The sequence below is a fragment of the Halobellus captivus genome, assembly GCF_003697845.1.
GTDB classification, from domain to species: domain Archaea; phylum Halobacteriota; class Halobacteria; order Halobacteriales; family Haloferacaceae; genus Halorubrum; species Halorubrum glutamatedens.
On the sequence record NZ_RDQE01000007.1, the window covers coordinates 174,603 to 219,533 of the forward strand.

General features: G+C 68.2%; 40 protein-coding genes and 2 tRNA genes. 27 read left to right on the forward strand and 15 right to left on the reverse strand.

Features of this window, described 5'->3' with window-relative positions:
* Positions 1 to 60: 60 nt before the first annotated feature.
* Entirely contained in the window at positions 61 to 906 is an 846-nt protein-coding gene (locus EAO78_RS10015) for an HFX_2341 family transcriptional regulator domain-containing protein (protein WP_122105699.1), read from the reverse strand.
* Positions 907 to 1,122: 216 nt separating this feature from the next.
* Here EAO78_RS10015 and EAO78_RS10020 point away from each other — a divergent pair, with 216 nt between their 5' ends.
* Complete coding sequence (locus EAO78_RS10020; protein ID WP_122105700.1) at positions 1,123 to 2,787, forward strand: GTPBP1 family GTP-binding protein; 1,665 nt, start codon at positions 1,123 to 1,125, stop codon at positions 2,785 to 2,787.
* 58 nt (positions 2,788 to 2,845) lie between these two features.
* On the opposite strand, the gene EAO78_RS10025 is transcribed toward EAO78_RS10020, so the two are convergent.
* The 3 genes from EAO78_RS10025 to EAO78_RS10035 are packed head-to-tail and all read right to left on the reverse strand — an operon-like array spanning position 2,846 to position 5,717.
* Positions 2,846 to 3,712, reverse strand: coding sequence for an ABC transporter permease (locus tag EAO78_RS10025; protein ID WP_122105701.1), 867 nt, complete (start codon positions 3,710 to 3,712; stop codon positions 2,846 to 2,848).
* A gap of 3 nt (positions 3,713 to 3,715) precedes the next feature.
* Positions 3,716 to 4,621 carry an ABC transporter permease gene (locus EAO78_RS10030; RefSeq protein ID WP_122105702.1) on the reverse strand — a complete coding sequence of 302 codons (906 nt, stop codon included), beginning with the start codon at positions 4,619 to 4,621 and terminating at the stop codon, positions 3,716 to 3,718.
* A 7-nt stretch (positions 4,622 to 4,628) separates the two neighbouring features.
* Entirely contained in the window at positions 4,629 to 5,717 is a 1,089-nt protein-coding gene (locus EAO78_RS10035) for an ABC transporter substrate-binding protein (protein WP_122105703.1), read from the reverse strand.
* Positions 5,718 to 6,029: 312 nt separating this feature from the next.
* Here EAO78_RS10035 and EAO78_RS10040 point away from each other — a divergent pair, with 312 nt between their 5' ends.
* Together EAO78_RS10040 and EAO78_RS10045 are read left to right on the forward strand one after the other, a co-directional pair.
* Positions 6,030 to 7,097: an ABC transporter ATP-binding protein gene (locus tag EAO78_RS10040; protein ID WP_122105704.1), complete on the forward strand. Its 1,068-nt coding sequence runs from the start codon at positions 6,030 to 6,032 to the stop codon at positions 7,095 to 7,097.
* Positions 7,098 to 7,184: 87 nt separating this feature from the next.
* Complete coding sequence (locus tag EAO78_RS10045; protein WP_122105705.1) at positions 7,185 to 8,204, forward strand: D-2-hydroxyacid dehydrogenase; 1,020 nt, start codon at positions 7,185 to 7,187, stop codon at positions 8,202 to 8,204.
* A gap of 174 nt (positions 8,205 to 8,378) precedes the next feature.
* Here the strand turns inward: EAO78_RS10045 and EAO78_RS10050 are convergent, their stop codons facing one another.
* On the reverse strand, positions 8,379 to 9,614 hold the full coding sequence (locus EAO78_RS10050) for an aminotransferase-like domain-containing protein (RefSeq protein WP_122105706.1): 1,236 nt from the start codon (positions 9,612 to 9,614) through the stop codon (positions 8,379 to 8,381).
* Positions 9,615 to 9,913: 299 nt separating this feature from the next.
* Between EAO78_RS10050 and EAO78_RS10055 the strand changes: the two genes are divergently transcribed.
* The 5 genes from EAO78_RS10055 to EAO78_RS10075 all read left to right on the forward strand — a co-directional run bounded on the left by EAO78_RS10055 (position 9,914) and on the right by EAO78_RS10075 (position 16,254).
* On the forward strand, positions 9,914 to 11,527 hold the full coding sequence (locus EAO78_RS10055) for an ABC transporter substrate-binding protein (RefSeq protein ID WP_122105707.1): 1,614 nt from the start codon (positions 9,914 to 9,916) through the stop codon (positions 11,525 to 11,527).
* Positions 11,528 to 11,785: 258 nt separating this feature from the next.
* Complete coding sequence (locus EAO78_RS10060) at positions 11,786 to 12,781, forward strand: ABC transporter permease (RefSeq protein WP_275263162.1); 996 nt, start codon at positions 11,786 to 11,788, stop codon at positions 12,779 to 12,781.
* Positions 12,781 to 13,776: an ABC transporter permease gene (locus EAO78_RS10065; RefSeq protein ID WP_122105709.1), complete on the forward strand. Its 996-nt coding sequence runs from the start codon at positions 12,781 to 12,783 to the stop codon at positions 13,774 to 13,776. The genes EAO78_RS10060 and EAO78_RS10065 overlap by 1 nt, the downstream gene beginning before the upstream one ends.
* A 1-nt stretch (position 13,777) precedes the next feature.
* A complete protein-coding gene (locus tag EAO78_RS10070) occupies positions 13,778 to 14,896 on the forward strand; it encodes an ABC transporter ATP-binding protein (protein ID WP_122105710.1) in 1,119 nt (372 codons plus the stop codon).
* A complete protein-coding gene (locus EAO78_RS10075) occupies positions 14,893 to 16,254 on the forward strand; it encodes an ABC transporter ATP-binding protein (protein WP_122105711.1) in 1,362 nt (453 codons plus the stop codon). Before EAO78_RS10070 ends, EAO78_RS10075 begins: the two co-directional genes overlap by 4 nt.
* A gap of 89 nt (positions 16,255 to 16,343) precedes the next feature.
* On the opposite strand, the gene EAO78_RS10080 is transcribed toward EAO78_RS10075, so the two are convergent.
* Together EAO78_RS10080 and EAO78_RS10085 are read right to left on the reverse strand one after the other, a co-directional pair.
* On the reverse strand, positions 16,344 to 16,841 hold the full coding sequence (locus EAO78_RS10080; protein ID WP_122105712.1) for a hypothetical protein: 498 nt from the start codon (positions 16,839 to 16,841) through the stop codon (positions 16,344 to 16,346).
* A gap of 4 nt (positions 16,842 to 16,845) precedes the next feature.
* The gene (locus tag EAO78_RS10085; RefSeq protein ID WP_122105713.1) at positions 16,846 to 17,208 is read right to left on the reverse strand and encodes a dihydroneopterin aldolase family protein; all 363 of its coding nucleotides are present in this window, start codon (positions 17,206 to 17,208) and stop codon (positions 16,846 to 16,848) included.
* 129 nt (positions 17,209 to 17,337) lie between these two features.
* Between EAO78_RS10085 and EAO78_RS10090 the strand changes: the two genes are divergently transcribed.
* The 3 genes from EAO78_RS10090 (at position 17,338) to EAO78_RS10100 (ending at position 20,868) form a co-directional block, all read left to right on the forward strand.
* Complete coding sequence (locus tag EAO78_RS10090; protein ID WP_122105714.1) at positions 17,338 to 18,612, forward strand: MFS transporter; 1,275 nt, start codon at positions 17,338 to 17,340, stop codon at positions 18,610 to 18,612.
* Positions 18,613 to 18,729: 117 nt separating this feature from the next.
* Entirely contained in the window at positions 18,730 to 20,049 is a 1,320-nt protein-coding gene (locus EAO78_RS10095) for an amidohydrolase (protein ID WP_122105715.1), read from the forward strand.
* A gap of 51 nt (positions 20,050 to 20,100) precedes the next feature.
* Positions 20,101 to 20,868 (forward strand): topoisomerase DNA-binding C4 zinc finger domain-containing protein, encoded by a 768-nt coding sequence (locus tag EAO78_RS10100; protein ID WP_122105716.1) that lies wholly within the window; start codon positions 20,101 to 20,103, stop codon positions 20,866 to 20,868.
* 23 nt (positions 20,869 to 20,891) lie between these two features.
* Here the strand turns inward: EAO78_RS10100 and EAO78_RS10105 are convergent, their stop codons facing one another.
* Both EAO78_RS10105 and EAO78_RS10110 read right to left on the reverse strand, forming a co-directional pair.
* The gene (locus EAO78_RS10105) at positions 20,892 to 21,878 is read right to left on the reverse strand and encodes a tyrosine--tRNA ligase (RefSeq protein ID WP_122105717.1); all 987 of its coding nucleotides are present in this window, start codon (positions 21,876 to 21,878) and stop codon (positions 20,892 to 20,894) included.
* A gap of 87 nt (positions 21,879 to 21,965) precedes the next feature.
* Positions 21,966 to 24,011: a DUF460 domain-containing protein gene (locus tag EAO78_RS10110; protein ID WP_122105718.1), complete on the reverse strand. Its 2,046-nt coding sequence runs from the start codon at positions 24,009 to 24,011 to the stop codon at positions 21,966 to 21,968.
* 183 nt (positions 24,012 to 24,194) lie between these two features.
* On the opposite strand from EAO78_RS10110, the gene rio1 reads away from it, so the two are divergent.
* From rio1 to EAO78_RS10135, 5 genes are all read left to right on the forward strand, one after another.
* Positions 24,195 to 25,112 carry a serine/threonine-protein kinase Rio1 gene (rio1, locus tag EAO78_RS10115; RefSeq protein WP_122105719.1) on the forward strand — a complete coding sequence of 306 codons (918 nt, stop codon included), beginning with the start codon at positions 24,195 to 24,197 and terminating at the stop codon, positions 25,110 to 25,112.
* A gap of 51 nt (positions 25,113 to 25,163) precedes the next feature.
* A complete protein-coding gene (locus tag EAO78_RS10120) occupies positions 25,164 to 25,895 on the forward strand; it encodes a hypothetical protein (RefSeq protein WP_122105720.1) in 732 nt (243 codons plus the stop codon).
* Between the two features lie 114 nt (positions 25,896 to 26,009).
* A complete protein-coding gene (locus EAO78_RS10125) occupies positions 26,010 to 26,552 on the forward strand; it encodes a KH domain-containing protein (protein WP_122105721.1) in 543 nt (180 codons plus the stop codon).
* A gap of 197 nt (positions 26,553 to 26,749) precedes the next feature.
* Positions 26,750 to 28,402 (forward strand): thermosome subunit alpha, encoded by a 1,653-nt coding sequence (gene thsA, locus EAO78_RS10130; protein ID WP_122105722.1) that lies wholly within the window; start codon positions 26,750 to 26,752, stop codon positions 28,400 to 28,402.
* Positions 28,403 to 28,809: 407 nt separating this feature from the next.
* Positions 28,810 to 29,466: a lactate utilization protein gene (locus EAO78_RS10135; RefSeq protein WP_122105742.1), complete on the forward strand. Its 657-nt coding sequence runs from the start codon at positions 28,810 to 28,812 to the stop codon at positions 29,464 to 29,466.
* Positions 29,467 to 29,678: 212 nt separating this feature from the next.
* Here EAO78_RS10135 and EAO78_RS10140 read toward each other — a convergent pair.
* The 6 genes from EAO78_RS10140 to EAO78_RS10165 form a co-directional block, all read right to left on the reverse strand.
* Positions 29,679 to 29,752, reverse strand: a tRNA-Lys gene (locus tag EAO78_RS10140).
* 58 nt (positions 29,753 to 29,810) lie between these two features.
* The gene (locus EAO78_RS10145; protein WP_122105723.1) at positions 29,811 to 30,482 is read right to left on the reverse strand and encodes a DUF7119 family protein; all 672 of its coding nucleotides are present in this window, start codon (positions 30,480 to 30,482) and stop codon (positions 29,811 to 29,813) included.
* A gap of 83 nt (positions 30,483 to 30,565) precedes the next feature.
* Positions 30,566 to 30,952 (reverse strand): DUF7126 family protein, encoded by a 387-nt coding sequence (locus tag EAO78_RS10150; protein WP_122105724.1) that lies wholly within the window; start codon positions 30,950 to 30,952, stop codon positions 30,566 to 30,568.
* Positions 30,952 to 31,869 (reverse strand): glutamine-hydrolyzing GMP synthase, encoded by a 918-nt coding sequence (gene guaA, locus EAO78_RS10155; protein WP_122105725.1) that lies wholly within the window; start codon positions 31,867 to 31,869, stop codon positions 30,952 to 30,954. Before guaA ends, EAO78_RS10150 begins: the two co-directional genes overlap by 1 nt.
* Positions 31,870 to 33,525, reverse strand: coding sequence for a CTP synthase (locus EAO78_RS10160; protein ID WP_122105726.1), 1,656 nt, complete (start codon positions 33,523 to 33,525; stop codon positions 31,870 to 31,872).
* Between the two features lie 177 nt (positions 33,526 to 33,702).
* Positions 33,703 to 33,903, reverse strand: a complete 201-nt coding sequence (locus EAO78_RS10165; protein ID WP_122105727.1) for a hypothetical protein — start codon at positions 33,901 to 33,903, stop codon at positions 33,703 to 33,705.
* Positions 33,904 to 34,334: 431 nt separating this feature from the next.
* On the opposite strand from EAO78_RS10165, the gene EAO78_RS10170 reads away from it, so the two are divergent.
* From EAO78_RS10170 to EAO78_RS10220, 11 genes are all read left to right on the forward strand, one after another.
* Complete coding sequence (locus EAO78_RS10170; protein ID WP_122105728.1) at positions 34,335 to 35,375, forward strand: C-terminal binding protein; 1,041 nt, start codon at positions 34,335 to 34,337, stop codon at positions 35,373 to 35,375.
* An 89-nt stretch (positions 35,376 to 35,464) separates the two neighbouring features.
* Entirely contained in the window at positions 35,465 to 35,911 is a 447-nt protein-coding gene (locus EAO78_RS10175; protein ID WP_122105743.1) for a hypothetical protein, read from the forward strand.
* 249 nt (positions 35,912 to 36,160) lie between these two features.
* Positions 36,161 to 37,291, forward strand: coding sequence for a hypothetical protein (locus EAO78_RS10180; protein WP_122105729.1), 1,131 nt, complete (start codon positions 36,161 to 36,163; stop codon positions 37,289 to 37,291).
* A 120-nt stretch (positions 37,292 to 37,411) separates the two neighbouring features.
* Complete coding sequence (locus tag EAO78_RS10185) at positions 37,412 to 38,701, forward strand: adenosylhomocysteinase (protein WP_122105730.1); 1,290 nt, start codon at positions 37,412 to 37,414, stop codon at positions 38,699 to 38,701.
* 86 nt (positions 38,702 to 38,787) lie between these two features.
* Positions 38,788 to 39,024 carry an antitoxin VapB family protein gene (locus EAO78_RS10190; protein WP_122105731.1) on the forward strand — a complete coding sequence of 79 codons (237 nt, stop codon included), beginning with the start codon at positions 38,788 to 38,790 and terminating at the stop codon, positions 39,022 to 39,024.
* Between the two features lies 1 nt (position 39,025).
* A complete protein-coding gene (locus EAO78_RS10195) occupies positions 39,026 to 39,415 on the forward strand; it encodes a type II toxin-antitoxin system VapC family toxin (protein WP_122105732.1) in 390 nt (129 codons plus the stop codon).
* An 86-nt stretch (positions 39,416 to 39,501) separates the two neighbouring features.
* The gene (gene nucS, locus EAO78_RS10200) at positions 39,502 to 40,329 is read left to right on the forward strand and encodes an endonuclease NucS (RefSeq protein ID WP_122105733.1); all 828 of its coding nucleotides are present in this window, start codon (positions 39,502 to 39,504) and stop codon (positions 40,327 to 40,329) included.
* 138 nt (positions 40,330 to 40,467) lie between these two features.
* Positions 40,468 to 40,998 carry a 50S ribosomal protein L16 gene (locus EAO78_RS10205; protein WP_122105734.1) on the forward strand — a complete coding sequence of 177 codons (531 nt, stop codon included), beginning with the start codon at positions 40,468 to 40,470 and terminating at the stop codon, positions 40,996 to 40,998.
* A 133-nt stretch (positions 40,999 to 41,131) separates the two neighbouring features.
* Positions 41,132 to 43,186, forward strand: a complete 2,055-nt coding sequence (locus EAO78_RS10210) for a DEAD/DEAH box helicase (RefSeq protein WP_122105735.1) — start codon at positions 41,132 to 41,134, stop codon at positions 43,184 to 43,186.
* A gap of 60 nt (positions 43,187 to 43,246) precedes the next feature.
* Positions 43,247 to 43,317, forward strand: a tRNA-Pro gene (locus EAO78_RS10215).
* A gap of 249 nt (positions 43,318 to 43,566) precedes the next feature.
* Positions 43,567 to 44,838 carry an ATP-binding response regulator gene (locus tag EAO78_RS10220; RefSeq protein WP_122105736.1) on the forward strand — a complete coding sequence of 424 codons (1,272 nt, stop codon included), beginning with the start codon at positions 43,567 to 43,569 and terminating at the stop codon, positions 44,836 to 44,838.
* Positions 44,839 to 44,931: the final 93 nt, after the last annotated feature.

Below are 44,931 nucleotides of genomic sequence, written 5' to 3' on the forward strand. Positions count from 1 at the left end.
GGCCGGCTCGACCGGGGCGTCTCGACGTCCCGATGCTCTCCGGACGGCCCGTGGGCGACCTCAGCTCGTCCCGAGCTTGTGTTTGAACGCGAAGAACACGCGTCGGCCGGTCCCGGTGAGGTGGACCGTGTCCGAGCGTCCGACGTCCTCCAACTCGACGTAGCCGCGGTCCCGGAGCGGCGAGAGCACGTGCGTCTCGAGCGCGCGGTACTTCGCGGTCCGGCTCTCCCCGGCCTCGCGCAGGAACGAGAGGTCGTTCTCGCGAGCCCACTCGATCAGGTTCCACTTGTCGGTCGTCAGGTTCCGATCGGTCCGCTCCCGGAGCCGGCCGAGCACCGCGACCTGGTCCGTGCTCGGCGCGTCCATCGGGTACAGCGGGAGGTCGACCGTCGCCGCGACGCCGGCGGTGAGCGGCGTCTCGTCCACGTCGTGGCGGTGGACCTCCGGCTCGACGCTGTAGGGCCGCGCGCCGACGACCATACACGCGATGGCGACGCCGACCGCGGCGACCCGCGGGCCGGTCGAGACGTTGGCGAACAGCCGGTCGCCGTCGGGTTCGCCGGCGTCGTGACGCGCGGCGACGGTGGTCGTCACGCCGAGCACGTCGTACACGTCCGCGAGCTCGACGGGCAGCGCGCGGACCTCGGCGAACTCGGCCGCCGCCGCCCACGCGTCGCGCTGGTAGTCGGTCAGTCGATCGACGTCGACACGGCAGCCGTCGGGGCCGGCGGCGGCCGCCTCGAAGTCGACCGTACCGCGGTCGGCCTCGCGGTCGGGGGCGTCCGCGAGCAGGTACGCCACGTCCGCGCCGTGGCTGCGGAGGGGGTCGACGATCCGGTCGTGCTCGTGGCCGAGCGGCACGACGTGGACGCGCCGTTCGGCGACGCGGGGGACCGTTGTGTCCATGTCACCGTCTCCCCGCGGAGACGGCTTAAATCGTCCCGAAGCGTGGCGGGCCGGCGTCGATCGAAGCGCCCGAAGCGCCCGTGGCGGCGACGACCGCTCCGGGGTCGGCGCGCGTCGGGAGCGTCCGGACCCCTCCGGAGCCCTCGGGACCGATCACGTGCCGTGGGGACGGGTACCACGAAAACCGTTAAGCCCGGCTGTCGCCTACGGATCGACATGAGCGCTGACCGGTCCGCGTTACGGCGGGCCATCGAGCGCGGCGAACGGGACGGCGGGGCGATCGAGTTCAAGGAGCGACTCACCCGCGAGGTACACCTGGCCGACGGCCGAATGGAGTCGCTCGTGGCGCAGCTCCGCCACCGAGTGCTCTCGGGCGACGGCGAGGCGACGTACGTCCTCGGCGTCACCGACGACGGCGGACTCGCGGGGATCGCCCCCGACGCCTTCTCGGAGACGATGGACGTCCTCTCGCTGCTCGCCGAGGAGGCGGACGCCCACATCGCCGACGTGGAGACGTGGAGCGCGGGGGCCGACGGCGCGGGCGACACCGCGGGGCTCGTCGGGCTCGCGACCGTCCGGGAGGGAGGGATGTTCGAGGCCGATGACGACCACCTCGTGGTCGGGACCGCCGGCCACGTCGACCACGGGAAGTCGACGCTCGTCGGGACGCTCGTCACGGGCCGGGCCGACGACGGACAGGGCGGCACCCGCGGGTTCCTCGACGTCCAGCCCCACGAGGTCGAACGCGGGCTCTCGGCCGACCTCTCGTACGCGGTGTACGGCTTCGCCGACGACGCCGCGGAGCCGGTCCGGATGGACAACCCGCACCGGAAGTCCGACCGCGCGCGGATCGTCGAGGAGGCGGACCGGCTGGTCTCGTTCGTCGACACCGTGGGCCACGAGCCGTGGCTCCACACCACGATCCGCGGGCTGGTCGGCCAGAAGCTGGACTACGGCCTGCTCGTCGTCGCCGCCGACGACGGGCCGACGGCGACGACCCGCGAGCACCTCGGGATCCTGCTCGCCACCGAGCTCCCCACCATCGTCGCGATCACCAAGGCCGACGCCGTGAGCGACGAGCGGCTCGCCGCGGTCGAACGCGAGGTGGAGTCGACCCTTCGCGACGCGGGCCAGACGCCGCTTTTGGTCGACCGTCACGGCGTCGACGTCGCGGTCTCGGAGGTCGGCGACGGGGTCGTTCCCCTGCTCCGAACCAGCGCGGTGAGCGGGGAGGGGATCGACGCCCTCGACCGGCTGTTCGAGGCGCTCCCCAAGCGGGCGACCCCGGAGCGCGGCACGTTCCGGATGTACGTCGACCGCAGCTACAAGGTGACTGGCGTGGGCGCGGTCGCCTCCGGCACGGTCAACTCCGGAACCGTCGAGGCGGGCGACGAGCTCCTCCTGGGTCCGATGGCCGACGGCTCCTTCCGCGAGGTCGAGGCGCGCTCGATCGAGATGCACTACCACCGGGTCGACAAGGCGAAAGCCGGGCGGATCGTCGGGATCGCCCTGAAGGGCGTCGACGAGGCGGAGATCGAACGCGGGATGGCGCTCGTCCCCCGCGACGCCGACCCCGAGCCGGTCCGGGAGTTCGAGGCGGAGGTGATGGTGCTCAACCACCCGACGCGGATCCGCGAGGGGTACGAGCCGGTCGTTCACGTCGAGACCGTCTCGGAGGCGGCCGCGTTCGCCCCGGCCGAGGGACGACTGCTCCCGGGTGACACCGGGATGACCCGCGTCCGGTTCAAGTTCCGCCCGTACCTGATCGAGGAGGGACAGCGCTTCGTCTTCCGGGAGGGCTCGAGCAAGGGCGTGGGAACGGTTCGCGACGTGGACCCGGACGGGGCCGACGGGTCCGAGGCGTTCGACGACGATACGTAGCGAACTGCCTCTCGAAAGAACGCCGGAGGAGGGGACGCCCCGTCCCCGCGCCCCACGATCAGACGTACTCGAGGATGTCGCGCAAGTTGATCGCGACGGCCAGCGCCGAGGCGACGACCACGACGATCAGCGTCGCCATCGGATCCATCGCCTCGGTCCCCTGCGAGTACACGACCATGCCGTACATCTCCTTGGTGAGCGCGTCCATCGTCCCGCCGACGAAGAAGACGCGGATGAAGTCCTCGAACGAGCGGAGCCAGGCGAACACGAAGCCCGCGGCGATCGCGGGCGAGATGATCGGGAGCGTGACGTCCTTGAGAACGCCGCTCCGGTCCGCGCCGAGATCACGGGCGCCCTCCTCGAGCTTGCGGTCGAAGACGGCGAGTCTGGCGGTCACCGGCAGGACGATGAACGGCAATCCGTACACGGAGTGAGCGAGCACGGTTCCGAAGAAGCCGGGCGAGAAGCCGATGACCCGGAACAGGATCAGAAGCGAGATTCCCATGATGATCCCCGGCATCAGAAGCGGGAGGATGACGAGCCCCCGCAGCACCGATCTGCCACGGAAGGTGCGGCGGGCGATGGCGAACCCCAACGGGACGCCGATGAGCGTCGCGACCGCGGCGGACGTCGTCGCCACGATCGCGCTCTGGCGGGCCGCTCCCAGAAGCGACGCGTTGGTGAACAGGCTGACGTAGTTCGCGAGCGTGACCCCCTCGAACGGGAACAGCACCGAGCTCTCCATGAACGAGAGGACGACGATCAACGAGAGCGGGAGCCAGAGGAACACGATGATCCCGATCGTCAGCGCCCACATGCCGTAGGAAGCGATCGCGCTCACGACCCGGTCGACGGGGACGGTCCCCGCCAGCCCGGGTTCGCCCACGAGACGTGACAACCGGCCGTGACCTTCACTGTCCGCCATGGTTCACCCCATCGCCTCCAGGCTGGTGGTACGCATCACGATCGCGAACGCGATCAGGGTCGGGATGATGAGGAACAGCGATCCCGCCGCGCCGTAGTTGATGGCGTACAGCTCGTTTATTCTGGCCGTGAGCACCTCCGCGATCATGGTGAATTTCCCGCGCGCGAGGAACTGCGGCGTGATGAACGTCCCGAGCGCCGGGACGAACACGAAGACGCAGCCGGTGATGAGCCCCTGTGCCGACAGCGGAACCACGACGTCCTTCGCGATCTCGAGCCGGGTCGCTCCGAGGTCCCGTGACGCCTCGATGACGCCGTAGTCGATCCCCTCGAGACTCGAGTACAACGTCAATAACATGTACGGGAAGAAGGCGTGAGTGAGCGAGATGATCACCGGCGCGAGCCCGTACTCGAAGAGCCCGACCGGCTCGGAGACGATACCCAGGGACAACAGAAACGAGTTGATCAACCCCGACTGACCGAAGAACGCGAGCCACGAGTAGATGCGCACGATGAAGATGGTGAAAAAAGGGACCAGAACCGCGAACAGAACGATCTTGAACCGCCGTCCCGAGAGGAGTGTGAGTAGGTACGCGACGGGATACGCGAGGACGACGGTCGCGACGGTGGTGGCCGCCGCGATGCCGAGAGAGAGCAGGAACGAATCGATGAACGGTGTGGTGAAGGGTCCGCTCTCCCCGACGAACAGCTCGGTGTAGTTCGACACCGAGAAGGACCACACGATGTCGTAGGAGCTGTTGATCTCCGCGAAGCTCACCATCACCAGGAACGCCGTGGGTGCGAGTATCAGGGCGAGCAGCCAGCTCACTCCCGGTCCCGCCATGAGCGCGAGCTTCGCCCGCTCGCCCCGCCGTTCGAACGCGTCGCCGAGTTTCTGAACGGTGCTCATCTCGTGGTCACGCGTTCTTGACCCGCTCGAACATCTCTATCCACATGTCGTCCCGTTCGGCGGGCTTGAACGGGATCATCCCCTCGAGCACTCCGGGCTCGATCTGGAGGGACTCCGCCTCGATGTTGTCCATCGCGGCCTGTGAGGTGTTCATGATGTTCCGGTTCTCGGAGAGGGCCGCCCCTGTCTCGGGATCGATATACTCGTTCAACACCTGGAAGGCGGCCTCCTTGTTCGAGGAGCCGGCCGTGACGACGGCCCCCTCGAACCAGGTCAGTTCCTCCTCGGCCGGCTGAGAGAACTCGACGTCGTCGACTTCGTTCATGATGCCCACGTGCGTGCTGCGGTTCGCGTACGACACGGCCACGTTCCCGTTCTGGTAGTCCTGCGTGAGCGTCTCCTCGTCGTGGACGAATCCGAGGAGGTTCGGCTTGAACTCCGTCAGCGTCTCCTCGATCGTCGTGAGCTGTTCGTCGCTGAACGACACCGTATCGCCCTCGAACGCCTCGGTGTAGCCGAGCGCGAGTCCCGTCGCCATGATCGCCTTGTAGTAGCCGTCGTACAGCGTGATACTGCCGGAGAGGTCCACCCCCTCGTACTCCTCACTGAAGAGCACCTCGTAGGAGTGTTCGTGATCCTCCGGGAGCACCGAGCTGTCGTATCCGTAGGCGTACCACCCGAACTGGACGGGGAGGCCGTAGATCTCGTCTCCATCGCCGAACTGTCCTTCGGCCGCGGACTGGAACGTACCGTAAAGCGAGTCGAAGTTCGTCATCACGTCCATGTCCATCGGGGCCGCCAGCTCGGCGTCGATGAACCGCGGGACGTACTCGTTGTTCGGAATGACGATGTCGTACTCCTCGCCGCCGCCCGCGTTCACGGTGGAAAACATGTTCGCGGAGCCGTCGGCCACCGAGACGTCCAGTTCGACGTCGTCGAGTGACTCCTCGACCTGATCGTTGACGGCGTCGTAGCCCGTCCACGTCAGGATCGAGACCGTCGTTCCGCCGCCGCCGCCCATACAACCGGAGAGACCTGCCATCCCGGCAACGCCCGTCGCGCCTGCCGCCTTGATGAACTGCCGTCTGTCTACCATGTGCGTCAGACGACTTCCGTTTGTCTGTAATAAGTTTACTCCAGTGAATACTGAAAAACACAACAACCGTCCTTATACTCTTAGAATTGGATAGATACCGGTGTAATATCGAGACGAACGTCTAATTATTGATATCGGTGGAGTTGCCGGTTCTTCCGACCGTTCGCTCACGTTCGCCGGGTCGTGCTTGTCCGTACCGTGAGGTCATTCGGCCGATCACTGACGAAAACGGATTAAGGTGTATATACAATTGGATATATAGTTACTTCTTAGAAGAAAAGCTAAATATACGTCCCTGGCCCAGCCGAAGGTATGACGGAATCATCGACGGCAGTCCAGCTCGACGACGTCCGCAAGGAGTTCGGGGACACCATCGCCGTGGACGGGATCGATATCGACCTCCGGCGCGGCGAGTTCTTCTCGCTTCTCGGCCCGTCCGGCTGTGGGAAGACGACCACGCTCCGGATGATAAGCGGGTTCGAGACGCCGACCGACGGCTCGATCCGTATCGAGGGCGAGGACGTGGTTCATCGGCCACCGAACAAGCGGAACACGAACCTGGTGTTCCAGGGTCTCTCGCTTTTCCCGCACATGACCGTCGCGGAGAACATCGGATACGGGCTGAAAAAGGAGGGCGTCGAGGCCGGCGAGCGCGAGCAGCTCGTCGAGAAGTATCTCGACATCGTCGACCTCTCCGGCTACAAGAACCGCAAGCCACAGGACCTCTCCGGCGGCCAACAACAGCGTGTCGCGATCGCGCGTGCGCTGGTCAACGAACCCGATATCCTCCTTCTGGACGAGCCGCTCTCGAGTCTCGACCGGAAGCTGCGCCAGGAGATGCAGGTCGAACTCCAGGAGATCCACGACCGCGTCGAGAGCACGTTCTTCTACGTGACACACGACCAGGACGTGGCGATGAGCATGTCGGACCGGCTCGCCGTGATGAACGACGGACACATCGAACAGATCGGCACACCCAAGCAGATCTACCGTGAGCCGGCCACCGCGTTCGTCGCCGACTTCATCGGCGACACGAACCTGCTCGACGGCGTCGTCGAGAACACGACCCACCCGCCGCGGCTCGAACTCGATGCCGGCACCGAGGTGACCGTCGAGCTGGGCGAGTCCCCGGCGAAGGGTGAGGTGATCGCCTCCATCCGGCCGGAGGAGCTCGAAGTCACCGACCCCGGGATGGGTGCCATCGACGGGACCGTCGTCGACAGCTTCTTCCACGGGGAGCGAACCAACCTGGTCGTCGAACCGGACGACGACTCGCTTCCTGAACTCGACGTCTCGATCCAGGGACGGTCCGACCTGCCCGACAGCGAGAAGATCTCGATCGATCTCAATCCCGACGCGGTGAGCGTCTATGCGAAGTGAGCGCTCCCCGCGGGACCCGTCTCGTGAAGACCCGTGTCGAAATGACACGAGAACGTATCCGCGACCGACCGATCGCGTCGAGCACACATGAGCAGGCACGTGAACGCGGCCGACAGCGACGACGGTGGGACCGACGCCGCCGGGGTCGACGTCCTGGTCCACCACAGCGTCTCCGGCGTCTTCGGCGTCGATTTCACCCGACGACTGTGTTCCCGCGTCGACGCGGTGCTCCCGGCGGGTGACGGGATCGAGGCGGCAACGACTGCCGCGGAGTCCCGGGCCGCGATCGGCGACGCGGACGTCGTCCTCACGGTCCGGCCGGTCGGCGAGGAGCTCCCCGACGGGGCTGCCCCCGAATGGATCCAGACGCTCAACTCCGGCGTCGACTCCTACGATCTCGACGGTCTCGACGCGCGGGGGACGGCCGTGACGAACGCCGCCGGCGTCGCGGCGAACCCGATCGCCGAACAGGTCCTCGGCTACCTGCTCGCCTTCGAGCGACGGATCCACAGGGGAATCCGTCAGCAGGAGCGGGACGGGATCTGGCGCGACTACTCCGCCGGCGAGCTTCGCGGGAAGACCCTCGGGATCGTCGGCGTCGGCGCGATCGGGACGCGCGTCGCGGAGCTCGCCACGGGGTTCGACCTGGAAGTGATCGGCACGAAGCGCACGCCGGAGACCGCTCCCGACGCCGTCGACGAGGCGCACCCGCCATCGTGGCTCCCGGAGCTTCTCGCCCGGTCGGACTACGTCGTCCTCTCGTGCCCGCTCGTCGAGGAGACGCGCGGCCTGATCGGTAGCGAGGAGCTGATGGCGATGGGGTCGGACGCGGTCCTCGTGAACGTGGCCCGCGGTGAAGTCGTCGACGAGCCGGCGCTCGAAACCGCCCTCCAGCAGGGGCGGATCCGGGGGGCCGCCCTCGACGTCTTCGAGGAGGAGCCGCTTCCGGCGGACTCGCCGCTCTGGGACCTCCCGAACGCCATCATCACGCCCCACATGGCGGGGTCGACGCCGAAGTACGCGGACCGGATCGGCGATCTGTTCGGCGAGAACTACCAGCGGTACGCGGACGGGGAGCTCGATCGGCTCCGGAACCGGGTCGTCTGAATCACCCTATCCTACTTCCCTCGGCGCTCCGCACCTCGGTCCTCGAGGACGGAGGTTTCACCTCGTGTTCCGTTGAATCGACGTCATCCCGATCATCCACGTCGCCGTCGTCGACCGGGTCGTCCGGGGCGCGTCCACCTCCGTCGGGGCGGTCGTCCGGAAATCGCTTCCCGTTCAGTCGTCGGCTTCGACCGTCGGGGTCGCCGCACGCACTGCACTCGCCAACGCCTCGATCCCCTCGTCGATCTCCGGGGGCGAGACGTGGCTGAACGAGATCCGTGCGCGGCGCGTTCCCCGATCGTCGGCGTAGAAGAACGAGCCCGGGAGGTACGTGACGCCCGCGTCGATGGCGTCCGGGAGCAGTTCCTCGGCGTCGATCCCCTCGGGAAATTCGACCCAGACGAAGAACCCGCCGTCGGGCTCGCTCCAGGTCGTTCCCGGTGGCATTCGCGTCTCGAGGCTCTCGAGCATTCGGTCGCGGCGTTCCTCGTACCCTACACACAGCTTGTCGACGGCGCGCTCGAGCCGGCCGTCCGCAGCGTAGCTGGTGATGAGCCCGCGGGTGAAACTGGGTTCGCCGCCGGCGTTGACCCGGTCGAACTGTTCGATGGTCGACTCCTCGGCGACGATCCATCCGGTCCGGATCCCGGGCGCGATCGTCTTCGAGAACGTGTTGACCCGGACCGCCCGCCCGCTCCCGTCGAGCGCCTTGATCGGCGGCGGCTCCGCACCGTCGTAGCGGAGCTGACCGTACGGGTCGTCCTCGAGGATCACGAAGTCGTACGTCTCGGCCAACTCGAGCAGTCGCTCGCGACGCTCGGCGGACAGCGTCACGCCCGTCGGGTTGTGGAAGTTGGGGATCGTGTACAGGAGCGTCGGCAGCGGCTCCCCGGCGGCATCACGCTCCGCGAGCGCGTCGGCGACCGCGTCGACGTCGAGGCCGTCCCCGTCAACGTCGAACCCCTCGATGTCGACGTCGTAGTTGCGGAACAGCCGCAGCGCGCCCATGAACGTGGGTGCCTCGACGAACACCGTGTCACCGGGGTCGAGAAACGTCTGGCACACGGTGTCGATCGCGTTCGTCGCCCCGTTCGTGACGTGTATCTCCGCCGTCGTACAGTCGATGCCGCGGTCGCGCGCCCGGTCGACGATGACCGTCGAAAGCGCGTCGGCGTGCTCGCCGCCGCCGTACTGGAGCGCGCAGTCCCCTTCGGCCTCGAAGAGGGACTCGGCCGCCGAGAGCAGTTCGCCGTTCGGGAACGAGTCGGGGTAGGGGAAGCCGAAGCTCAGCGGGACGGCGTCCGCGTCCCGGATCGACCGCCATGCCCCGTAGACGGATCCGTCCATCGTCTCCCGGACGGTCTCGCTGTAGAGATGCTCGAGCCCGTCCGATCGGTCAGTGTCGTCCATATCGGTTCGTCAGAACGCAATTAGAACACGAGTATAAACCTTTTCACCGAACTATATGAATGTATATATGTGTATTCACAATATAGTGTCCAGAACGTTTTTCATCTGGTCCAATATTGATCAGAATCCAAGAACTGATTTCGTCTCATCAGTGATGCCGCCGAACGGGACGCGATCGGGAACCGGGACGCGGACCGAGGGAACTCGGGATGGAACCATGGCGTTCGGTCGTATTCGGGGCTGACCGTCCACAAAACGATCATCAAGATTTATGTTTTCCCTACCACGAGTTCGGTAGTATGTCCCGCGACGACATCACGAAAGGGAACCTAACCCGAAGACGGGTTCTCGCCAGCGGAACTGCCCTCTCAACGTCGGTCCTCCTCGCCGGCTGTGCCGGCGGCGGCGGCGGTGGCGGCGACGGCGGTAGCGACCTGCCCCAGCAGGAGCTGTACTTCGCGCAGGTGAAGGGTCCCCTCGACATGGACCCGGTCGTCATGAACGACGTGCCCTCCGCCCAGATCGCCGGTCAGATCTTCGACGGGATCTACGAGTACGACGAGGGCGTCGGCATCCAGCCGAAGATCGCCGCCGAGATGCCGACGATCGAGCGCGACGGCACGCGGTTCATCGTCCCGATCCGCGAGGACGCCGAGTTCCAGAACGGCGACCCCGTCACCGCGGAGGACGTCGTCCACACGATGACGGCTCCCGTCGAGGAGCAGACGGAGAACGCCCCCGAGGTCAACATGATCGACTCCGCGGAGGCGATCGACGAACACACCGCGCAGTTCGACCTCTCGTACCCGTACGGCGCGTTCACCATCGCCATGGTCCGAAGCGTCGTCAACGCCTCCGTGCGACAGGAGGACACCGAGGCGTACAACCAGGACCCCGTCGGCTCCGGGCCCTACCAGCTCGTCGAGTGGGAACCGGAGAACTACGCGACCGTCGAGCGATGGAACGACTACTGGGACGACGACCTCCCGGACATCTCGCGGATCGAGTTCGACCCCATCGAGGAGCAGACGACGCGGGTCACCGAACTGGAGACCGGTAACGTCGACGTCATCGAGACGATCCCGCCGCAGCTGTACGAGACGGTCGAGAACAACGAGAACGCCAGCGTCACCGAGGAGCCGGGCGTCGGCTACTTCTATCTCGCGTTCAACTGTGCCGAGGGTCCGACGAGCGATCCCCTCGTCAGGGAGGCGGTCGACTACTGTTTCTCGATGGACCAGGCGATCGAGAACTTCGTCGAGCCCTCCGGCGTTCGGCAGTACAGCCCGTACCCGTCTTCGATCTCCGAGGAGTGGGACTTCCCGGTCGACGAGTGGGAGAGCGTTCCGCACGGTCAGGACGTCGAGGAGGCGCAGGCGCTGTTCGAGGAGGCGGGCGTCCCGATGGACTACGACTGGCGGATCATCGTTCCGCCGGACGACATGCGCGAGCAGATCGGCGTCTCGATAGGCGACGGCCTCCAGAACGCCGGCTTCGAGAACGTCGAGGTCCAGCGGCTCGACTGGGGGACGTTCACCGACACCTACCAGAGCGACGACGGGCCGAACAGCGAGGACGACTACAACATGTACACGCTCGGTTGGTCCGGTGCCCCGGACCCGGACGCGTTCGCGTACAACCTCCTGAGCCAGGAGGCCGACGGCGTGACCAACGGCACGTTCCACGGGTACGACGAGGCCTCCGAGATGCTCTCGCAGGCCCGCGAGTCCGCCGACCGCGAGGAGCGCCGGCAGCTCTACATCGACGCGACCACGACGCTGCTCGAGGGGCGGGTCCACCTGCCCGCGTACAACCTGAACAACTCCTACGGCGTCCGGAGCGCCGTCGAAGGGTTCAGCTCGCATCCGATCTCGACGGAGATCCAGGTCGACGGCGTCTCGGTCTCGCGGTAACTCCATCGACGAAACGCGACGGATCGATCGGCGAAACGGCGGAACGCCCCACGCGCGTCCCATCGGAAAACGAACGCGCTCGGCGGGACGGACGCGCTCGCCCGCGGGACGAACGGGGAAGACGCGACGCGAACCTCACGGGAGGGTCGTCCATGCGTCCGACGATGGCTCGCTATCGTCGTGTAGGCGCGTCGGCTCGGGCGACACGGACAAGCGACAGCGACGAACTGGACCGAACACAACGAGGAATCCACGACAGTGAGTCTACTTCGGTACACACTCTGGCGGCTCGCACAGGCGATACCCGTACTCATCGGTATCGTGACGATCACGTTCTTTCTCGCCAACCAGATCCCCGGCGATCCGGTCGAGATCATGTTGGGGCCGACGCCGGCCCAGGAGCAGGTGGAGGCGATCCGCGCCCGGTACGGCCTCGATCGTCCGATTCACGTGCGCTACCTGACGTATCTCTCCGGCGTGGCGACGGGCGATCTCGGGCTCAGCATCTACTACGACCGACCGGTGCTCGAGATGATCCTGTTGCGGCTGCCGGTGACGCTGCTGCTCATGCTGTCGGCGTTCGCGTTCGCGATCGTCACGGCGATCCCGCTCGGCGTGCTCTCGGCGAAGCGGCGGAACGAGCCGGCAGACCACGTCTCCCGGATCGTCTCGCTCATCGGCGTCTCGACGCCGTCGTTCTGGATCGGGTTGGTGTTGATCATCGTCTTCGCGTTCCATCTCGGCTGGTTCCCCGCGCGCGGACTCATCCTCCCGTGGGCGGATCCGGCCGACGTTCGGGGCGCGGCGACGCGGTTGGAGGTGATACGCCAGTCGGCACACCACCTCTTCCTGCCGATGATCTCGCTCGGGACGCTTCAGATGGCACAGATCACGCGGATCGAGCGCTCCTCGATGGTCGACTCCCTCCAGGGCGAGTACGTCACGCTCGCGCGGGCGTACGGCGTCCCCGAGTCCACGATCGTCCGCAAACACGCCTTCCAGGTCGCACAGCTCCCCGTGATCACGATCATCGGCCTCGGGCTGTCGACGGCGCTCGGCGGAGCCGTCCTCACGGAGACGGTCTTCGAGATACAGGGGATGGGCCGGCTGATCATCACGGCGATAAACAACCAGGACTACGAACTGATCATGGGCACGACGCTCGTGTTCGGGTTCGTGTACGTGATCGGCGTGATCATCACGGACGTCACGTACAGCTACCTCGACCCGCGGGTTACCTACGGTGACGACTGATGGCGATCAACGACACGACTGACATCGACGACGCGACGGACGTCGGCGACGGATCCGCCGACGGGGACGACGCGGACGAGATCGAATCCCGCGTCGGGCTACGGTACACGCTCAAGCAGGTACGCCACGACACGACCGCACGCATCGGGATCTACATCGTCGGGTTCATGACCTTCGTCGCGGCCTTCGCCGCGGTCGACTACTACCTGCTCGACTACGCGATCGCGGAGGCGGTGTGGTACAATCCCGAGACCGACCCGGACCGGGTCGAACGCCTGCTCCCGCCGATCGGCATGGAGAACCAGTTCGGTCGAGGGGTGCTCGAACACCCGCTCGGCACCGACCACCGCGGCCGCGACCTGCTCGGTCGGGTCGTCTACGGGACCCGCGTCGCGATGACGGTCGGCTTCATGGCGACCACGATCGGGCTCACGGGCGGGACGCTCATCGGCGCGGTCTCGGGCTACTACGGCGGCTGGATCGACGACGTGCTTCAGCGGGCCACCGAGACCGTCTACGCGATCCCGTTCCTCGTGCTCGTCATCGCGTTCATGACCGCGTTCGGGCGGGACCTCCGGTTCGCGATGATCGGCGTCGGGATCACGGCCATCCCCGTCTTCAACCGGCTGATCCGGTCGCGCGTCGTCTCGATCCGCGAGGAGGACTACATCGAGGCCGCGCGCGCGGCCGGCGTGAAGGACCGGAACATCATCCTCAGACACGTCATTCCGAACAGCTTCGCGCCGGTGCTCGTCCAGGCGACCCTCCAGGTCGGCGTGAGCATCCTCATCGTCGCCGGACTCTCGTTCCTCGGGTTCGGCGCGCAGCCGCCGACCCCCTCGTGGGGACAGATGCTCTCCGTGTCGCGTGGGTACATGCTCCCCGCACCGACGTTCAGCGTCTTCCCCGGAATCGCCATTCTGATCACCGTCATCGGATTCAACATCCTCGGCGACGGCCTCCAGGACGCACTCGATCCGCGGATCAACAACTGACATGAGCGAACCACTACTCAGCGTCGAGAACCTCAAGACGCAGTTCTTCACCGAAGACGGAACCGTTCGGGCGGTCGACGGGATCTCCTTCGACGTTCACGAGGGCGAGATCGTCGGGCTGGTCGGCGAGTCCGGCGCCGGCAAGTCGGTCGCGACGTCGAGCCTCCTTCGGCTCGTCGAGAGCCCCGGCGAGATCGTCGGCGGCGAGATCACGTTCAAGGGACGGACGCTCTTCGGGCTCGAGGAGGACGCGAGCGGCGAGCTCCGCCCCCGGGACGACATGCTCTCCGAGGAGGAGATGCGCCGGGAGATCCGCGGCCGAGAGATCGCGATCATCTTCCAGGACCCGATGGAGTCGCTCAATCCCGTCTTCACCGTCGGCGGCCAGCTCCGGGAGTTCATCGAACTCAACCGGGATCTCTCCGAGAAGGAGGCGAAACGCGAGGCGATAGACATGCTCCGTGAGGTCGGGATCCCCGCCCCGGAGACGCGGTACGACGAGTATCCACACCAGTTCTCCGGCGGCATGCGCCAGCGCGTGCTCATCGCGATGGCGCTGGCCTGCCAGCCCGACCTGATCATCGCCGACGAGCCGACGACCGCGCTCGACGTCACCGTCGAGGGACAGATCCTCGAGATGGTCAAGGAGCTCCAAACGAAGTACGACACCTCCTTCATCTGGGTGACACACGACATGAGCGTCGTCGCGGAGATCTGCGACCGGGTGAACGTCATGTACCTCGGGGAGATCATCGAGCACGCGACCGTCGACGACCTGTTCTACGACACCAAACACCCGTACACCCGGGCGCTTCTCGACTCGATGCCCAGACCGGACGAGACGGTCCACGAGTTGAACCCGATCGAGGGCGTGATGCCCGAGGCGATCGACCCGCCCGCAGGCTGTCGGTTCCACTCGCGGTGTCCCGACGCGCGGGAGGTGTGTCGGGAGGTCCATCCGGAGCCGCGCGACCTCGCGGACGAGGGCGAGCCGACCCACCGGGCGGCGTGCGTGAAGTACGACGCCTTCGACGTGGGCTACGACGAGAGCCGACCGATCGAGGGCGACGCGGCCGGCGGGTTCGGTGCCGGATTGACCCGGACCGGGGGCGAAGAATGAGCGGGACGGACGGCGGCGAGCCGCTTCTGGAGGTCAGAGAGCTGTGTAAGTACTTCTCGGAGGGGGGCGGCATGCTCGGCGGCGTGACGTTCGACCGGGAGTTCCCCTTCCTCAAGCGCCAGCGCGGGGACGTCCGCGCCGTCGAATCGGTCAGTTTCGACATCGAGAAGGGGGAGACGCTCGGGCTCGTCGGCGAGTCGGGCTGTGGGAAGTCCACGCTCGCCCGGACGGTGCTCCGGCTGCTCGAACCCACCTCGGGGAGCGTCTACTTCAAGGGCGAGGACCTGGCGTCGCTCTCGGGCGAGCCGCTCCGCCGGAAGCGCAAGGACATGCAGATGATCTTCCAGGACCCGCAGTCGTCGCTCGACCCGCGGATGAAGGTCGGACCCATCGTCGAGGAGCCGATGAAGGCACACGGCATGCTCGACGAGGAGGGTCGCGAGGCGCGCGCAAAGGAGTTGTTGGAGAAGGTGGGTCTCGACCCGCAACACTACAACCGCTACCCGCACGCGTTCTCGGGCGGGCAGCGCCAACGGGTGAACCTCGCTCGCGCGCTCTCGGTGAACCCCGACTTCATCGTCTGTGACGAGCCGGTGAGCGCGCTCGACGTCTCCATCCAGGCGCAGGTGCTCAACACCATGCGGGACCTCCAGGAGGAGTTCGACCTCACGTACCTGTTCATCGCCCACGACCTGAGCGTGATCCGGCACATCTCGGACCGCGTCGCCGTGATGTACCTCGGGCAGATGGTCGAGATCGCGGACAAGGAGGAGCTGTTCGAGAACCCCCAGCATCCGTACACGCGGGCGCTGCTCGATGCGATCCCGGTTCCGGACCCCCGAAGCGGGGGACGGACGGCCCTGCTCACGGGCGACGTTCCCTCGCCGATCGACCCGCCGTCGGGCTGTCGGTTCCGGACCCGGTGTCCGTCGTTGATCCGGCCCGCGGAGTACGACATGACAGACGCCGAGTGGGCGAACGTCGTCGAGTTCCAGCGGGCGGTGAAACGCCGCTCGTTCGAGACGACGAACCGCGCGGCGGTCCGCCAACGCCACTTCGCCGACGCGGAGCCCGGCGGGGAGGCCGGAACCCTCCTCGACGAGGCGATCGGCCACGTCGCCGCGGGGGAGTGGGAGGAGGCGGAGCGGCTGCTCACCGAGTCGTTCGCCGACCGAAGCGTCTGTGCGACCGAGGAGCCCGCCTACGAGGTGTCGCCGACGCACGGCGAGAGCCGACACTACGCCGCCTGCCATCTCGTCCGCGACGACGCGGTCGCGGCGGGCGAGGAGACGGAACTCGCGTCGTCGGTCGGGGAGCGGTTCGCCGGGAGCGCTGACGTCGGCGAGGCCGACGACTGAACGCGTCGCCGACCCGGACGCTCGTACCGACCAAGACGCACTCGTCCCGGCTCGGGCTCCGGTACCGATCCGGACGGACTCCTCCCGCCTCACCGGATCCGGATCCGCGTCGAGTCCTCGTGGTGGGGCTCCGGGTCCGCGACGGCGAGGAATGCGGAGACGACGTGTTCGCCCCGGTCGGCGGGAACCGACCGGTCGAGTCCCGTCTCGTTCTCCCGCCTGAAGTGCCCGTTCCAGGTGGCCGTGGCGACTCTCGTCTCGCCGGCGCGGAACCCGACGGTCCCCGGATCGGACCTGACGTACCGCCTCTCGTCGCTCGCCTCGAGGACGCCGTCGACGCGCCAGCCCCACTGTCTACGCGTGGTCGTCTCGAGTTCGACCGGTACCGGGAGCCGGTTCCGCAGCCGCACGGTGATCTCGACGGGGTCGCCGCGCGCGTACGCCGTCCGGTCGGTCTCGACCTCGAGCGTGACCGCGCGGCGGGCGAGGCGTCCGGGAACGATCCGGCCGAGCGCGTCGCTCAGGTAGTTCCTCGTGTCGTCGAAGCCCGTCCTGTCGGTCGGACCGTCGTGGCGTCGCTGGACCATTGTCTCACCCGTCGCGATCGGCGTCTCCCTCCGCCACCGAGACCAGCTCCATCAACGGGTAGCCGTCGACCATCTCCATTCGGGTGTCGACGACGACGCCATCGTAGTCGATCCGCATCTCGACGTCCATCAGCGAGCCGGTCAACTCGGTGTAGTCGTTCGCGTGGTCGATCGCGTCCTCGACCCGGTCGTCGTGGATCTCGACGCTCACGGACGCACAGAACGGCTGGTTCTCGATCGCCTCCGCCATCGCGACCTCCAGGCTCCGGGCACTCTCCGGGCTCACGGGCGTCCCGGCGAACTGGTGGTACAGGGAGCCGAACTTGATCCCCGCCTCGAAACACGCCCGTTGGGCGTCGGTGGCCATGCCCGAAGGCGGGGGCCGTCGGCGTAAGAAGGTTCGGAGCCGCGTCGTCGCCGGGGGCGGAAAGCGGGTTCCCGCGACTCCCGCCGGCTTCGACGTGCTTTATGTGCCGGCCGTGGACAGTCGAGGTGAATGAACGAGAACGGCCGGTCGATCGTGGCGTTCACGATGGTGTCTCACGCGATCGTCCACACCTACGAGCTCTCGATCCCTATCCTCGTCGTCATCTGGCTCTCGGAGTTCTCCGTGACGACCGCGACGATCGGCACCATCGTCGCGGTGGGCTACGCGCTCTTCGGGATCGGCGCGCTCCCGAGCGGTCTCCTCGCGGACCGGTACAGCACGAGATCGATGGTCGTGGTCGGTTTGGCGGGGATGGGCGCGTCCTTCCTGCTCTTGAGCGCCGCACGGGGGACGGCCACGATCGCGCTCGCGCTCGCCCTGTGGGGCGTCTTCGCGAGCGTCCACCACCCGGCGTCGCTCTCGCTGATCTCGACGGGGGTCGAGGAGAGCGGGACCGGGTTCGCCTACCACGGGATGGCCGGGAACCTGGGGATCGCGTTCGGCCCGCTCGTCACCGCATCGCTCCTCATCGTCTTCGACTGGCGGCTCGTCTCCGCCCTGCTCGTCGCGCCCGCCGTGCTCGCGGTCGCGTACGCGCTGACCGCCGAGTTCGACGAGATGGCGGCCGTCGAGGTCGCTGGAACGGACGCGGACGACGCCGAACCCGCGGACGACGACCGGTCCGCCGGACCCGACTCGCTCGGCGCGTTCCTCGCGGACAGCCGGGCGCTTTTCACCCTCGGGTTCGCGCTCGCGATGGCGGTCGTCCTCATGAACGGCGTGTTCTATCGCGGGATCCTCACCTTCCTGCCGGACGTGTTGGGGGGATACCTGCCGGACATCTCGGGAGTCTTCGGCGTCTTCGCACCCGACAGCCCGATGGCCGAGGAGTTCGACCTCGCCTCCTACCTGTACGCGGGACTGTTGACCGTCGGGATCGCCGGCCAGTACGTCGGCGGCAAGCTCACCGACCGGATCCCGGTGTCCGCGGGGTTGGCGGCGGTGTTCACGGCGCTCGTCGCCCTCGCCGTGCTGTTCATCCCGGTCGCCGAGGCCGGCCTCTGGCCGCTCGTCGCGATGAGCGCCGTGTTCGGCTTCGTCCTCTTCTCGATCCAGCCGCTGTATCAGGCCGCGATCGCGGTCTACAGCCCGCCCGACGGCCGCGGGCTCTCGTACGGCTACACCTACCTCGCCAACTTCGGCGTCGGCGCGGCCGGCGCGGCGCTCGCCGGCTACCTCCTCGGGGTCACGACCGTGCGGGGGACGTTCCTGGTGCTGGCGCTCGTGCCGGCGGCGGGGGCGGTCGTCGCGCTCGTGCTGTACTCGGTCGTCGACGTGGAGTAACCGCGTTCGGCCGTCGAGGCGGAGTGGTCGCGTTCGGTCGGCGGCGCGGCGTCGGCGGCGTTCGACTGCCCGTCCACGAACGGAAGGCGTTAGGCCCGCGGCGCGGAACCGATCCGCATGGACACGCTGTGTATCACGGGCGGACGGGTCCTCCACCCCGACGGTCGCGTGCGAGAGGGCGACGTCGTCGTCGACCGGGAGGCGGGAACGATCCTCGGCGTCGGCGACGACGAGACGGTCACGGAGCACGTCGCCGACGCGTCGGAGACCCTCGACGCGACGGGGGGACTCGTGATCCCGGGCTTGGTCAACGCACACACCCACGTCTCGATGACGCTCCTCCGTGGCTACGCCGACGACAAGCCGCTCGACGCGTGGCTCCGCGAGGACATTTGGCCCGCGGAGGCCGAACTCACCGACGACGACGTCGAGGTCGGCGCCGAACTGGGGGTCCTCGAGATGATCCGGTCCGGGACGACCGCGTTCGCGGACATGTACTTCGCGACCGACCGCGTCGCCGACGTGGTCGACCGCGCGGGAGTGCGCGCGCGCCTCGGCCACGGGGTCGTCACGGTCGGGAAGGAGGAGAGCCTCGCGGTCGCCGACGTCGAGGAGAGCCTCGCGGTCGCCGCCGAGCTCGACGGCGCGGCCGATGGCCGGGTACGAACCGCGTTCATGCCCCACTCGCTGACGACGGTCGGCGAGGAACACCTCCGCGAGGGGATCGAACGGGCGAACGGGGCGGCGGTCCCCGTCCACCTCCACGCCAACGAGACGCGCGAGGAGGTGGAGCCGATCCTCGAGGAACGGGGCGAGCGCCCCCTCGAGTACGCCGACGACCTCGGTGCGCTCGGCGAGGGAACCTTCCTCGCCCACTGCGTCCACGTCGACGACGCGGAGATCGACCTGCTCGCGGAGACGGGGACCGCGGCCGTCCACTGTCCGGCCTCGAACATGAAGCTCGCGAGCGGCATGGCCCCGGTCCAGCGCATGCGCGAGGCGGGCCTCACGATCGCGCTCGGCACCGACGGAGCGGCCTCGAACAACGACCTCGACCTCTTCGACGAGATGCGCGACGCCGCGATGGTCGGCAAGCTCGCGGCCGACGACGCGTCCGCCGTACCCGCCGAGACAGTCGTCGAGATGGCGACCGCCGGCGGCGCGGACGCGCTCGGCCTGCCCGGCGGGCGGATCGCGGAAGGGGAGGCGGCCGACCTCGCCATCGTCGACCTCGACGCCCCGCACCTGACGCCGGTCCACGATCCCGTCTCCCACCTCGCGTACGCGGTCCGCGGCAGCGACGTGCGCCACACCGTCTGTGACGGTCGCGTCCTCATGCGCGACCGGGAGGTGTTGACGATGGACGCCGAGTCGGTTCAAGCGCGCGCCACCGAGGCGGCGAGCGACCTCGTCTCGCGCGTCGACGACGGCTCGTGAACTCGCCTCCGACCCCGACTCCTTAACACGCATACCGCGGCCAGACGGCGCATGCCAGCACGCCTTCGCGTCCTCGCCGGCGACTGTCAGGTGACCGAGCGCGGCGATCGAACCCGCACGCACCGCGGCCGCGTGGTCGTCCTGATCAAACCCGACAACACCACGCTCGTCCACGACGCCGACGGCTACCAGCCCGTGGCGTGGCTCACCCGTCCGGAGTCCGTCGTCGTCGAGGGCGACGGCGCGGGGTTCACCGTCACGGCGCGGGAAGGGTCCCGGCGGCTCCGCGTCGTCGCCGAGGAGGCGACCGCCAGCCGAGCGCTTCCCGTCACCGAGGCGGGGATCCCGGTCGGGACCTGTCCCGACGACGGCGGCCCGCTCGTGCGCTCGCGCGGCGACGTGGTCTGTCTCGACTGCGAGCGTCGGTGGGGGCTGCCCGCGGGCGCGAGCGTCACGGACGCGACCTGCGAGGACTGCGGGCTCCCGAAGGTCCGAGTCGAGCGCGGCGAGCCGTTCCACCTGTGTCTCGATCCCGCGTGTGACCCGCTCGCAGAGGCCGTCTCGGATCGGTTCGACCGCGTCTGGAACTGCCCGGACTGCGGCGCGGACCTGGCGGTCCGGTACGCGCCCGGCCGCGTCTACCTCGCCTGCGAGAACGGTCCGGACTGTGAGACGACCCTCTCGATCCCCTCGGGGATCGCCGTCGACGAGTGCGACTGCGGACTGCCGGTGTTCGAGACGACGACCGGTCGTCGGTGTCTCGACGGGACGTGTCCGGTCGACGGGAGACGAACGGGGGAGAACGGGACCGCGCGGTGAGGGTCGCGGAGGGAGGGGTCTGGCTACTCCGCCAGCTGTTCGCGGCCGGGCGCGATGAGCCGGTCGAGGTACTCGGCGAGCGCGCCCTTGGCGTCCGCCGGATGGAGCTCGCCCGATTCGAGGTCCGCCTCGAGCGCCTCGTAGGCCTCGTACTCCAGGTTCCCGCCGTACTCCTCGGGACGCTCGACGACGACCGTCTCGAACCGCGGGAAGACGTGGTACTCGAACACCTGGAGGACGGGGTTCTCGCGCTCGACGCTCTCCTCGGTCGGGTCGGGGTCGGCGGTGGGCGGGCAGTACGCCTTGTTCACCTTCGCCTCTATCTCCTCGCGGGAGTCCTCCATCGAGATGGTGACGCCCGTACTGGAGGACATTTTCCCCTCGCCGGTTCCGAGGTCGGCGATGAGCGGCGTGTGGAGGCTCGTCGGCGGCTCGCGGTCGATGCTCGGGAGCACGTCGCGAGCGAGCATGTGGACCTTCCGCTGTTCCATCCCGCCGACCGCGAGGTCGACGCCGAGGTACGGGATGTCGAGCGCCTGCATCAGCGGGTAGACGGCCTGTGAGACCTTCACCGAGTCGCCCGACTTGATGTCGGCCATGGCGCGCTCGGCGCGGGCCAGCGTCGTCTCGAGCTCGAGCGCGTGGAGGTCGAGCGTGTAGTCCTCGTCGAGCTGGAAGTCGGAGCCGAGCACGAACTGGGTGTTCGACTCGTCGAGGCCGTAGGCGATGAACTGGTCGCGCATCCGCTCGGCGGTGCTCCGGATGTCCGCGAACGACCCCTTGTCGTTGAGGTACGCGTGAACGTCCGCGAGCAGGACGGTGACCTCGAAGCCGGCCTCCTGGAGGTCGATCAGCTTGTTCGCCGTGAGCATGTGGCCGATGTGAAGAACGCCGGAGGGCTCGTAGCCGACGTACGCCCGCTTGCCGTCGGGGTCGTCGGCCAGCGTCTCGATCTCCTCCTCGGTGACCACCTCGGCCGTGTTCCGGGTGATCCGCTCGTGGGCGTCCATGGCTACGATAGCGCGCGGGCTCGGCATATGACTTCTGAAAGCCCGCCGCCGCGAGCGGGCTCGGCGGTCACTCGTCGTGCCGACCGGTCACTCCTCCGTCTCCAGTCTCGTCCCCGCCCGGTGTTCGGAGATGATCCGGTCGAGCCGCTCGGCCCGCTCGTCCCGACGGCGACGCTCGGCGCGCGCCTCCCAGTCGTCGATGGCGGCCTCCAGTTTCGCCTCGTCCGCGACGGCCAGTTCGTCTACCTCCCGGACGGGGACGGCCGACGCGGGCACGACGGGAACGTCGTGATCGAAGAGCACGCCGTCCGCGACCTCCGAGAGGTTGCCGTCGCGGATCACCGCCCGCGGGTCGGTCTCCGCCAGCCGCTCCGCAGTCCGTCGTCCCGCGCCGGACGCGTCCCGGAGGTAGACCACGTCGCCGGCGACCAGCCCGTACGCCTCGTCGGCCGCGTCGAGCGCGTCGAGCGTGAACTGTTCGACGACCTTCACGCTGGTCAGCCCGCGGTCGGCCGCGACGTCGTCGAAGTTCGAGTGGTCGAGCCGCCACAGCTCCTTGAGCGTCTCCACTTTCCCCTCGAGCTCCGCGACCGTCTCGCGGGCCTCGTCGCGCTCGCGTTCCAAGCGGTCCGTCTCGCGTTCGAGCCGCGAGACGATCCGCCGGCTCCGGGCCTCGATCCGCTCCTCGCGTTTGGTCTCCTCGAGTTCGGCCTCCAGCTCCTCGATCCGCTCGTCGCGCTCGTCGAGGTCGTCCTCCAGCGAGTCCGCGTGTGACTCCAGCCGGTCGACCCGGTCCCGGAGCCGTCGGATCGTCTCCTCCTCCTCGGTACGCTCCGGCTCCGTGGGGTCCGTTTCGGGCGTCGAGCCGCCCTCGTCGCCGTCGCCCTCCGCGTCCTCGCGCAACTCCTCGATGACGGCCTCGACGGACGCGCCGCCGGCGACGACGCCCGCGATCACCTCCTCGCGGTCGAGCCGCGGCGGCGTCTTCTCCGTGATCCGCTCGAACTGGTCGGCGTGGGCGTCGTAGGCGTATAGCGCGGCCGCCAGCGCGTCGCGCTCGTGGTCGTTCCCGTAGCTCGCCTCCCGCGTGCGGTGGAGCTTCTCGTCGACCGGGAGGTCCGTCGTCGGCCGCCAGCCGGCGGCATCGAAGGAGCGCCGGAACTTCTCGACGGTCTCCGGCATCGGTTCCACGTCCGCGGCGACGAGGATCGGCCGCCCCTGCTCGATTATCCACTCGGTCACCTCCGCCGTGTCGGCGGTCCGCGAGGAGTAGAGCGCGTGGACGGTCCCGTCGAGGCCGACGACCGCCGCCCCGGTGGTCGTTCCCGGGTCGATCCCGACGATGACGCGGTCGCGACGCTTCACGAGCGGCTCGTACTCGATCCCGTCGCGTCGCTCGCGTTCGACCTCCACGCGGACGTCGCCCGCCCGTGAGTTCGACACGGGGATCTCCTCGGGTCGGGCCCCAACGGTGAAGACGGCGTTCGCGTAGCCGCCGTACTTCTCGGTCACCTCCCGTTCGAACTCCAGGTTCGCCTCCCGTAGCTTCGACTGGACCTGCCGCGTCCGCTTCCGGACGTTGCCGTGGATCCGTCGGGTGTAGCGGTCCTGGCTCCACCCGCCCTTCCCCGTCGACCGTCCTCGGGAGACCTTCACCGTGGTCTCGTCGGTGAAGGCGGTCACCTCGTGGCCGACGTTGGCGGCCGCGAGCCGCGCGGCCGCCTCCGCCTCCTTCATCGGCTTCTTCCCGTACGGGATCCCGTGTCGCGAGGCGACCCGCGAGAGCGGCTCCGGGCGTTCCGCGCCGGTCACCTGGACCAGCCGGGTCCCGTCCGGAAGCGACCGTAGCAGCCCCACGAGCGCGTTCTTGTCGGGTGCCAGCTCGTAGGCGTTGTCGGTGGCGACGTACAGCGGCTCGCGGTCGTCGATCAGCCGCCGGAGCTTCCGGAGGGAGACGACGTCACGGGTGATCCGCGCGAGGGGCCCGTCCGCGTCCGGTGCGTCGGGGTCGTCGTCGTCGACCGGGTCGAGGACCACGAGCGCGTAGGAGGGGTCGTCGCCGCGAACGTCGCCGCTCTGCACGTCGACACCGAACACCGGCCGGTCGCGGGCGCGGATGGTCCGGGATGTCACGGGATCAGGTAGGCCGTTCGGCCGTATATACCCCACGCCGGGACGGAATCGTCGGGGGTGGGATCGTCGCCAGGGGTGGAACCGTCCCGTCGCCATCGTCGTCGAGCCGCCGTCGCCGTCGAGCCGCCGTCGTCGACGTCCCGACCCGCCCGCTTATACGTCGCCGCGGCGAAGGCCGGACGAATGAGCGAGGAGTTCGTGCTGCTCGAGCCCGAGGACCAACCCGGCGACGAGTGGGAGGAGCTGGACGTCTCGGACACCGAGGCGGACCGGATCGCCCGCCGGCAGGATCGGGAGTTCAGCGAGTTCCGCGAGCGAGTGAAGGACACCGAGCAGTTCAAACTCCAGGAGTCGGTCTTCGACGACGCGACGCTCGCGGCGGTGTACAAGCTGGTCCAGGACGGCTACGTCGACGCCTTCGGCGGCCCGGTCTCGACCGGCAAGGAGGCGAGCGTCTTCGAGGCGCTCGGCGGGGAGGCGGGCGAGCGGCCCGAGCCGGGATCGGCCGCGGCCGCCGACGAACACGCCCGCGAGGTCGCGGTGAAGGTGTACCGGATCAACTCCTCGAACTTCCGGCAGATGCGCGACTACCTCGAGGGCGACCCGCGGTTCGAGGGGATCGCGAACGACAAGAAGGCGGTCGTGCTGGCGTGGACCAAAAAGGAGTTCGCGAACCTCAAGCGGGCCCGGAAGGCCGGCGTGCGGGTGCCGGAGCCCATCGCCGTCCAGCGAAACGTCCTGGTGATGGAGCTGGTCGGCCACGCCGAGGAGCGCGCTCGACGGCTGAGCGAGGTCGACGTCGAGAACCCCGAGACCGCCTACGAGGTCGTCCGCGAGTACATGCGTCGGCTCTATCGTGCCGGGCTGATCCACGGGGATCTCTCCGAGTACAACATGATCATCCACGACGGCGAGCTCGTCGTCATCGACATGGGACAGGCGGTCACCGTCCACCACCCGAACGCCGGGGAGTTCCTGGACCGCGACTGTGAGAACGTGGCGACCTTCTTCACTCGACAGGGGATCGGGGTCGACCCCGACGACCTCCGCGCGTACGTGACGGAGCCGGAACCCGACCCGAGCGGCGAGCCGGACGAGTAGTCGGAACCGGGCGACGAAACCACTAACCTCCGCCTCGATCGACGATCCGCCATGCCCTCCATGACCGGTCCCGCGTCGGCCTCTCCCGACGTGGAATCCGTCGTCCGCCGATATCATCGAGCCGAGCGCGCCGTCAGCTGGCTCGTCGTCCTCGTCGTCGTCGCCGCCGTCCTGGCCGGGTTCCGCGCGCTCGATCCCCTGCCGGCCGCGCTGGTCGCGGTCGCCGTCGTCGTGATCGTCCGCGTTCCGATCGTGTGCCGGGGCGGACACACGCGACTGGCGGCCGACGCGGAGCCCTCGACCGTCGCGTCCGAGTTCCGGAGCGTCACCCCGCCGGTGTTAGCCTTTCAGTGGGGGATCGCCGACGGGATCGAGGCCGGTGACGACGAGGATATCGGAGGAGGTTCCGACGAACGCTCGCCGATCCGCGCCACCTACAGAGAATCAAGGAGAGAGCCCACGGCTTCAGCCGTGGGAGGATGTCAACTCTTCGGGCTGCGATCGGTGTCGCTGGATGTCGAGGTACGGTCGGTGGGAACGGAGAGCGGGGCGCTCGAGACGCTCCAAGTGAGCGGCACCGCGGACGGGCGACCGTGGGGACGCTATCGGGTGTCGATACGCGAGGGCGATTCGAGAACGGTCGTCGACGTCGAGGTGACGACGGACCGGCGGTTCGATCTCCGATCCGTGCCGCAGACGCTGGTCGCCGAGCGGTTCTTCGAGGCGGCCCTCGCCGCTCAGGGATACCGTGTCGTCGATCGGGACGTGTCGTGGTCTGCGTGACTCCTCCCGGGGAGCGTCGAGAATCCACGGTAGCCGCCCGCACGCGCCCGGTATCCGGACACACACCGCGGCTCGCGGAACACGTTTAAAAGGCTCCGCCGGGTATCCCTGCGTATGCAACACGTGACGGTTCCGCAGGACCGGATCGGCGTCGTCATCGGTGCCGGCGGCGAGACGATGCGGGAGATCGAGGACCGGGCGGGCGTCAGACTCGACGTCGACTCGGAGTCCGGCAGCGTCGCCATCGAGGAGACGGACGACCCCGTCGCCGCGCTGGTCGCGCCGGACGTGATCAAGGCGATCGGACGGGGGTTCAAACCGGAGACCGCGCTGTCGATACTCGACCACGACCTCCGGACGCTGGAGTTGATCGATCTGGCCGAACACACCCGCAACGACAACGACCTCCAGCGCAAGAAGGGGCGGATAATCGGCGAGAACGGCCGAACCCGCGAGCTGATAGAGGAGCTGACGGGGGCGAACGTCGTCGTCTACGGCACCACGGTCGGAGCCGTCGGCGGCCCCGAGGAACTCCAGGTGGTCCGGCGGGCGGTCGGCATGCTGCTCGACGGCGCGCCCCACGGCGCGGTGTACTCGTACCTCGAGCGCAAATCGAACGAGCTGAACGACGACGTGAGCTTCAACGCGCCGCGGTAGGCGTCCTGCCGGTGTGGAACCGTCCGTTCCTGTGCGATCTACTAGCGTATAAAAAGACCCGTGATAACGAGCCACATGCGACTCTGCTAACCCCCACAGTGTTGCGGTTTCCCAAGATATGAACGAAGGGTTTATATAGAATCACAAACAATCAGAGGTTGATTATGTCTCAGCGACAGCGGATGGGCAATCAGCCCATGATCGTACTTTCCGAGGAGTCGCAGCGCACCTCCGGGAAGGACGCCCAGAACATGAACATCACGGCCGGGAAGGCGGTCGCGGAGTCCGTCCGCACCACGCTCGGCCCGAAGGGCATGGACAAGATGCTCGTCGACTCCGGCGGGTCCGTCGTCGTCACGAACGACGGCGTCACCATCCTCAAGGAGATGGACATCGACCACCCCGCGGCGAACATGATCGTCGAGGTGTCCGAGACCCAGGAGGACGAGGTCGGCGACGGAACCACGTCCGCCGTCGTCGTCGCCGGGGAACTCCTCGACCAGGCCGAGGAGCTCCTCGACCAGGACATCCACGCGACCACCCTCGCGCAGGGATACCGCCAGGCCGCCGAGAAGGCCAAGGAGATCCTCGAGGAGGACGCCATCGAAGTCACCGAGGACGACCGCGAGACCCTCGTCGAGATCGCCCAGACGGCGATGACGGGCAAGGGCGCGGAGAACTCCAAGGACCTGCTCGCCGACCTCGTCGTCGACGCCGTGCTCGCGGTCAAAGACGAGGACGGCATCGACACGGAGAACGTCTCCGTCGAGAAGGTCGTCGGCAGCTCCATCGACCAGTCCGAGCTCGTCGAGGGCGTCATCGTCGACAAGGAGCGCGTCGACGAGAACATGCCCTACGCGGTCGAGGACGCGAACGTCGCGCTGTTCGACGGCGCCATCGAAGTGAAGGAGACCGAGATCGACGCCGAGGTCAACGTCACCGACCCCGACCAGCTCCAGCAGTTCCTCGACCAGGAGGAGGAGCAGCTGCGTGAGATGGTCGACCACCTCGTCGACATCGGCGCCGACGTCGTCTTCGTCGGCGACGGCATCGACGACATGGCCCAGCACTACCTCGCCCAGGAGGGCATCCTGGCGGTCCGCCGTGCGAAGTCCGACGACCTCAAGCGGCTCGCCCGCGCGACGGGCGGCCGCGTGGTTTCGAACCTCGAGGACATCGAGTCCGACGACCTCGGCTTCGCCGGCTCCGTCGCCCAGAAGGACGTCGGCGGCGACGAGCGCATCTTCGTCGAGGACGTCGAGGAGGCCAAGTCCGTCACGCTCATCCTGCGCGGCGGCACCGAGCACGTCGTGGACGAGATCGAGCGCGCCATCGACGACTCGCTCGGCGTCGTTCGCACGACGCTTCTCGACGGGCAGGTCCTGCCCGGCGGCGGCGCGCCCGAGGCCGAGCTCGCCCTCCAGCTCCGTGACTTCGCCGACTCCGTCGGCGGCCGCGAGCAGCTCGCCGTCGAGGCGTTCGCCGACGCGCTGGAGGTCATCCCGCGCACGCTCGCCGAGAACGCGGGTCTCGACCCCATCGACTCGCTCGTCGACCTCCGCTCCCGCCACGACGGCGGCGAGTTCGGTGCCGGTCTCGACGCCTACACGGGCGACGTGATCGACATGGAGGCCGAGGGCGTCGTGGAGCCGCTCCGCGTCAAGACCCAGGCCATCGAGTCCGCCACCGAGGCGGCCGTCATGATCCTCCGCATCGACGACGTCATCGCCGCCGGCGACCTCAAGGGCGGCGGCAGCGACGACGACGGCGACGAGCCCGCGGGCGGCCCCGGTGGCGCCGGCGGCATGGGCGGCATGGGCGGCATGGGTGGAATGGGCGGCGCGATGTAAGCGAGGTTCCGAGAGAACCTCCTTGCCGAGCGGGGAGCGAGCGAGGCCGACCGTAGGGAGACCTCGAAGCGAACGGGGCACGTCGCCCCGTGAGCGTACGCGACCCGCGAGGCGTGAAGTTCGGCGAGAACACACACGCTCCACCCCGGATCCTGACCTAACCAATCGCGGTACCGCTTCCACCGAACCTCGTGTGGCCCTTCGGGCCTCGACGACACGGGATTTTTATCAACGACTCGACCGGAGAGCGACGCGCTCGTCGAGCGTCCCCAATCCTCGGTATCGACCCGCACATTCGTCGGCGACGACACGACGATAACACCGGCGTAACCACGGGACGACGGCGTCCGCGAGCGGTTAAGTTGCTCCCGGCCTTCCGATCGTTCGACGAGGTTCTCACGTTCACCATGCCACAACAGAAAGCCGACTACGCCGACGAGGCAGAGATCGACGCGGAACTGGACGAGCTACCGGACGAGGAGACCGTCGAAGCGACGGTCGAACGTCTCGAGGAGCGCGGCTTCGACGTGATCGTCGTCGACGACGCCGACGAGGCGCTCGACGCGGTACAGTCGCAGATCCCCGAGGGAGTCTCCGTGATGAACGGGCACTCGACGACGCTCGAAGAGATCGGGTTCGATGAGTTCCTGAGCGAGGGCGACCACGAGTGGGAGAGCCTCCCCGATCAGATCTGGAGCGTCGACGACGACGCTGAGCGACGGACCGCGCGACGCGAGTCGCAGACGGCGGACTACTTCCTCGGCGGTATCAACGCGATCGCGCGGACGGGCGAGCTGGTCGCCGCCGACCTCTCGGGCAGCCGGATCGGCGCGTACCCGTTCGCCGCCGGCAACGTCGTCATCGTCTCCGGAACCAACAAGATCGTTCCCACGCTCGACGACGCGCTCGACCGGCTGGAGTCGGTCGCGTACCCGCTGGAGAACGAGCGCGCACAGGAGGCGTACGGCGTCGAGTCGGCGATCGCAAAGCAGCTCATCTACCGCCGCGAGACGGAGGAGGGTCGGACGACGGTCGTCCTCGTGCGCGAACAGCTCGGGTACTGACCACGAGCACGTCGCCGGCCGACGGCGACTCGTCACGCTTCTTCCCCCGGTTTTCACGCCCGTGAGCCGTAGCGCTGTCTCCCACAGTTTCGTTGCACGGTCGGGCAGGATTCGAACCCCACTCACACGGTCGCCTCGCTGTCGCTCGGCGCTGCGTGTTCCCTGGTTCGAATCCTTCGGCGTTCTTACTGCTCCCGTCGGTCGCAGGAAAACGGGCCGGGAGGGATTCGAACCCCCGACCGTCCGGTTAAAAGCCGGACGCTCTCCCTAACTGAGCTACCGGCCCGCGTCACTCGATAGGATCAGACCACGGATAAACGTTTAGAAACGGCAGGGGGTGGCGGTTACTCCTCCGCCGGCGACGACGCGAAGTACTCGTCGAGCGCGGTCGTGACGATCGCACCCGGCTCGACGTTCCGCATCGCGGCCCGTCGCCGGAGCTCGACGTACGTCTCGATCGGGAGGTCGAGACCGATCCGACCGAGGTCGACGCCGGCCTCGCGAATCGCGCTCTCCACGTCCTCGCCGTCGTTGATCGCCGAGGCGGCGGATCGAACCTCCCGGACGGTCATGTCGCCGTCGATGGCGGCCCACGCCAGGAGGTACCGGTCGGTCCCGGCGAGCCGGGCGACGTGTTTGGCCGCGCTCGGCGTGATGTACCCGCGGGCGACCTGTCGCCGGATCGCCTGCGGGAGGTCGTGAACGCGGGCCCACTTGCGGATGAACGCCACGGTGACCTCGTCGCCGGCGCGGGCCGCGGCCTCCTTGTACGAGCCGACGCCGCGAACCAGGGCCGCGCAGGCGGCGGCCCCGCGAAGCATCAACACGTGGTCGTCGTCGCCCACCTCGCCGGCCGCGAAGCGACGGACCGTCTCCGCGGCCTCGGCGACGCTCTCGGGGTTATCGGGGTCGAACCCCACCGCCTCGGTGGCACGCTCGCCGGTGACCGCCGGATCCGAGCGAACGACGGGTTCGCCGACCGGTGACCGACGGTCCGCGCGTGACTGCTCGTCCATACCCGTTCTTCGCGCCCGACTACATAAGCGGCGGGCACCGTGGCAGGTATCGCAGACGACTCGGAGAACAGGGTCGGAGGGCCCTACTCGTCGTCGTCGGCCGTATCGCCGCCGGGGACGGCGGCGTTCGGTCCACCGGCCATCAGCTCCTCGGCGAGCAGGGTCGGATCCACCAACGCCGGGTCGACCGCGAGGTCGGCGACGCCCGCGACGAACTCCGGCAGCGACCGGTCCGCGTACGTCACGACCGTCACCGATGGGTTCAGCTCCTTCGCGACGGGGATCCCCGTCGCCTCGCTGGGATCGGTCAACACGAAGTAGTCGGCGTCGTCGATCCCCGCGTCCTTCAGGGCGTCCGCCGAGACGACCCCCGTGATCCGCGACACCGTCGCGCCGAGGGCTTCCAGCTCCTCGCCGACGCCGTGCTCGTCCGGGCCCGCGACGACCGCGGTACGCACGTCCCCCGCCATCACTCGTACTCGATGGTCGCGGGCGGTTTGTGGGTCACGTCGTAGACGACGCGGGCGACGTTCTCGTTTTCGCCCGTTATTCGGCTCTGGATCCGCTGGAGCGTGTTCCAGTCGATCTCCTGGGCGCGCGCGGTCATCCCGTCGCGGCTCTCGACCGAACGCACCGCGACGACCCAACCGTGGACCCGGTTGTCGCCCTTCACGCCGGTCGCCTTCCCGATCACGGCCCCGAACGCCTGCCAGGGGTCGTACTCCTCGAGCTCCTCCTCGACGACGTGGCACGCCTCGCGGGCGACCGACGCCTTCTCCGGAGTGACCTCGCCGACGACCCGGACGGCGAGTCCCGGGCCGGGAAACGGCATCCGCTCGGAGATGACCTCCTCGAGGTCGAGCGCGCGGGCGACCTCGCGGACCTCGTCCTTGTAGAGGTCACGCACCGGCTCGACGATCCCCTCGAAGTCGACGACCTCGGGGAGTCCGCCCACGTTGTGGTGCGACTTGATGTTCCCCTCCGACTCGATGCGGTCGGGGTAGATCGTTCCCTGAACGAGGTAGTCGGCGTCGACCTCGCGGGCGACCGTCTCGAACTCGTCGATGAACCCCTCGCCGATGACGTGGCGTTTCTCCTCGGGATCGACCACGCCCTCGAGCCGGTCGAAGAAGCGCTCCTCCGCCTCGACGATCCGCAGCGACTCCATGAACGAGAAGGTCTCTCGGACACCCTCGGTCTCGCCCTTCCGCATCAGTCCGGTGTCGACGTACACCGGCGTGAGCCGGTCGCCGATCGCCTCGTACGCCAGCGTCGCCGCGACCGAGGAGTCGACGCCGCCGGATAGGGCGATCACGGCGTTCGCGTCCCCGACCGCCTCGCGGATCTCCGCTACCGCCTCGTCGATGAAATCGTCCGTCTCGACCATCTATAGCCTCACGTCCGCGTTCCGCTCGGTTGTGTCCGTCGATCCGAGCGCCGCCTCGACGAGGGCGACGAACGGCGGGCTCGCCCGGTCCGGCCGCGACCGGAACTCGGGATGTGCCTGCGTCCCGAAGAAGAACGGGTGGTCCGGCCGTTCGAGGATCTCCATGCGGTTGTCGGCGCGCCCGGAGAAGACGAGCCCGTCGGCCTCCAGCTCGTCGATGTACTCGGGGTTCACCTCGTATCGGTGGCGGTGCCGCTCGGTACAGGAGTCCGCGCCGTACACCGACGCCGCGAGCGTTCCCGGCTCGATGTCCGTCTCGTGGGCGCCGAGCCGCATCGTCCCGCCCATGTCCTCGGTCTCGTACTGCTCCGGGAGCAGGTCGATGACCGGATGGGGGGTGTCGGGATCGATCTCCGCGGAGTGGGCGCCCTCGAGCCCGAGCACGTTGCGTGCGTGCTCGACGACGGCCATCTGGAAGCCGAGACAGAGCCCGAGGAAGGGAACGTCGTTCTCGCGGGCGTACCGGACCGCCGACACCTTCCCGTCGGTTCCGCGGGAACCGAACCCGCCGGGGACGACGACCGCGTCCGCCGACGCGAGCCGCTGTTCGTGCTCCTCGCTGGTCTCGTCGGCGTCGACCCACAACACGTTGACCTCAGTCTCCGTCTGGATGCCGGCGTGTTTCAGCGCCTCGTGGATCGACATGTAGGCGTCCTCGAGGGCGTACTTGCCGACGAGCGCCACGTCGATCGCCTCCTCGCGGTCGCGGGTGACGAGCTCGCGCCACTCCGTCGAGCGCTCCGCCTTCGGGAGCGCCTCGTCGGCGAGCCCGAGCCGCTCCATCACGTACTCGTCCAGCCCCTCGTCCTCGACCATCAGCGGGACGTGATAGATGTCCTCGACGTCGGGGTTCGAGAAGACGGCGTCCGTGGGGACGTCACAGAACAGCGCGATCTTCTCCTTCGTCTCCGGGTCCAGTCGGTCCTCACAGCGTCCGACGAGCACATCGGGCTGGAGACCGATCGACCGCAGCTCCTTGACCGAGTGCTGGGTCGGCTTCGTCTTCTGCTCGCCGTTCTTCGAGTAGGGAACGAGCGTGACGTGGGTAAAGAGGATGTCCTCGTCGTCCTCCTCGTGCGCGAACTGCCGGAGCGCCTCGAGGAAGGGCATCGACTCGATGTCGCCGACGGTGCCGCCGATCTCGATCAGACAGACGTCGGACCCCTCTGCGGCCTCGCGGATGCGCCGTTTGATGTCGTCGGTGACGTGCGGGATGATCTGGACGGTCTTCCCGAGGTAGTCGCCGGCGCGCTCGCGCTCGATGACGTGCTGGTAGGTCTTGCCCGTGGTGACGTTGTGGTCGAAGGTCATGTCCGTCCCGAGGAACCGCTCGTAGTTCCCCAGATCCAGGTCGACCTCGCCGCCGTCCTTCAGGACGTACACCTCGCCGTGCTCGTACGGGTTCATCGTCCCGGCGTCGACGTTGAGGTAGGGGTCCACCTTCACCGCGGTCACGTCGAAGCCCGCGTTCGAGAGGAGCCGACCGGTGCTGGCGGCGGTGATTCCCTTGCCCAGCCCGGACATGACTCCCCCCGTGACGAACACGAACTTCCGACCCAACGAGGGATCGTACCCCGTATCGGGATCCGTTGGCATATCGACCGTCCGTCAGGGGTCGGCAAAACCGTTTCGGAGGGGTTCCGAACCGCGGCGAACGAACACGATCGTCCGTGTGGATGGGGACGAAGCGATCGTTCGTCGAACGAGAACCATCCACACGGCGGATCGCGAGAGAGAACCGGGACGGTTCGGCCGGCGGTCGGCGGCCGGCGGTCAGGGCGCGAGCGCCGGTTCCGGTCGGCGGCGGTCCTCGACCGTCGCGTCACAGACCGGACACGTGTGTGTGGTCCGTCCCGCGCTCTCCCGGACGATCCAGTCGCCGGAGAGGCTGCTCTCGTGGCCGCAGTCGGGGCAGAACAGCACCGCCTTCGGGCGTGAGTTCGTGTCGTCGGTGGAGGCGTGATGAGTGGACACTGTCAGTGGACCGTATAGGCGTTCGCCGCGAATAACGTTGTTGGCGGGGATCGATCGGGAAGGATCCGGTTGGCGACGTCGACGTATCGGGGGCGCGCTCGGCCGCACGTGTTCGGAGAACGTGATCACGGAGACGAAGTCCGAAGTCCCGGACGCGATTCCCCACCCGACCGTACAGCCCCGCACCTCGGGCCTCCCCAGCCTCGCCACTCACTCCGTTCGTGGCATCCCTCGCGGGCTCCTCGCGCCCCGTCGGGCGCTCGGAGGCGCGCCACCGCGTTCCCTCCCGTCGAGGTACGTCGTCGTTCACGTGCCTCAGCCGACGTCGTCGTTCACGTGTCTCAGCCGAACGAGTCGACGACCTCGGGGCGGGACATAGTCGATGACCTCGGGCGGGACATTATTGTCTCCGCGGGGGCTCGTCCGGGACGATGACCGGATCCAGCGGTTCCGACGGGGGAGACGTCCGACCTCGAGTCGTGATCAGCGACACGAAACTCACGAGCCTCGAGACCGAACGCGAGGTCTTCGGCGAGGAGGTGACGCTGATACAGCGCCCCCTCCGCTCGGCCGAGGCGGTGATCGAGTCGGACCCGGACGCGATCGTCGTCGACGCGTCGACGACGATGACCGCCGAGGTCATCGAGGGCTGTCCGAGTCTCCGTGCGGTCGTCCGCGCCGGCGTCGGCGTCGACAACATCGACCTCGCGGCGGCGGACGCCCGCGGCGTGGCCGTCTCGAACGTCCCCGATTACGGCATGGACGAGGTCTCCGCGCACGCGATCGGGATGTGCGCCTCCCTCGTCCGGGGGATCCCGACGGCCGCCGCGGACACGGGGGCTGGCGGCTGGGACTGGCAGGTCAGCGCCCCGCTTTTCCGCCCCGCGGAGCTGACCGTCGGCGTCGTCGGCTGCGGGCGGATCGGTCGAGAAACCGTCCGGAAGGCGACCTCGCAGTTCGGTCGCGTCCTCGTCCACGACCCGTACGTCTCCGAGGCGGAGATCCGAACGCTCGACGCGGAGCCGGTCGGGTTCGACGACCTCCTCCGGAAGAGCGACGCGATCTCGATCCACACGCCGCTCACGCCGGAGACCCGAGGGATGTTCGACGGGGAGGCCTTCGAGACGATGCGCGAGCGCGACGGGATCGAGAGCGACGGATCGGGGACGATCCTCGTGAACACCGCCCGCGGCGAGGTCGTCGACGAGGACGCCCTGGTCGCCGCCTTGGAGGATGGGACGGTCCGGAGTGCCGGGCTCGACGTTCTTCCCGAGGAGCCGCCGGCGGACGACCGGCTGGTCGGCCGCGACGACGTGGTCGTCACCCCGCACATCGCCTGGTATTCCGAGGAGTCGAAACGGGAGGTGCGGCGCAAGGCCGCCAAGGAGGCCCGGCGATACCTTCGCGGCGACGAGGGACGGTACCGGGTCGACCCCGAGACGTACGGAAGCGTGCCCGGTTCCGCGGAGTGACGCGAGCGAGGAGGCGGACGGGGGAGCCGAACGGGAACACGGTACGGCCGATCGGAACGTTCAACACCTCGTCGATCCGGGATCGGAGCGTGACCCGAGCCCTCCTCCCCGCGGCCGTCGCGGTCGTCGCCGCGGCCACGACCTCCGTGACGCGCCGGATCGCCCCGATCCTCCTCGAATCGTCGATCGACCTCCCGTCCACGGACGCCCTCTCGCTGTACGTCGCCGGCGGCCGGTTCGTCTCCTTCGTGCTCGTCTACGGCGCGCTCCTCGGCGTCGCCTACCGGATCGGTCGAACGCGAGGCGATCTCCACGGCGTCGGGACGATCACGTTCACCACCGGCGTCGTCTCCGCGGTCGCGTACCTCGTCGTGACCGCCGGGACGCTCCTCTGGCTCGGCCCCCAGCAGGGCGCGATCACGGCGGTCCTCGCGGTCGGATCGAGCGTCGGCTTCGGCGTCCAGCTGTCGGTCGTCGTCTTCGCGGGGCTGGCGCTGGGGCGGCTCCGACGTCCGGGGGACGGCGCGAGCGCGTAGCCGTCCGTGGCGGGCCGACTCGTCCCGTCCGCTCAGCGGGCGCGATCGAATCGCGGTCGAATCGCGGGTGAACCCGCGGGCGAAACGCGAGCGGGCTCGAGTCCTCCCGACGAGCGGGTCGGATCCTCCCCGATCACCTCGATCTCTCGAACGGCCCGTAGAACCGGGTAAAACCGGATCAAATCCGAGTTAATCGGGCTTAACGGAGTTCCCGACTTATGGGGAGCGGGCGGCACGACCCGAGTGGACATGAGCGAACGCACGATACGGCTGCTGGTGATCGCGGTCGTCACGATCGGCGCGGTGACCGGCGTCGCGGCCGCCGAGGAAACGCTCGGCGTGACGGTCGAGGACGCCGACGGCGAACCGACGGTCACGGTGACCGAGAACGACTCCGCGGTCGAGAACGCGACGGTGATCGTGAGCGTCGCGGACGACGAGACGAACGCCTCGTATGCGGGAACGGGGGAGTACGCGACCGACGCGAACGGCACGGTCGACCTCCCGGCCCCCGATGAGGACGTGACCGTCGAAGTGACCGCGACCGACGGGAACGCGACCGGCTCGACGACCGCCGACCTCGACGTGCCCGACGGGCTCGAGGTGGACGTCGAGGACGCCGACGGCAAACCGACGGTCACAGTGACCGAGAACGACACCGCGGTCGAGAACGCCTCCGTGAACGTCACGACCGTGACGGCGGAGAACGCGACCGACGACGCCAACACGACCGACGACGCCAACACGACCTACGTCGGCGAGGGGAACTACACGACCGACGAGAACGGCACGGTCGGGCTCCCCGCCGCCGAGGAGAGCGTCACCGTCGAGGTGACGGCGACGGTCGGAAACGGGACCGCCTCGACGACCGTCGACCTGACCGCCGGCGACGAGGCCGACGAGGACCGGCCGTTCGGACAGCTGGTTCGCGAGTTCATCGGGAGCCTCGGGGACCGCGACGGCGGTGTCGGCGGGGCCGTCTCCGACTTCGTGACCGAGAACAACCCCGGGAACGCCCCCGATCACGTGGGAAGTCCCGGCGGCCCGAGCGACGACGCCGGTAACGGCAGCGACGCTGACGAGGACGACGCGTCCGGAAACGCGCCTGCTGAGGCCGAGAACGGTGACGACGGCGAGCAGGGCCCGCCGGACCACGCAGGGAACGACGCTGACGAGGATGAAGACGACGCTGGCGAGGACGCCGGTTCGGACGAAGACGACGGCGAGGATGCGGATGAAGACGACTCTGAGGAAGACGATGCCGACGAGAACGACGCTGACGAAGCCGACGACGGCGAGGACGAGAACGAAGACGATGACGCGGATAACTCCGGCAACGGAAACGGTCCCGGTAACGCGCCCGGAAACGGCCCGCCGTAGCTGACGGACGGTACGGCTATCGGTGACTGAGCGCGGACGACCGACTGCGAACGACCGGCCTCTTTTCGATCGCGACCCGGTGTCGGCATCGTTTAGTGTGCGGTGAGCGAACCGGAGGACATGAGCGAGAGCACGTATCCGCCGGTCACGGAGCACCTGTCGGACCCCGAAACGGCCCGTGAGGAGGGGCGCCGCAAGATGGACTGGGCGCTCCAGCACATGCCGATCCTGAACGCGCTCCGCGAGGAGTTCGAGACGGAGCAACCCCTCGCGGGCGAGACGATCGCGATGGCGATGCACGTCGAGGCGAAGACGGCGAACCTCGTCGAGCTGCTCGCCGACGGCGGCGCGGAGGTCGCCATCACCGGGTGTAACCCGCTCTCGACGCACGACGACGTCTCGGCGGCGCTGAACGAGCACGAGTCGATCACCTCCTACGCGGTCCGCGGCGTCGGCGACGAGGAGTACTACGACGCGATGCACGCGGTCGTCTCCCACCGGCCGACGATCACCGTCGACGACGGGATGGACATGGTGAAACTCGTCCACGAGGAGTACCCCGAGCTGATCGACTCGATCCTCGGCGGGGCCGAGGAGACCACCACCGGAGTCCACCGCCTGCGCGCGATGGACGCCGACGGCGAGCTCCATTACCCGGTCTTCGCCGTGAACGACACGCCGATGAAGCGCCTGTTCGACAACGTCCACGGCACCGGCGAGTCCTCGCTCGCGACCATCGCGATGACGACGAACCTCTCCTTCGCGGGCAAGAACGTCGTCGTCGGCGGGTTCGGCTACTGCGGCAAGGGCGTCGCGAAGAAGGCCGCCGGCCAGAACGCGAACGTCATCGTCTGCGAGGTCGACCCGCGAAAGGCGCTCGAGGCCCACATGGAGGGATACGAGGTGCTCCCGATGACGGAGGCCGCCGCGAAGGGCGACGTGTTCGTCACGACCACCGGCAACCGCGACGTGATCACCCGCGAGCACTTCGAGGTCATGAACGACGGCGTCCTCCTCGCGAACGCCGGCCACTTCGACGTGGAGATCAACCTCGAGGAGCTCGACGACCTCGCGGTCGACCGCTTCGAGGCCCGTGACGGCGTCGAGGGGTACGAGATGCCGGACGGCCGCGTGCTCAACGTGCTCGCCGAGGGACGGCTCGTCAACCTCGCCGCGCCCATCGCGCTCGGCCACCCGGTCGAGGTGATGGACCAGAGCTTCGGCGTCCAGGCGGTGGCCGTCCGCGACCTCGCCGAGAACGCCGACGCCTACGACCCCGGCGTCCACGACGTCCCCGACGACCTCGACCGCGAGGTCGCCGAGATCAAACTCGCCGCGGAGGGCGTCGACCACGACTCGCTCTCCGAGGCACAGCGCGAGTACATGGGCAGCTGGGAGCACGGGACGTAAGGGGTACACCGACGGAACGGGCGTCGAGTGCCCCCCGACCGATCGCTGAGAAAGTTCTTTGTGAGTCTGTATGCAACCGTATGCGTATGTCGAAGAGTATCCGTCTCTCGGAAGAAGCGTACGAGCGGCTCGCCGCACACAAACGCGAGGGCGAGACGTTCTCCGACGTCGTCCTCCGGCTCGCAGGGGAGCGGTCCATCCTGGAAATCGCCGGAGTTCTAAGCGACGACGAAGCCGACGCGCTCCGAGAGGCCGTCGACGAGCGACGCGAGCGACGCGCCGCCGAACTGGAAGATACCGTCGATCGACTCCGGGAAGCGTAGCGTGCTGCTCGACACGTCGTTTCTCATCGATCTGATGAACGGAGACGAAGACGCCGTCGAAAAGGCACGAGAGTTAGAAACGGAACTCGTCCAGCAGCGTCTCTCCTCGATGACACTCTTCGAGCTGTACTACGGCATCGCTCGGGCGACCGAGTCGGAAGCCGAGCGCGAGAAGGTCGAAGCAGTCCTCGACTCGAAACCGGTCCACCCGGCCGACGCCGCCGTCATGCGGAAGGCCGGTCGGATCGCAGGAGAGCTACAGAACGAGGGAACGCCCGTGGGCGACGGAGACGTGATCATCGCCGCCACGGCCGAGGTCGTCGAGGAAGCGGTTCTCACCAGAAACGTCGACGACTTCGAGCGTCTCGGGGTCGACATCGAGGAGTACTGAGAAGTACCGTTCAGAGCTATCCACCCACGCGATCGACCCGACCCTTTCTCGCGCCCTTTTTGAACGACACGCGCGTACACCGGCCAGTGACAGTCACGAGTCTCCACGATCCGAGCCACCGCGAGGCCCTCTGGGAGCTGGAGGCGGCGTTCGACCGCGGGGACCTGGTCAGCGTCTTCGGCCGCTGTACGGTCTCCTACGAGGGGCGCGCCGCCTCCGACCTCGGCACGGGCGACCGCCTCCTCCTCTTGAAACCCGACGGGGCCGCCCTCGTCCACACCGACGAGGGCCGCCAGCCCGTCAACTGGCAGCCGCCGGGGTCGGAACACCGCGCCGCGGTCCGGGAGGGGCGGCTCCGCGTGGTGTCGACCCGAACGACCCCCGACGAAACCCTCACCGTCCGCTTCTCCGACGTCCACGAGCTCTCCGCGATGCCGGTCACCGGCGGACGCGACCTCGCCATCCACGGAACCGAGGAGGACCTCCGGACCCGGATCCTCGAACGTCCCGACCTGATCGAGTCGGGCTTCGAGCCGCGGGAGACCGAGCGGCCCTCCAGCGCCGGTCCGATGGACGTCTTCGGCGTCGACGCCGACGGCAACCCGGTCGTCGTGGAGCTGAAACGACGGCGGGTGGGCCCCGACGCGGTCGGCCAGCTCGCCCGGTACGTGCGGGCGCTCCGGGAGGAACTGGGTGTCGACGAGGAACGCGACGATCCCCTCGATAGCGACGGTGACGACGCCGCAGCCGACGCAGCCGAGATCGACGGCGATGACACCGCAGCCGACGCCGACGCGATCGATCTCGAGGTCCGCGGCGTGCTCGTCGCCCCCTCGATCACCGACCGCGCCGCGGAGCGACTCGCGGACCGCGGATTCGACCACGTCGCCCTCGAGCCGGCCCCGGAGGAGTGAGGCCCCGACCCGAGTGATGGCTCGATATTCATCACACGTGGGAGGTCACACACGGCCACGCACGCGACCGTCCCGCCGTCTCCGTCGCGGTATCGAAGGCTTTATCGACGCAGCGGAGGCTACATCGGACAAGTAACCATGTCCGACAAACCCGCCTCTATGTACCGGACGATAGACAAGCCCTCGTACACCCGGCGCGAGTACATCACGGGCATCCCCGGCTCGAAGATCGCCCAGCACAACATGGGCGACCTCTCCACGGAGCCCGACGACTACCCCGTCGAGATCAGCCTCCGGGTCGAGGAGGAGCTCCAGATCCGCCACGGATCGCTCGAGAGCGCGCGCCTGTCGGCGAACCGCCACCTGATCAAGGAGCTCGGCGAGGGGAACTACAAGATGACCCTTCGCAAGTTCCCACACCAGGTCATCCGCGAGAACAAGCAGGCGACCGGCGCGGGCGCGGACCGCGTCTCCGACGGGATGCGCCAGGCGTTCGGCAAACCCGTCGGGACGGCCGCCCGCCTCGACAAGGACGACGTGGTCTTCACGGCGTACTGTACGGTCGACCAGGCCCCCGTCGTGAAGGAGGCGTTCCGCCGCGCGTACAACAAGCTCTCGCCGCCGTGCCGGATCACGGTCGAGCGCGGCGAGGAACTGCTCGTCGCGTAGACGACTACTCCGGCGGTCGACGCGCCGTCTCTTCACCTGCAGTCCCTCCGCTTTGCTTCCCCCGAAGTACCGACCCGGAACGCCCGCTTCCGAGACGAATCGCTGATATACCTCGCTCGCGTACCGCTCCACAGTGTCAACGCAGCTGGCCGAGGTCGAGACGCTGTTCCTCCACGAGGCTCGGAGCGACTACACCGTGGTCGCGAACCGGGACGGGAGCCGGGTGCTTCGCGGTCGCTTGGAGCTCAAGGAGACGTCGGCGGGCCCCAGACCCGGGAAGTTCCGCGTCATCAGGGACGGCGAGGACCACCCCCGGTCACCCGACGAGTTCGTCGACCTCGCCCGTGCGGCCTCGCGGATCCGGATCTCCGAACAGACCTCGCCGGAACGCCGCGAGCGTCTCCGGGAGATGCTCGGCGGCTACCAGCTGGAGGCGATGACGGTCCGGACCTGTCGACGCTGCGCGAACGACGGCCGCTACGGTCCGATCACGGCCGAAACCGCGATCGAACACAACGGCGAGCACGTCTGTCGGGACTGTGCCCGCCGCGAGCTCGAACGCGAGCTGTCGTACAAGGGCGATTTCACTGGCGCGGCGGAGGAGCGGTTGGAGGAGCTCCTCTACGACTCGAAGGACCTCGACCGGATCATCAACCTGCTCTCGGGCGGGCTCGACCCCGATCTGACCAAGTACGACGAGGTGTCGGCCACCGTCGACGACGTCTCGCCGGTGCGAACCGACGAGCTCGACCTCCACCCCGATCTGGCCGATCACGTCCAGGGCCGCTTCGAGGAGCTGTTGCCCGTCCAGAGCCTCTCGGTGCGGAACGGCCTGCTCGACGGCGACGACCAGCTCGTCGTGAGCGCGACCGCGACGGGGAAGACCCTCGTCGGCGAGCTGGCCGGGATCGACCGGGCGCTTCGCGGGGAGGGAAAGCTCCTCTTTCTGGTCCCGCTCGTCGCGCTCGCCAACCAGAAGCACGAGGACTTCGAGGACCGCTACGGCGACGTACTCGACGTCTCGATCCGCGTGGGATCCTCCCGGATCGCCGACGACGGCAACCGCTTCGACCCGAACGCGGACGTGATCGTCGGAACCTACGAGGGGATCGACCACGCGCTCCGGACCGGGAAGGACCTCGGCGACGTGGGAACGGTCGTCATCGACGAGGTCCACACGCTGAAGGAGGGCGAGCGTGGTCACCGGCTCGACGGCCTGATCTCCCGGCTGAAGTACTACAGCGAGGACCGGATGGCGACCCATGAGGGCTACGGCGGCACCCAGTTCGTCTACCTCTCGGCGACGGTCGGCAATCCCGAGTGGCTCACCGAGAAGCTGCGTGCCACCCTCATCGAGTTCGAGGAGCGCCCCGTCCCCATCGAGCGCCACGTCACGTTCGCGGACGGCCGCGAGAAGGCCGAGATCGCCGACAAGCTCGTCAAACGCGAGTTCGACACGAAGTCCTCGAAGGGGTACCGCGGGCAGACGATAATCTTCACCAACTCGCGGCGACGGTGTCACGAGATCAGCCGAAAGCTGCGATACGACTCCGCGCCGTACCACGCCGGGCTCGACTACGGCCGGCGCAAGAAGGTCGAGCGCATGTTCGGCGACCAGGAGCTGTCGGCGGTCGTGACCACCGCGGCGCTGGCCGCGGGCGTCGACTTCCCCGCCTCGCAGGTGATCTTCGACACGCTGGCGATGGGGATCGAGTGGCTCTCGGTCCAGGAGTTCTCCCAGATGCTCGGGCGGGCGGGCCGGCCGGACTACCACGACCGCGGCCGGGTGTACCTCCTCGTCGAGCCCGACGCCGTCTATCACAACTCGATGGACCGAACCGAGGACGAGGTCGCGTTCACCCTGCTCAAGGGCGTGATGGAGGACGTGGCGACCCACTACGACGAGACGGCCGCCGTCGAGGAGACGCTGGCGAACGTCGTCGTCGCGGGCAAGCAGGCGAAGCGGCTCAACGACCGGATGATCGGCGACGTGCCGACGAAACACGCGGTCGGGAAGCTGCTCGAGTGGGAGTTCATCGACGGCTTCTCGCCGACGCCGCTCGGACGGGCGATCTGTCGGCACTTCCTCGCGCCCGACGAGGCGTTTCGGATCCTCGACGCGGTCCGGAGGGGAACTGACCCCTACGACCTCGTCGCGGACCTCGAGCTGTACGACGACGGGGAGTGAGCCGCCGTCCGGAACGACGAACGAAACGCTTTAGCGGCTCATCCGGGTAGTGATGGGCACGGGACCATGGGTTAGTGGTATACTTCGGGCCTTGGGTGCCCGTGACCCCGGTTCGAATCCGGGTGGTCCCATCCTGCCGCTGCGAGCAGTCCGCGAGCAGCGGCAGGCGGAGCGGATTCGAAACAGGGAACGGAGCGAGCGGAGTGACTGAGGTTCGAATCCAGGTGGTCCCATCCTGCTGCGAGCAGTTCGCGAGCGCCGCGGTCGTGAATCCGGGCGGCCCCGCTCAGTCCCATGCTGACCAGGATCTCCCTTTCGTTCTTTCCTACTCCGCCGATCCCGGCGAAGCGTATTTCACTCGATGCTTCCTCGGGGAGGGCATGGACGTCCTCTGTGTCGACGGCGATCCGGACTCCCTCGAGCGCACGGTGGCGTCCGTTCGGCGGGAACTCCCCGACGCGATGCCGCGTTCGGCGAGGACGGCCGAGGCGGCGCTCGATCTGCTCGCGACCGACTCGATCGACTGCGTCGTCAGCACGCTTGAACTACCCGACGGAAGCGGGATCGACCTGCTGGAATCGGTACGGTCCTCCCACGGACCGCTTCCGTTCGTCCTCGCCCCGAGAGCGGGGGCCGGAAGCGAGTCGCTCGCCGCCGCCGCGGTCGAAGCCGGCGTCTCGGCGTACGTGCCGTCGGGGTCTGAGGACGGGGACGGGGGTCGATACGTGCGGATCGCCGCGTGCGTCCGCGACGCCGTCGAGGAAGGGATCGACTCGACGGCGTCCGAACACGCCCGCCAGCTCGGGGCGCTCCACGAGGCGAGCGTCGGGCTCATCGCCGCGACCAGCCACGAGCGCGTCGCGGAGGTGGCCGTCGCGGCCGCGAGCGACATCCACGGGCTGGAGGCCAGCACCGTGTACCTGTACGACGCCGACGCGAACGTGATCGAACCGATCGCGTCGACGCCGGCCGCGTTGAACCTGTCCGGAGGCCCGCCGACGTACCGACCGGGCGAGAGCATCGTCTGGCGCGTCTTCGAGCGGGGCGAGCCGGAGGCGGTCGAGGACGTGCCGTCCGATCCGGACGCGTACAACCCGGACACGCCGATCCGGAGCCAACTCACCCTTCCGCTCGACGAGTACGGCGTTCTCGTGTCCGGCTCCCACGACCCGGGGACGTTCGACGAGCGCGACGTGACGCTCGGCCGGATCCTGGCGGGGAACGTCGTCGCGGCGCTCGAGCAGGTCGATCGGGCGCGAACGCTCGAGGAGCGGAACGAGCGGCTCGACGAGTTCGTCCGCGTCGTGAGCCACGACCTCCGGAACCCGCTCGCGGTCGCGACGGGGAGACTGGAGCTGGCTCGTGCAGAGCTGGCCGACGTCGGAATCGAGAGCGAGCACGTCTCGAGCGTCGAGTACGCGCTCGACCGGATCGAGGCCCTGATCGACGACCTGCTCCGACTCGCGAGGGAGAACGACGCGGACGTCGAGCTCGAGCCGCTCCGGCTGTCGGCGCTCGTCGACCACTGTCGCGGGGCCGTCGACACGGAGAACGCGACCCTCCGGACGGAGACCGACCGTACCTTCCGCGGGGACCGCGGCCGCGTCCGCCAGTGTTTCGAGAATCTGGTTCGAAACAGCGTCGAGCATTAGTGATAGTCATAACTTTTGAATAGATAGGAAGCGATCTATCCATGACTTTGCGAAGCTTATCCGATCGGCGTAGTCGTGAAAGATCGAACAGAT

Excerpts from the sequence above, each read along its gene's own strand:
- EAO78_RS10070 (WP_122105710.1), top strand. The coding sequence starts at position 13,778 with ATGAGCGAACCACTACTCAGCGTCGAGAACCTCAAGACGCAGTTCTTC.
- EAO78_RS10085 (WP_122105713.1), bottom strand. The coding sequence starts at position 17,208 with ATGGCCACCGACGCCCAACGGGCGTGTTTCGAGGCGGGGATCAAGTTC.
- EAO78_RS10035 (WP_122105703.1), bottom strand. The coding sequence starts at position 5,717 with ATGGTAGACAGACGGCAGTTCATCAAGGCGGCAGGCGCGACGGGCGTT.
- EAO78_RS10055 (WP_122105707.1), top strand. The coding sequence starts at position 9,914 with ATGTCCCGCGACGACATCACGAAAGGGAACCTAACCCGAAGACGGGTT.
- EAO78_RS10160 (WP_122105726.1), bottom strand. The coding sequence starts at position 33,525 with ATGCCAACGGATCCCGATACGGGGTACGATCCCTCGTTGGGTCGGAAG.
- thsA (WP_122105722.1), top strand. The coding sequence starts at position 26,750 with ATGATCGTACTTTCCGAGGAGTCGCAGCGCACCTCCGGGAAGGACGCC.
- EAO78_RS10025 (WP_122105701.1), bottom strand. The coding sequence starts at position 3,712 with ATGGCGGACAGTGAAGGTCACGGCCGGTTGTCACGTCTCGTGGGCGAA.
- rio1 (WP_122105719.1), top strand. The coding sequence starts at position 24,195 with ATGAGCGAGGAGTTCGTGCTGCTCGAGCCCGAGGACCAACCCGGCGAC.
- EAO78_RS10045 (WP_122105705.1), top strand. The coding sequence starts at position 7,185 with ATGAGCAGGCACGTGAACGCGGCCGACAGCGACGACGGTGGGACCGAC.
- EAO78_RS10065 (WP_122105709.1), top strand. The coding sequence starts at position 12,781 with ATGGCGATCAACGACACGACTGACATCGACGACGCGACGGACGTCGGC.
- EAO78_RS10020 (WP_122105700.1), top strand. The coding sequence starts at position 1,123 with ATGAGCGCTGACCGGTCCGCGTTACGGCGGGCCATCGAGCGCGGCGAA.
- EAO78_RS10090 (WP_122105714.1), top strand. The coding sequence starts at position 17,338 with ATGAACGAGAACGGCCGGTCGATCGTGGCGTTCACGATGGTGTCTCAC.
- EAO78_RS10095 (WP_122105715.1), top strand. The coding sequence starts at position 18,730 with ATGGACACGCTGTGTATCACGGGCGGACGGGTCCTCCACCCCGACGGT.
- EAO78_RS10145 (WP_122105723.1), bottom strand. The coding sequence starts at position 30,482 with ATGGACGAGCAGTCACGCGCGGACCGTCGGTCACCGGTCGGCGAACCC.
- EAO78_RS10120 (WP_122105720.1), top strand. The coding sequence starts at position 25,164 with ATGCCCTCCATGACCGGTCCCGCGTCGGCCTCTCCCGACGTGGAATCC.
- EAO78_RS10180 (WP_122105729.1), top strand. The coding sequence starts at position 36,161 with ATGAGCGAACGCACGATACGGCTGCTGGTGATCGCGGTCGTCACGATC.
- EAO78_RS10040 (WP_122105704.1), top strand. The coding sequence starts at position 6,030 with ATGACGGAATCATCGACGGCAGTCCAGCTCGACGACGTCCGCAAGGAG.
- EAO78_RS10080 (WP_122105712.1), bottom strand. The coding sequence starts at position 16,841 with ATGGTCCAGCGACGCCACGACGGTCCGACCGACAGGACGGGCTTCGAC.
- EAO78_RS10185 (WP_122105730.1), top strand. The coding sequence starts at position 37,412 with ATGAGCGAGAGCACGTATCCGCCGGTCACGGAGCACCTGTCGGACCCC.
- EAO78_RS10170 (WP_122105728.1), top strand. The coding sequence starts at position 34,335 with ATGACCGGATCCAGCGGTTCCGACGGGGGAGACGTCCGACCTCGAGTC.
- guaA (WP_122105725.1), bottom strand. The coding sequence starts at position 31,869 with ATGGTCGAGACGGACGATTTCATCGACGAGGCGGTAGCGGAGATCCGC.
- EAO78_RS10190 (WP_122105731.1), top strand. The coding sequence starts at position 38,788 with ATGTCGAAGAGTATCCGTCTCTCGGAAGAAGCGTACGAGCGGCTCGCC.
- EAO78_RS10150 (WP_122105724.1), bottom strand. The coding sequence starts at position 30,952 with ATGGCGGGGGACGTGCGTACCGCGGTCGTCGCGGGCCCGGACGAGCAC.
- EAO78_RS10075 (WP_122105711.1), top strand. The coding sequence starts at position 14,893 with ATGAGCGGGACGGACGGCGGCGAGCCGCTTCTGGAGGTCAGAGAGCTG.
- EAO78_RS10135 (WP_122105742.1), top strand. The coding sequence starts at position 28,810 with ATGCCACAACAGAAAGCCGACTACGCCGACGAGGCAGAGATCGACGCG.
- EAO78_RS10125 (WP_122105721.1), top strand. The coding sequence starts at position 26,010 with ATGCAACACGTGACGGTTCCGCAGGACCGGATCGGCGTCGTCATCGGT.
- EAO78_RS10030 (WP_122105702.1), bottom strand. The coding sequence starts at position 4,621 with ATGAGCACCGTTCAGAAACTCGGCGACGCGTTCGAACGGCGGGGCGAG.
- EAO78_RS10205 (WP_122105734.1), top strand. The coding sequence starts at position 40,468 with ATGTCCGACAAACCCGCCTCTATGTACCGGACGATAGACAAGCCCTCG.
- EAO78_RS10100 (WP_122105716.1), top strand. The coding sequence starts at position 20,101 with ATGCCAGCACGCCTTCGCGTCCTCGCCGGCGACTGTCAGGTGACCGAG.
- EAO78_RS10220 (WP_122105736.1), top strand. The coding sequence starts at position 43,567 with ATGGACGTCCTCTGTGTCGACGGCGATCCGGACTCCCTCGAGCGCACG.
- EAO78_RS10050 (WP_122105706.1), bottom strand. The coding sequence starts at position 9,614 with ATGGACGACACTGACCGATCGGACGGGCTCGAGCATCTCTACAGCGAG.
- EAO78_RS10105 (WP_122105717.1), bottom strand. The coding sequence starts at position 21,878 with ATGGACGCCCACGAGCGGATCACCCGGAACACGGCCGAGGTGGTCACC.
- EAO78_RS10015 (WP_122105699.1), bottom strand. The coding sequence starts at position 906 with ATGGACACAACGGTCCCCCGCGTCGCCGAACGGCGCGTCCACGTCGTG.